At 72.0% G+C, this 55,234-nt stretch carries 61 protein-coding genes and 2 pseudogenes (1 of these 63 cut by a window edge); 25 read left to right on the forward strand and 38 right to left on the reverse strand.

The genetic code is table 11. The features are described 5' to 3' along the window. Positions 1-182: 182 nt before the first annotated feature. Complete coding sequence (locus tag IF06_RS0120030) at positions 183-1,496, forward strand: reverse transcriptase family protein (protein ID WP_036311204.1); 1,314 nt, start codon at positions 183-185, stop codon at positions 1,494-1,496. Positions 1,497-1,982: 486 nt separating this feature from the next. Further along, complete coding sequence (locus IF06_RS0120035; protein WP_232236728.1) at positions 1,983-2,312, forward strand: hypothetical protein; 330 nt, start codon at positions 1,983-1,985, stop codon at positions 2,310-2,312. 252 nt (positions 2,313-2,564) lie between these two features. On the opposite strand, the gene IF06_RS0120040 is transcribed toward IF06_RS0120035, so the two are convergent. Then, the gene (locus IF06_RS0120040; RefSeq protein WP_013283841.1) at positions 2,565-3,173 is read right to left on the reverse strand and encodes a TetR/AcrR family transcriptional regulator; all 609 of its coding nucleotides are present in this window, start codon (positions 3,171-3,173) and stop codon (positions 2,565-2,567) included. Positions 3,174-3,272: 99 nt separating this feature from the next. Between IF06_RS0120040 and IF06_RS0120045 the strand changes: the two genes are divergently transcribed. The 6 genes from IF06_RS0120045 to IF06_RS0120075 all read left to right on the forward strand — a co-directional run bounded on the left by IF06_RS0120045 (position 3,273) and on the right by IF06_RS0120075 (position 8,255). Then, positions 3,273-3,923, forward strand: coding sequence for a hypothetical protein (locus IF06_RS0120045; RefSeq protein ID WP_013473824.1), 651 nt, complete (start codon positions 3,273-3,275; stop codon positions 3,921-3,923). Positions 3,924-3,943: 20 nt separating this feature from the next. Next, on the forward strand, positions 3,944-4,921 hold the full coding sequence (locus tag IF06_RS0120050; RefSeq protein ID WP_030272811.1) for a CPBP family intramembrane glutamic endopeptidase: 978 nt from the start codon (positions 3,944-3,946) through the stop codon (positions 4,919-4,921). A gap of 19 nt (positions 4,922-4,940) precedes the next feature. Next, the gene (locus IF06_RS0120055; RefSeq protein WP_030272813.1) at positions 4,941-5,312 is read left to right on the forward strand and encodes a hypothetical protein; all 372 of its coding nucleotides are present in this window, start codon (positions 4,941-4,943) and stop codon (positions 5,310-5,312) included. Positions 5,313-5,518: 206 nt separating this feature from the next. Next, positions 5,519-5,875 (forward strand): hypothetical protein, encoded by a 357-nt coding sequence (locus IF06_RS33645; RefSeq protein WP_157551508.1) that lies wholly within the window; start codon positions 5,519-5,521, stop codon positions 5,873-5,875. 428 nt (positions 5,876-6,303) lie between these two features. Then, positions 6,304-7,803, forward strand: coding sequence for a SulP family inorganic anion transporter (locus tag IF06_RS0120070; RefSeq protein ID WP_030272816.1), 1,500 nt, complete (start codon positions 6,304-6,306; stop codon positions 7,801-7,803). Further along, a complete protein-coding gene (locus tag IF06_RS0120075; protein ID WP_030272817.1) occupies positions 7,803-8,255 on the forward strand; it encodes a MerR family transcriptional regulator in 453 nt (150 codons plus the stop codon). The genes IF06_RS0120070 and IF06_RS0120075 overlap by 1 nt, the downstream gene beginning before the upstream one ends. Before the next feature lie 218 nt (positions 8,256-8,473). Here IF06_RS0120075 and cspE read toward each other — a convergent pair whose 3' ends face one another. Then, positions 8,474-8,677 carry a cold-shock protein gene (gene cspE / locus IF06_RS0120080; RefSeq protein WP_013283833.1) on the reverse strand — a complete coding sequence of 68 codons (204 nt, stop codon included), beginning with the start codon at positions 8,675-8,677 and terminating at the stop codon, positions 8,474-8,476. A 435-nt stretch (positions 8,678-9,112) separates the two neighbouring features. Between cspE and IF06_RS0120085 the strand changes: the two genes are divergently transcribed. Continuing rightward, a complete protein-coding gene (locus IF06_RS0120085) occupies positions 9,113-10,306 on the forward strand; it encodes a PP2C family protein-serine/threonine phosphatase (protein WP_030272818.1) in 1,194 nt (397 codons plus the stop codon). 71 nt (positions 10,307-10,377) lie between these two features. Here the strand turns inward: IF06_RS0120085 and IF06_RS0120090 are convergent, their stop codons facing one another. From IF06_RS0120090 to IF06_RS0120100, 3 genes are all read right to left on the reverse strand, one after another. Then, a complete protein-coding gene (locus IF06_RS0120090) occupies positions 10,378-10,725 on the reverse strand; it encodes an STAS domain-containing protein (RefSeq protein ID WP_232236729.1) in 348 nt (115 codons plus the stop codon). Then, a complete protein-coding gene (locus IF06_RS0120095; protein ID WP_013283830.1) occupies positions 10,722-11,186 on the reverse strand; it encodes an ATP-binding protein in 465 nt (154 codons plus the stop codon). Before IF06_RS0120095 ends, IF06_RS0120090 begins: the two co-directional genes overlap by 4 nt. Before the next feature lie 248 nt (positions 11,187-11,434). Then, entirely contained in the window at positions 11,435-11,731 is a 297-nt protein-coding gene (locus IF06_RS0120100; RefSeq protein ID WP_013283829.1) for a helix-turn-helix domain-containing protein, read from the reverse strand. A 620-nt stretch (positions 11,732-12,351) separates the two neighbouring features. Between IF06_RS0120100 and IF06_RS34985 the strand changes: the two are divergent. Next, positions 12,352-12,759, forward strand: a pseudogene (locus IF06_RS34985) (hypothetical protein); the annotation flags it as partial. 250 nt (positions 12,760-13,009) lie between these two features. Here IF06_RS34985 and IF06_RS32235 read toward each other — a convergent pair. After that, positions 13,010-14,025: pseudogene (locus tag IF06_RS32235) on the reverse strand (sporulation protein). 161 nt (positions 14,026-14,186) lie between these two features. Then, positions 14,187-14,810, reverse strand: a complete 624-nt coding sequence (locus IF06_RS0120115; protein ID WP_030272822.1) for a TetR/AcrR family transcriptional regulator — start codon at positions 14,808-14,810, stop codon at positions 14,187-14,189. A gap of 101 nt (positions 14,811-14,911) precedes the next feature. On the opposite strand from IF06_RS0120115, the gene IF06_RS0120120 reads away from it, so the two are divergent. Beyond that, a complete protein-coding gene (locus tag IF06_RS0120120) occupies positions 14,912-15,100 on the forward strand; it encodes a hypothetical protein (RefSeq protein WP_198039674.1) in 189 nt (62 codons plus the stop codon). A 53-nt stretch (positions 15,101-15,153) separates the two neighbouring features. Here IF06_RS0120120 and IF06_RS0120125 read toward each other — a convergent pair whose 3' ends face one another. Beyond that, positions 15,154-16,539, reverse strand: coding sequence for a glycoside hydrolase family 6 protein (locus IF06_RS0120125; RefSeq protein WP_013283826.1), 1,386 nt, complete (start codon positions 16,537-16,539; stop codon positions 15,154-15,156). 156 nt (positions 16,540-16,695) lie between these two features. Between IF06_RS0120125 and IF06_RS0120130 the strand changes: the two genes are divergently transcribed. Next, positions 16,696-17,988: a GAF domain-containing protein gene (locus IF06_RS0120130; RefSeq protein ID WP_030272825.1), complete on the forward strand. Its 1,293-nt coding sequence runs from the start codon at positions 16,696-16,698 to the stop codon at positions 17,986-17,988. 74 nt (positions 17,989-18,062) lie between these two features. On the opposite strand, the gene IF06_RS0120135 is transcribed toward IF06_RS0120130, so the two are convergent. The 3 genes from IF06_RS0120135 to IF06_RS0120145 all read right to left on the reverse strand — a co-directional run bounded on the left by IF06_RS0120135 (position 18,063) and on the right by IF06_RS0120145 (position 20,458). After that, positions 18,063-18,236 (reverse strand): hypothetical protein, encoded by a 174-nt coding sequence (locus tag IF06_RS0120135; RefSeq protein WP_232236730.1) that lies wholly within the window; start codon positions 18,234-18,236, stop codon positions 18,063-18,065. A 162-nt stretch (positions 18,237-18,398) separates the two neighbouring features. Next, positions 18,399-19,466, reverse strand: coding sequence for a DUF2855 family protein (locus IF06_RS0120140; protein ID WP_030272830.1), 1,068 nt, complete (start codon positions 19,464-19,466; stop codon positions 18,399-18,401). An 86-nt stretch (positions 19,467-19,552) separates the two neighbouring features. Continuing rightward, complete coding sequence (locus IF06_RS0120145; protein WP_030272832.1) at positions 19,553-20,458, reverse strand: oxidoreductase; 906 nt, start codon at positions 20,456-20,458, stop codon at positions 19,553-19,555. A 133-nt stretch (positions 20,459-20,591) separates the two neighbouring features. On the opposite strand from IF06_RS0120145, the gene IF06_RS0120150 reads away from it, so the two are divergent. Then, complete coding sequence (locus IF06_RS0120150) at positions 20,592-21,470, forward strand: helix-turn-helix transcriptional regulator (protein WP_030272834.1); 879 nt, start codon at positions 20,592-20,594, stop codon at positions 21,468-21,470. Between the two features lie 15 nt (positions 21,471-21,485). Here IF06_RS0120150 and IF06_RS0120155 read toward each other — a convergent pair whose 3' ends face one another. Continuing rightward, a complete protein-coding gene (locus IF06_RS0120155; protein ID WP_013283820.1) occupies positions 21,486-21,962 on the reverse strand; it encodes a TspO/MBR family protein in 477 nt (158 codons plus the stop codon). Between the two features lie 134 nt (positions 21,963-22,096). Between IF06_RS0120155 and IF06_RS0120160 the strand changes: the two genes are divergently transcribed. From IF06_RS0120160 to IF06_RS0120170, 3 genes are all read left to right on the forward strand, one after another. Beyond that, positions 22,097-23,254: a peptidoglycan DD-metalloendopeptidase family protein gene (locus tag IF06_RS0120160; RefSeq protein ID WP_030272836.1), complete on the forward strand. Its 1,158-nt coding sequence runs from the start codon at positions 22,097-22,099 to the stop codon at positions 23,252-23,254. 173 nt (positions 23,255-23,427) lie between these two features. Further along, positions 23,428-24,225 (forward strand): S1 family peptidase, encoded by a 798-nt coding sequence (locus tag IF06_RS0120165; RefSeq protein WP_030272838.1) that lies wholly within the window; start codon positions 23,428-23,430, stop codon positions 24,223-24,225. 122 nt (positions 24,226-24,347) lie between these two features. Then, complete coding sequence (locus IF06_RS0120170) at positions 24,348-24,788, forward strand: hypothetical protein (RefSeq protein WP_030272840.1); 441 nt, start codon at positions 24,348-24,350, stop codon at positions 24,786-24,788. Positions 24,789-24,795: 7 nt separating this feature from the next. Here the strand turns inward: IF06_RS0120170 and IF06_RS0120175 are convergent, their stop codons facing one another. The 5 genes from IF06_RS0120175 to IF06_RS0120195 are packed head-to-tail and all read right to left on the reverse strand — an operon-like array spanning position 24,796 to position 29,926. Continuing rightward, the gene (locus IF06_RS0120175) at positions 24,796-25,506 is read right to left on the reverse strand and encodes an ABC transporter ATP-binding protein (protein WP_030272842.1); all 711 of its coding nucleotides are present in this window, start codon (positions 25,504-25,506) and stop codon (positions 24,796-24,798) included. Continuing rightward, positions 25,503-26,471, reverse strand: coding sequence for an ABC transporter ATP-binding protein (locus IF06_RS0120180; RefSeq protein ID WP_030272844.1), 969 nt, complete (start codon positions 26,469-26,471; stop codon positions 25,503-25,505). The genes IF06_RS0120175 and IF06_RS0120180 overlap by 4 nt, the downstream gene beginning before the upstream one ends. Then, positions 26,468-27,334, reverse strand: a complete 867-nt coding sequence (locus IF06_RS0120185) for an ABC transporter permease (RefSeq protein WP_030272846.1) — start codon at positions 27,332-27,334, stop codon at positions 26,468-26,470. The genes IF06_RS0120180 and IF06_RS0120185 overlap by 4 nt, the downstream gene beginning before the upstream one ends. Beyond that, the gene (locus IF06_RS0120190) at positions 27,327-28,331 is read right to left on the reverse strand and encodes an ABC transporter permease (RefSeq protein ID WP_030272847.1); all 1,005 of its coding nucleotides are present in this window, start codon (positions 28,329-28,331) and stop codon (positions 27,327-27,329) included. Before IF06_RS0120190 ends, IF06_RS0120185 begins: the two co-directional genes overlap by 8 nt. Then, entirely contained in the window at positions 28,328-29,926 is a 1,599-nt protein-coding gene (locus tag IF06_RS0120195) for an ABC transporter substrate-binding protein (protein ID WP_030272848.1), read from the reverse strand. Before IF06_RS0120195 ends, IF06_RS0120190 begins: the two co-directional genes overlap by 4 nt. Before the next feature lie 202 nt (positions 29,927-30,128). Between IF06_RS0120195 and IF06_RS0120200 the strand changes: the two genes are divergently transcribed. Beyond that, the gene (locus tag IF06_RS0120200; protein WP_030272849.1) at positions 30,129-31,397 is read left to right on the forward strand and encodes a PP2C family protein-serine/threonine phosphatase; all 1,269 of its coding nucleotides are present in this window, start codon (positions 30,129-30,131) and stop codon (positions 31,395-31,397) included. On the opposite strand, the gene IF06_RS0120205 is transcribed toward IF06_RS0120200, so the two are convergent. Continuing rightward, complete coding sequence (locus IF06_RS0120205; RefSeq protein WP_230651205.1) at positions 31,377-31,718, reverse strand: STAS domain-containing protein; 342 nt, start codon at positions 31,716-31,718, stop codon at positions 31,377-31,379. The two genes, IF06_RS0120200 and IF06_RS0120205, sit on opposite strands and share 21 nt — an antisense overlap. A gap of 201 nt (positions 31,719-31,919) precedes the next feature. Here IF06_RS0120205 and IF06_RS0120210 point away from each other — a divergent pair, with 201 nt between their 5' ends. Beyond that, positions 31,920-33,503, forward strand: coding sequence for a mucoidy inhibitor MuiA family protein (locus tag IF06_RS0120210; protein WP_030272855.1), 1,584 nt, complete (start codon positions 31,920-31,922; stop codon positions 33,501-33,503). A 69-nt stretch (positions 33,504-33,572) separates the two neighbouring features. Here IF06_RS0120210 and IF06_RS0120215 read toward each other — a convergent pair whose 3' ends face one another. From IF06_RS0120215 to IF06_RS0120270, 11 genes are all read right to left on the reverse strand, one after another. Then, a complete protein-coding gene (locus IF06_RS0120215; protein WP_013283808.1) occupies positions 33,573-33,842 on the reverse strand; it encodes a GlsB/YeaQ/YmgE family stress response membrane protein in 270 nt (89 codons plus the stop codon). Between the two features lie 111 nt (positions 33,843-33,953). Next, the gene (locus IF06_RS0120220) at positions 33,954-34,931 is read right to left on the reverse strand and encodes an ion transporter (protein WP_114919364.1); all 978 of its coding nucleotides are present in this window, start codon (positions 34,929-34,931) and stop codon (positions 33,954-33,956) included. Positions 34,932-35,012: 81 nt separating this feature from the next. Continuing rightward, positions 35,013-36,119 (reverse strand): magnesium and cobalt transport protein CorA, encoded by a 1,107-nt coding sequence (locus IF06_RS0120225; protein WP_013283806.1) that lies wholly within the window; start codon positions 36,117-36,119, stop codon positions 35,013-35,015. A gap of 58 nt (positions 36,120-36,177) precedes the next feature. Continuing rightward, positions 36,178-36,858, reverse strand: a complete 681-nt coding sequence (locus IF06_RS0120230; protein ID WP_013473798.1) for a response regulator — start codon at positions 36,856-36,858, stop codon at positions 36,178-36,180. Then, positions 36,855-39,401 (reverse strand): sensor histidine kinase, encoded by a 2,547-nt coding sequence (locus tag IF06_RS0120235; protein WP_030272856.1) that lies wholly within the window; start codon positions 39,399-39,401, stop codon positions 36,855-36,857. Before IF06_RS0120235 ends, IF06_RS0120230 begins: the two co-directional genes overlap by 4 nt. An 80-nt stretch (positions 39,402-39,481) precedes the next feature. Continuing rightward, the gene (locus IF06_RS0120240; RefSeq protein WP_030272857.1) at positions 39,482-40,363 is read right to left on the reverse strand and encodes a potassium-transporting ATPase subunit C; all 882 of its coding nucleotides are present in this window, start codon (positions 40,361-40,363) and stop codon (positions 39,482-39,484) included. Further along, entirely contained in the window at positions 40,363-42,537 is a 2,175-nt protein-coding gene (gene kdpB / locus IF06_RS0120245; RefSeq protein WP_030272858.1) for a potassium-transporting ATPase subunit KdpB, read from the reverse strand. Before kdpB ends, IF06_RS0120240 begins: the two co-directional genes overlap by 1 nt. A gap of 20 nt (positions 42,538-42,557) precedes the next feature. Continuing rightward, a complete protein-coding gene (gene kdpA / locus IF06_RS0120250; RefSeq protein WP_030272860.1) occupies positions 42,558-44,213 on the reverse strand; it encodes a potassium-transporting ATPase subunit KdpA in 1,656 nt (551 codons plus the stop codon). Next, positions 44,213-44,302 (reverse strand): K(+)-transporting ATPase subunit F, encoded by a 90-nt coding sequence (kdpF, locus tag IF06_RS32240; RefSeq protein WP_036311210.1) that lies wholly within the window; start codon positions 44,300-44,302, stop codon positions 44,213-44,215. The genes kdpA and kdpF overlap by 1 nt, the downstream gene beginning before the upstream one ends. 184 nt (positions 44,303-44,486) lie before the next feature. After that, positions 44,487-44,744 carry a hypothetical protein gene (locus IF06_RS0120265; protein ID WP_030272865.1) on the reverse strand — a complete coding sequence of 86 codons (258 nt, stop codon included), beginning with the start codon at positions 44,742-44,744 and terminating at the stop codon, positions 44,487-44,489. 22 nt (positions 44,745-44,766) lie between these two features. Then, positions 44,767-45,471 (reverse strand): GAF and ANTAR domain-containing protein, encoded by a 705-nt coding sequence (locus IF06_RS0120270; RefSeq protein ID WP_030272867.1) that lies wholly within the window; start codon positions 45,469-45,471, stop codon positions 44,767-44,769. A 197-nt stretch (positions 45,472-45,668) separates the two neighbouring features. On the opposite strand from IF06_RS0120270, the gene IF06_RS0120275 reads away from it, so the two are divergent. Beyond that, positions 45,669-46,118, forward strand: a complete 450-nt coding sequence (locus IF06_RS0120275) for an STAS domain-containing protein (protein WP_030272869.1) — start codon at positions 45,669-45,671, stop codon at positions 46,116-46,118. A 179-nt stretch (positions 46,119-46,297) separates the two neighbouring features. After that, complete coding sequence (locus IF06_RS0120280; RefSeq protein ID WP_013283797.1) at positions 46,298-47,008, forward strand: GAF and ANTAR domain-containing protein; 711 nt, start codon at positions 46,298-46,300, stop codon at positions 47,006-47,008. 8 nt (positions 47,009-47,016) lie between these two features. On the opposite strand, the gene IF06_RS0120285 is transcribed toward IF06_RS0120280, so the two are convergent. Continuing rightward, entirely contained in the window at positions 47,017-47,235 is a 219-nt protein-coding gene (locus IF06_RS0120285; RefSeq protein ID WP_013283796.1) for a hypothetical protein, read from the reverse strand. 84 nt (positions 47,236-47,319) lie between these two features. Between IF06_RS0120285 and IF06_RS0120290 the strand changes: the two genes are divergently transcribed. Further along, positions 47,320-48,075, forward strand: a complete 756-nt coding sequence (locus IF06_RS0120290; protein ID WP_030272871.1) for an SAM-dependent methyltransferase — start codon at positions 47,320-47,322, stop codon at positions 48,073-48,075. Positions 48,076-48,113: 38 nt separating this feature from the next. Then, positions 48,114-48,539 carry an ATP-binding protein gene (locus IF06_RS0120295; protein WP_030272873.1) on the forward strand — a complete coding sequence of 142 codons (426 nt, stop codon included), beginning with the start codon at positions 48,114-48,116 and terminating at the stop codon, positions 48,537-48,539. Between the two features lie 20 nt (positions 48,540-48,559). Here IF06_RS0120295 and IF06_RS0120300 read toward each other — a convergent pair whose 3' ends face one another. Beyond that, positions 48,560-49,393: a DUF3152 domain-containing protein gene (locus IF06_RS0120300; RefSeq protein WP_030272875.1), complete on the reverse strand. Its 834-nt coding sequence runs from the start codon at positions 49,391-49,393 to the stop codon at positions 48,560-48,562. Positions 49,394-49,532: 139 nt separating this feature from the next. Here IF06_RS0120300 and IF06_RS0120305 point away from each other — a divergent pair, with 139 nt between their 5' ends. The 3 genes from IF06_RS0120305 to IF06_RS0120315 all read left to right on the forward strand — a co-directional run bounded on the left by IF06_RS0120305 (position 49,533) and on the right by IF06_RS0120315 (position 52,443). Continuing rightward, positions 49,533-50,723, forward strand: a complete 1,191-nt coding sequence (locus tag IF06_RS0120305) for a DUF2786 domain-containing protein (protein ID WP_030272876.1) — start codon at positions 49,533-49,535, stop codon at positions 50,721-50,723. Positions 50,724-50,824: 101 nt separating this feature from the next. Then, positions 50,825-51,187: a YciI family protein gene (locus IF06_RS0120310; protein WP_232236732.1), complete on the forward strand. Its 363-nt coding sequence runs from the start codon at positions 50,825-50,827 to the stop codon at positions 51,185-51,187. Then, positions 51,184-52,443 carry an RNA polymerase sigma factor gene (locus tag IF06_RS0120315; RefSeq protein ID WP_013283790.1) on the forward strand — a complete coding sequence of 420 codons (1,260 nt, stop codon included), beginning with the start codon at positions 51,184-51,186 and terminating at the stop codon, positions 52,441-52,443. Before IF06_RS0120310 ends, IF06_RS0120315 begins: the two co-directional genes overlap by 4 nt. Before the next feature lie 10 nt (positions 52,444-52,453). Here the strand turns inward: IF06_RS0120315 and IF06_RS0120320 are convergent, their stop codons facing one another. From IF06_RS0120320 to IF06_RS0120350, 7 genes are all read right to left on the reverse strand, one after another. Beyond that, complete coding sequence (locus IF06_RS0120320; protein ID WP_013283789.1) at positions 52,454-52,897, reverse strand: hypothetical protein; 444 nt, start codon at positions 52,895-52,897, stop codon at positions 52,454-52,456. Positions 52,898-52,912: 15 nt separating this feature from the next. After that, positions 52,913-53,392 carry an EndoU domain-containing protein gene (locus tag IF06_RS0120325; RefSeq protein ID WP_013283788.1) on the reverse strand — a complete coding sequence of 160 codons (480 nt, stop codon included), beginning with the start codon at positions 53,390-53,392 and terminating at the stop codon, positions 52,913-52,915. 36 nt (positions 53,393-53,428) lie between these two features. Then, complete coding sequence (locus tag IF06_RS0120330; protein ID WP_013283787.1) at positions 53,429-53,923, reverse strand: hypothetical protein; 495 nt, start codon at positions 53,921-53,923, stop codon at positions 53,429-53,431. Positions 53,924-53,925: 2 nt separating this feature from the next. Next, on the reverse strand, positions 53,926-54,249 hold the full coding sequence (locus IF06_RS0120335; protein WP_013473788.1) for a hypothetical protein: 324 nt from the start codon (positions 54,247-54,249) through the stop codon (positions 53,926-53,928). Further along, entirely contained in the window at positions 54,249-54,665 is a 417-nt protein-coding gene (locus IF06_RS0120340; protein ID WP_013283785.1) for a YbaB/EbfC family nucleoid-associated protein, read from the reverse strand. The genes IF06_RS0120335 and IF06_RS0120340 overlap by 1 nt, the downstream gene beginning before the upstream one ends. Before the next feature lie 175 nt (positions 54,666-54,840). After that, positions 54,841-55,014, reverse strand: a complete 174-nt coding sequence (locus IF06_RS32245; RefSeq protein WP_013283784.1) for a CsbD family protein — start codon at positions 55,012-55,014, stop codon at positions 54,841-54,843. Positions 55,015-55,081: 67 nt separating this feature from the next. Further along, positions 55,082-55,234, reverse strand: partial view of a heavy metal translocating P-type ATPase gene (locus IF06_RS0120350; RefSeq protein WP_013283783.1) — the 3' portion only. It continues 2,103 nt past the right edge of the window; 153 of the gene's 2,256 nt are visible here — the last part of the coding sequence; its start codon lies off the right edge, out of view; it ends in the stop codon at positions 55,082-55,084.

Here is a 55,234-nt window from a genome sequence, read left to right on the forward strand (position 1 = left end):
GCGTGTCCCGAGCTGACCAGGCCGGCCCCCCACGTGGGGTCCGGTCACGGTCTCTCCGGGGCAACCCCGGGGACGAACCACTCACCTCGGCACCACACCACAGGTGCGTCGGCACGCTCCGCGAGCCTGTGCACCCGCACGACCGGGCATCGTCGGGACACGCTGCCACCACCGGCCCAGTCGTGACCACGATCCACGCCCTGGCCACCGCGCTCGCCGACGCGTTCCTCGCCGGCGACGGCTGGCGCCGCGCCGACCTCGTCCACCAAGGTGGGCTCGTCCTCGGGGTCCGGCGGCGCTGGCTGTGGCCGGTCGCCGACGCGGTGCTGGTCGCCTACCCGCGCCCACCCACCGACCGGCCACGCGAGCTCGCTACGTTCCTGAGCACCCTCGAACCGCTGCGCGCGGCAGTCGCCACCGCCCGCCAGCACCAACGACCCATCGTCATCCACACGCGGCCCGTCACGCCGACCCGCACCGTCCGCCAGCCCTGGCGCACCCCGGTCATCGACACCGTCGGCGACCTGGCCGCGATGCTCGACCTGAGCATCGAGCACCTCGACTGGTACGCCGACCGACGCGCCATGAACCGACGCGCCACCGCCCACCGGCTACACCACTACCACTACCGATGGACCGACCGAGCCCGGCTGATCGAGGCACCCAAAGCCCGGCTCCGCGCTCTGCAACGCCGACTCCTCACCGAGGTCCTCGGCCCCATCCCGGTCCACCCCGCCGCCCACGGCTTCGTACCCGGCCGCTCCGCACACACCTTCGTCGCCACCCACACCGCACAGCCGGTCGTCGCCCGCATCGACCTGCTCGCCTTCTTCACCCACATCCCCGCCACCCGCGTCCACGGCCTGTTCCGCACCGCCGGCTACCCCGAACCCGTCGCCCACACCCTCACCGGCCTCTGCACCACCCGCACCCCGCCCGCCGTCCTTCGCCGAGCGCCCGCCGACCTGGCGCACCGGGCCACCCGGCTGGCAGCGCTGCGAACGGGCCACCTGCCCCAGGGCGCGCCCACCTCCCCGGCACTGGCCAACCTGTGCGCCTACCGACTCGACCGACGCCTCACCGGCCTCGCCCACGCGTTCGACATCACCTACAGCCGGTACGCCGACGACCTCGCCTTCTCCGGCGACCTCAACACCCGGCGCATCGACGACCTGATCGCCGCCGTCACCGACATCGCCCGCGACGAGGGCTTCCGAGTCCACGAAGCCAAGACACGTGTCCGTAGCCGAGCCGACCGGCAACTCCTCGCCGGACTCGTCGTCAACCATCGCCCCGCCACACCACGCGACGAGTACGACCAGCTTCGCGCCATCCTCCACAACGCCGCCCGCACCGGCCTCGCCGCGCAGAACCGGACCGGCCACCCCGACTTCGCTCAATGCCTCATCGGACGAGTTCTCTGGGTCGGCCATCACCACCCGGCACGCGCAGCCAAACTCGCCACGCTGCTGGCCCACGCTCTCGCGGCACCGTAAACTGACGCGGCACGGCACCTTCACCGGATCTCGGTGAGGACGCGCCGAAGCGGCCGAAGGATAGCTTGAGCAGGACTTACGCCCGTTCGGCTGATCTTCGGCAAGCGAGCACAGCAACGCGCACGTGCGACCTACTAACCTAAAAACAGAATAGGAACCCGCAGGTAGTTGGCCTCTGTATACAGATAGAGCGTCGTCTTAGGAAACCGATGCTCTATCCCCTGAGCTACGAGGGCGCGAGGGCACAGTCTAGCGACCTGGGGGTTCACCTGGGGTGGCAGGGAGTGGCAGGCGTTCACCCACGTCACCCGGACCCCTGTTCGCCCAGCCCAGGACCACAGCCCGAGTCTCCATGTGACTCCGGTTGATCTTGGCGGGCAGGGCGGGGCGGCCGGCAGGACCGGGGTCGCGTCGGCGAGGAGCGTGCTGGTTCAGGCCGCGGCGCGGATTGCCGGTGCCGGTCGGGTGAAGGTCTTGCGGTCGCGGATGAGTGCCCAGAGGACGTCGACGCGTCGTCGGGACGCCCCGAGGGTGTCGCTCTACTGGAACTGGCCCTATTTGCTGGTCCAGGCTGGCCCCGAACAGGCCCTCGCCTGGCGCACCGGTGGTCACATTCGCCACCCGCACGGCGCGCTACCCGACCTGTTCTTCCCCGCCGACCGGTCATGGCTGGTCTCCGCGCTCTGGGACGACACCTGGACCTGCGTCGGCGGGCCCGCACCACTGATCCACACCCTGGAGCGCGACCCCGTGGCCAACGCCCACCAGGTCCAACTCGGCGAGGATGCGCTGCCACCGGGGCTGGTCCGCGAGTGACGACCCACGTCCCGGGTCGGCGGTCAGCCTCCGATCGTGGCTATCGCCCCCACTTCTCTCGGCAGGACGGCAGTCGCTGGTCGGTTTGCCGTAGATCCGCTTCCCGTCGGGCCCGTGTAGCAGTGCTCGAGTTGGTCTTCGGCCTGGAACAGCGGGCGCCTGTCGATCTCTGTCCCGTGGCCGTCGTAGCTGACCAGTTCGGGGGCGTCGCCGGGGGCGCTGTCGGGATGCGGAGGATCGGCACGGGATGCCTCATGTGTTCGGGGCGTTGAGGACGCAGTCCACGGCCGTGTAGAGGGTTTCGGTTTCGGACTTCAGGATCGAGTCCTCGGCGGGCAGGGCTCGTTCGATGGAGAGCCCTTGGAGCACGGTGAGCAGGAATCTCACTCGGCGTGCGTGGTCTTCCCTGGGGAGCGCGCCTTCGTCAGCGAGAACCGTCAGCCAGTACTCGACACGGCGCCACCCTTCCCGCTCCAGGGCGAGATAGGCCGCGCGCACCTCCTCGGTCGGTTCGGGTGCGATGAACATCTGGTACGCCCTGCTCCACGCCTCACGTGCCTGCTCCCCGACGCCGGTGGGGGAGAGCACCTGCCGGAGACAGTTGACCAGTCGGTCCCGGGCGGACAGTGATCGGTCGTGGATCGGGTCATCAGGGAAGACGTGGTCGTAGATCCTGGCGAGCACCGCGTCCTGCAGCGCCCGCTGGGTCGGAAAGTGGAACCTGAGCGAGCCTGTGCTCACTCCGGCCCGTGCCGCGACCGCACGCACGCTCAACCGCGCAGCCAGGTCCTCGGCGAGCATCGCCGCCGCAGCCGCGAGGATCCGTTCCCGTGAGCTGGTGCTCCCGTCGTCCCGTGTCACCTGCCACCTCCTGGCACATCGTACTAGCACGCCGTGCTAGCGTTGCCACTAGTACGGCGTGTTAGTGGGACCCGGGCGATCGACGGTGAGTGAGGAAACGTGATCGAGGACTGGCGGCAACAGCGGGCGGCCAAGCGCATCAAGAGCGGAGACGGCCGGGCGTTGAAACGCCTCCGCTGGTGGCAGCTACCCTTCCGCACACTGTTCTACCTCGCGCTGCCCAACGGGAACGGCCGGCAGACGGTGTACGCCGTCGACATCCCACGCCGGACCGACCCGGAGGGCGGCAAGGCGAGAGCGCACCTGTATCTCGACGGCAGACACCACGCCGAGTCCAAGCTCCCGGCGGCCTTCCCCGTGGAGGGCGGCACCATCGAGGTGGCGAACAGCGCATTCGGGCTCAAACGCTGCCACTACGTCATCACTGCGGGCGCCGAGTACCCCCTCTTTCCCGATCCGAGGTCCGCCGAAGGACGCCGTGCCCGCGTCGAACGCGAGCACCCGACGCTGAGCCGCTCGATCAGCCTCCTCTCGGTGCTGATGCTCGTCATCGGCGTGGGCCTGAACCTGCTGCAACTCGCCGGACCGGTTTCGCAGATCCCCCCGATCGCGGAGAACGTCGGAACGTTCGAATCGCCCGTCCGCCTACCGATCTGGCTCAACTTCGCCCTCGCCGTCGGGGCCGCACTGGGGAGCGCCGAGCGGGCACTCCGCCTGCGTTACAGCGTGCTCGACCACGCAGGGAAGTAACCCATCCACAGGAGGACAGCATGACCGCGGCAACCAAGCCGAACTCACTACTCACTCCGGGCGAGCCCCGCAACGGGCCGTCAGCTCCCGTCGGGGTCGAATACCACCGGGTACTCGCTGGCGACGAACGCCGGATCGGCCGCGGCATTCTTGCGATCATCCTCCTGCTGGCCGGGTTCGTCATCTTCCCGACGGTCCTCGGCAGGGCGGCTGCGGCCATCGACGTGCAGCAGGGCAACACCCCGCCGATCCTGGGCGGCACCGACTACACGCCGCTTTACCACGCCAGCACGATGCTCTCCCTCGGCCTGCTCATTCCGTGGAGCATGCTCATCCAGCGGTGGCTCTACGGCGTACCCGGTGCGTCCCTGCACTCCGTGACGTCACGGTTCCGCTTCGACCTGCTCGGCAGATCGCTGCTCGTCTTCGGTCCCGCCTGGCTGGTGGTCGTCGCCCTCGGATCTCTCGCGCCCGTCGACGAGGCCCCCTGGTCGCAGACCGACCTCGTCGCCATCTTCATCGCCACGATGCTCCTCACCCCGCTCCAGTCGGCGGGCGAGGAATACGGCGTACGTGGGTTGATCTTCCGCGTGATCGGAAGCTGGACCCGCAGCCGACGGGCGGGACTGGTCGCCGGGGTGCTGGTTTCGAGCGTGCTGTTCACGGCCGCACACGGAGCGACGGATCCGTACATCATCGTCTGGTACTTCGTGCTCTGGACCGGACTGGCCATCATCACCTGGCGCACCGGCGGGCTGGAGATCGCGGTTATGCTGCACGCCGTCCTCAACACGTTCTCCTTCATCCTGGCCACGTCCCTGCGGGTGGACCTCGGTAGTGCACTGCAGGACCGCTCAGCCGGAGTCGGCACGCCGTACCAGCTCGTCCCCGCCTTTGCGGTCGTCGTCATCACCGCAATCATCTGGTGGCGCACCCGAAAGACAGACCCAGCACTTACCACGGGCCGTCATCAAACATCACGTCACACCCGATCGTGACCTCGGCGAGGCAACGGCCGTGCTGCGCTCCCCGACGCCGCTGCGGCTCGGCGGGCAGCTCGAACCCTCGGTGGCCGGTGCCAAGTCCACTGTGGCCAAGGGCCGCGGCCGAGCCGACCGGCAACTCCTCGCCCGACTCGTCGTCAACCACCACCCCGCCGCACCCCGCGACGAGTACGACCTGCTCCGCGTCATCCTCCACAACGCCACCCGCACCGGCCTCGCCGCGCAGAACCGGACCGACCACCCCGACTTCGCTCAATACCTCGTCGGCGGAGTTCCCTGGGTCGGTCATCACCACCCGGCACGCGCAGCCAAACTCGCCACGCTGCTGGCTCACGCTGTCGCAGCACCGGAGACTGATGCGGCGCGGCAACTTCGCCGGATCTGATAAGGGCGCGTCGAACCGACCGAAGCACGGCCTGAGCAGGACTTACGCCCGTTCTGCTGATCTTCGGCAAGCGAGCACAGTAACGCGCGCGTGCGACCCACTAACACGAAAACAAAATAGGAACCCGCAGGTAGTCAGCCTCCGGGTACAGATAGAGCGTCATCTTAGGAGTCTCCATACGACTCCGGTTGATCTTGGCGGGTAGGGTGGAGTCTCTCGATGATCGGCGCCAGCGGGTGCTGGTCGAGTTGCTCGGCGATGAGGTCGTCGACAGCGGCGATGCGCTGTTCCAGGGCGGGGATCTCGGTAGCCATCTGCCCGACGACCACGGCGGCGGCGCGTTGCCCGGGCAGGTTTACGGTCTGCTGCCGCGCGGCTGCCACCATCGCCTCGGCGACGTGGACGGCGTTCTTGACGTGGCCGCGTCGGAGCAAGGCGGTGATCCGGTCGACGCCGGCGTGCCGGATCGCCACCGGCGCCTGTCAGCACGCCAGGACCATCATCGGTCCCTTCCGGTTGAGTTCCACAGCCCGATCAAACGCCGGACTGATGCCGGTGAGTAGTTCCTGCAGCCGGAACAGGGTCGCGACGCGCTGCCCGGCGAGGTCCGCCTCGAAGCTCCGCCCCGATCCCCCGGCGAACACACGTCAGCCATCCCCGCTCCCGGCCCCGCGGGCACGGCAAGCCCGAGCCTGCCGCCGTCGCCGGCCGGCACCCCGGACAGGATGTGCGAGAGATTGGATCAAGGGCCTGGCGGCTGCGACGTCGTGATGATCAACACGTCCGGCCGACTCTTCTCTTACGTAAGGGTAGGTTCGGTACCGGTGAACCCGGGTGTGGCCGGGTGACTCCTGTGGCGGTCCTGACGAGTCCGGGCGATGAGGCCCGCAGACCGTCCAGACCGACTGTTGCTGATCTGTGAGTAGCTGCGTCCCGTGGTTCGGGGCGGGAGCTGTGCGCGTCCGTCAGGCGCCCGAGTGGAAATGGCTTTATGTCTTCTGTGCTGTCCGCGGGCTTCCGACCGCGTCTGTCCCGTCCGTCCTGGCTGTCGCCGAAGGTGTTCCGCACCGAGGTCCTCGCCGGTCTGGTCGTCGCCCTGGCGTTGATCCCAGAGGCGATCTCCTTCTCGATCCTGGCGGGGGTCGACCCGCGGGTGGGGCTGTTCGCCTCGTTCACGATGGCCGTCACGATCGCGATCTGCGGTGGGCGGCCAGCGATGATCTCCGCCGCGACCGGCGCGATCGCGCTGGTGGTGGCGCCGCTGGCCAAGGAGCACGGACTGGACTATCTGATCGCGGCGGTGATTCTCGGCGGGGCGATCCAGGTCCTGCTGGCGGTGCTCGGGGTGGCGAAGTTGATGCGTTTCATCCCGCGCAGCGTGATGGTCGGTTTCGTCAACGCCCTCGCGATCCTGATCTTCGCCGCGCAGGTTCCGCACCTGCTCGGGGTGCCGTGGCTGGTCTACCCGCTGGTCGCCGTCGCCCTCGCGATCATGGTTGGACTGCCCCGCCTCACCCGCGCGGTTCCGGCGCCACTGGTCGCGATCGTGGTGCTGACCCTGGTCACCGTCGTCGCCAGCGTGGCGGTGCCGACCGTCGGTGACGAAGGCGCCCTCCCGGACAGCCTGCCCACCCTCGGCCTGCCGCAGATCCCCTGGACCATGGACACCCTCACCCTGATCGCCCCCTACGCCCTGGGGATCGCGTTGGTCGGGCTGATGGAGTCGCTGATGACCGCCAAGCTCGTCGATGACATCACCGACACCCCGTCCAGCAAGACTCGCGAGTCCTGGGGCCAGGGGGTCGCCAACATCGTCACCGGGTTCTTCGGCGGCATGGGCGGCTGCGCCATGATCGGCCAGACGATGATCAACGTGAAGGCGTCCGGCGCCCGCACCCGGCTGTCGACGTTCCTGGCCGGCGTCTTCCTGCTGATCCTGGTCGTCGCGCTCGGCGACGTGGTCGCGGTCATTCCGATGGCCGCCCTGGTCGCCGTGATGATCATCGTGGCGGTGTCGACGTTCGACTGGCACTCCGTCGCCCCGGCCACCCTCAAGCGGATGCCGTACGGGGAGACGATCGTCATGCTCGCCACCGTGGTCACCACCCTGGCCACCCACAACCTGGCCATCGGTGTGGTGGTCGGCGTGCTCACCGCCATGGTGATCTTCGCCCGCCGGGTCGCCCACCTGGTCGAGGTCACCAGCGTCCTCGACCCCGACGGCGGCACCCGCATCTACTCGGTGCACGGTGAGCTGTTCTTCGCCTCCAGCAACGACCTCGTCGGCCAGTTCGACTACACGAACGACCCCGACACCGTGGTCATCGACATGACCCACGCCCACGTCTGGGACGCCTCCTCCGTCGCCGCCCTCGACGCCGTCACCACCAAGTACGCCGCACGCGGCAAGACCGTCGAGATCATCGAGCTGAACCAGCCCAGCGCCCGCATCCACGACACCCTCGCCGGCCGACTCGGTGTCGGCCACTGATGGCCTCCACCAGCCGCGACACCGGGCCGGAGCAGCGCGCCTCCGGCCCGGCCACCGGTCGCCTCATGCAGATCGGCGAAGCCGCCGAACGGGTCGGGCTCAGCATCCGCACCATCCGCCACTACGAGGAAGCCGGCCTGATCGTCCCCTCCGCCCGCAGTGACGGCGGCTTCCGCCTCTACACAGAACCCGACCTCGACCGCCTCGCCGTCGTCAAACGCATGAAACCGCTCGGGTTCACACTCGACGAGATGCGCGACCTCCTCGCCGTCCTCGACGCCCTCGACACCGCCACCGGCGTCGACCGCGCCGCTCTGCTCGACCGGCTCGACATGTTCCACACCGCCGCTACGACGCGGGTCATCGCACTGCGCGACCAACTCGCCATGGCCGAAGGCTTCGCTCGCGCGCTCCGCGACGAACTCGACCACCGCGGCGGCCCAACCGCCTGAGGCGCCGCCGCTGCCGATTGCCCATCGACCGGGACGGTGTGTCTCGGGCTGACAGTCAAGCGTCGTCCTTGCTGCAGAAGAACGGGGGCAATGCTGGCTCCGGACCGAGATGGCCGGCCTTCTGCCGATCAGATGATTTTCGCGATGGCGTGATGAACGCATGAAACGCCGAACGGCGGCCCGCTGAACCAGTCGGGCCGCCGTTCAGAGAATGTGGATCAGAGCGGGCGGATGTTCTCCGCCTGCGGGCCCTTCTGGCCCTGGGTGATGTCGAACTCCACCTTCTGATTCTCGTCGAGGCTGCGGAAGCCGCTCGCCGAGATCGCGGAGAAGTGGGCGAAGACGTCGGCGCCGCCGTCGTCCGGGCTGATGAAGCCGAAGCCCTTGTCGGCGTTGAACCACTTCACGGTACCTGTAGTCATGTCTGCTCCTTCGCAGGCTGTTAGAGACCGCACTGTGCGGACCCTTACGCCGCCGCGTTGATCACCCGCGTCGAAACGACACGAAAAACGAAAAGCGCCTGGATGGGTTTCAGATGCCCCATCAGGCGCCGGAAAACGTCTACGGAAATCAAAACTGCAACTCGGCTACCGTAGCACATGATCCGTCGTCGATCCGATGGCGGTGAGTGGACCTGGCCACCGGCCTTGCTCCCCTGCGGAGGCGCGCCCGGATCCAGTCCACCGCAACCGGCACCGACCGCGCCGACCTGCTGACAGGCTTGCCACGTTCCACACCCGCCGCCACTGCCCGATCGGGCGAGGCCACCGTCGCGCACCAGCGCGTGATGGGTGGAGCGCCCGCGTACTCTGATCGCTCGGGCAGCCCCGTGTGGGCGGGGGCGAAGGTCGGTGGGCATGAGCGAGCGGGACGCACTGCGAGGTCTGCTGCGGCAGTCGCACCACGCCCGGCCCGAGGACCTGCCGGGGATGGCACGGCGGGCCGCCCGGCAGCTCGGCGCCGACGACATGATCCTCTATGTGGTCGACCACGAGCAGCGTCAGCTGCTCGCGCTGCCCGGTCCGGACGCACCGCGTCGAGTCTCGCTGGCCATCGAGGGAACCCTGGCCGGCCGGGCGTTCAGCATGTTGCGCCCGTTCGGCGGCCCGGTGGACGACGGTGCGCGGTTGTGGTTGCCGCTGCTCAACGGTCTGGAGCGCGTGGGCGTCGCGGAGGTGGTCGCCGCGGCTGCCGTGCCTGACTCCGCGGTGGCCGCGTTCGAGGCGGTGGCCTCCCTGCTCGCCGAGCTGGTGATCACCCGATCGCACCACAGCGACACGATCGAGTCGGTCCGCCGCCGCGAGCCGATGCGCCTGCCCGCCGAGATGCTGCGCGCCCAACTTCCTCCGCTCACCTTCTCCACCGGCGGCGTGATCATCAGTGGGATCCTGGAGCCCTGCTACGACGTGGGTGGCGACGCCTTCGACTATGCGGTCAACGGCGACATCGCCCACCTCGCCCTGTTCGACGCCGTCGGGCACGGCTCCGGTGGCGGGATGCGCGCCGTGATGCTCGCCAGCCTGGCCCTGGCCGCGTACCGCAATGCCCGTCGGGGCGGGTTCGACCTGGTCGAGACCTACCATCACATCGACACCGCGGCGCGTGACCACGACCGGCGCGGACTGATCACCGGCGTGCTGGCCGAACTCGACCAGCGCACCGGCCGGCTGCGGGTCATCTCCGCCGGACACCCGGGCGGGCTGGTGCTCCGTCGCGGCAGGGTCGCCGCCGTCCTGCCCTCGCCCACCGCCCTGCCGGTGGCCCTGGGCGACCGGCGTCCTCCGATGGTGGTCGAGGAAGCCCTCGAACCCGGCGACGACGTGCTCTTCTACACCGACGGCATCATCGAGGCCCGCTCGGCCGACGGGGAACGGTTCGGCACCGAGCGGCTGGTCGACTTCACCGTCCGGGCACTGGCCGACGGGCTGCCGCTACCAGAGACCGCGCGGCGTCTCGTTCACGCGATCCTCGCCTACCAGGATGACCGGCTGCAGGACGACGCCACCGTACTCATGGTCCGCTTCCGTGAGCCCACGGCAGGCAGGGCCTGACCGCCCCGCAGTCCCAGCGTCGCAACGGCTGTTCCGCCGCCCGCCGCGACGAGATTCCCCGCCTCGCGCACTCAGACCGCGGTGGGTGGCGGATCTGCCACCCGGCCGAACAGCTGCATGATGCCGGTCAGGTCGAGGATCCGGCGGACCTGCCCGGTGGCGTTGAGCAGGGTGAGATCCACTCCCCAGTCGACCGCGTGGTGGTGCGCTCCGACCAGGATGCTGAGTACGGTCGAATCGATGAAGGTCAACCCTGCCAGGTCGATCTCCACCGTCCCGGCCTGGGCGACGGTCTCGTGCAGCAGGTCATCGAGCCGATCGGCGCCCGACATGTCGATCTCACCGGACAGCGCCAGGACACGACGATCAGCACCGACGTCGACATGCCAGTGCCAGGTCTGCTCCGTGGCCACTGTCACCCTTCCTCGTACACGGTCGATCGGGGGCGCAGCTGCGCTGTCACCGAGGCGGTCGTTCCCTGTCCGGAGTTGTCGATCATCAGCCCTTCGGTGAGCTGCTGTGCCAGCCACAGTCCCCGGTGGCCGACCTCCCCGGGCGACGGCAGGGCGACGGCAATCTCACCCAGCCCGGGCCCGTTGTCGCTGACCTGGCAGGTCAGCAGGTCGTGGTGCTGCCACAGACGCACCTCGCCGCTGCCCCCGCCATGGCGCACCACGTTGGTGACCAACTCGTGCACCGCCAATACGAAGTCCTCCAGCCCGTCGCCGACCAGACCCGCCGAACGGGCTGCCGCGGCGACCGCGTGACGCAGCGCCGTAACCCGCGCAGCGGTGATCTCTTCCGACAACAACGCCACGTCGCCGGCGCCGCGAGCGGTGCTCCACCCGGCACCCACGTCGTCCGTTCCGCCGCTGCCCATGATCGGACGCTACACGCAGCCGATCCGCCGCGCCCGGGCACGCCGGCCAGGCGTAAGACGGCGACCCCTCGGACCGCCGGTCACGCACAGCATCCCGGTCGCCGGCCGGGATGTGAAGAGGTGCGACGAGCGGGGCTGACCGTCCGAGGCGGGAACCCGGGCGTTCGCCTGGTGGGCCGGCCGGCTCATCGCCCGCCGACGACCTCGCACGAAGGGTGGGCTGGTCAGTCCTGTCGCCGCGGCCCCCGCTACTGCTTCTCGTTCTGCCGGAGGGCTTCCTCGAGTTGGTCTTCCAGAATGATGATCCGGCAGGCGGCCTCCAGGGCGGTGCCGTCGTCGACCATTTCGCGGGCCCGGGCAGCCAGGCGCAGCTGGTAGCGGGAGTAGCGGCGGTGCCCGCCGCTGGAGCGCTGCGGATTGATCAATTTTGTCTCGTCCAGGCGACGCAGGAAGTCCTGCGTGGTGCCGAGCATCTCCGCGGCCTGCCCGATGGTGTAGGCCGGGTAGTTCTCATCGCCGAACATGTCTTCGGGGTTTTGCCCCATGTCACCTCCACGTCGAGGGCCCCGGCGCACAAGCGCCGGGGCCCAGGGTTACGGGTCAGAACACCATCTACCGACCGGAACGTCGGCTTGTCGTATCCGCACCAGCCGTCATCGACGGCTTCGGGTGCGAGGATCGCATATGCGTGACCGGAGACCACCTCTCGTTCGATGGAAACTGCGGTGTCCGCCCGGCCTGACATGACGGCCGACGGCGGGCGATCCAACGGTGTAAGGCCCTCCCTTTCCTCTGCGTACACGTTTCCCTTGCTGTCGTACGGTCCGCCGGCGCCGGAGCCCACGCGACTTCACAGCCCCGACACGTGCAGCGAACATCAGCCGGAGCCCTGAAAGAACCTTGGCCCCACCTGCACCCCGGCGTGTGTCACGCCGGAACTGACGTGCTCTTACTGCCTCTCAAGAGGAACGGTGAAGCATGTTCCTCTCCTATCCGCCCGTCGTGTCCTCACGGCCGGACGGCCCGTCTGCGTCTTGACGGATCTTTCCTCTCGACTTGAAGAAGAGTATGCCGTACCGCAGAAGATGTCTAGCCTTTCCAACCTAGGTTTCCTGGTCGACGGTCATCAGGATGACCGGCCCGCCGAGCAAGCAGGGCGCGCGCCATGGCGACACGACCCGACGCCGATGCCACCTACCGGCCGACGAAGACCGCCGCGCGGTCGACGACGTACCAGGGCCGGCCGCGTTGGTCGCGTTCACCGCCCACGACGCAGCCCTCCGGAGGCCCTTGCCGACGGGTACGCGCTCGTCGCGGACCTGCGCGCGGCAGGCGGCCGGCATCCGGCCGACGAACGGCTCCGCGGCTGGTCGCGGAACTGCAGGCGACCAGTGACCGCTTCGCCGAGCTGTGGGAGTCCGGCGCCGTCGGCCGGCACGAGGCCGCCCGCAAGACAATCGATCATCCGTACGTGGGTCCGCTGACCCTGGACTGCGACGTGCTCACCGTGGCGGGCAGCGACCTGCGCATCATGATCTACACGGCCGAGCCGGGCACCGAGGATGCCGACCGCCTGGCCCTGCTCCTGTCGTCGGCACCCGGGCGCTCGCCGGTGGAGACCAGCTCGGTGTGGATCGCGGTGACACCACACCGGCCGGACCCGACGTCCGGCGGCCCGGAGAGGTCTCCGGGCCGCCCGGAGGGGAGGGTGGGCTACTTGGTGCCGGTCAGGGCGGCCAGGGCGTTGGCGGTCCGGAAGTACGGGTTACGGCCCAGGTCGCCGACGGCGGTGATGGTGGAAGGCATCCGTGAGGAGGAGTGGTTCACGCCTCTTCGTCGCCGCCCTCGTCGTCGCCGAAGGAGTCGAAGACCTCGTCGGCGACCATGCCGCCGGCGAAGCCGAGAGCGGCGCCGCCGACCACGCCCGCGGCGACCGCGCCCATGCCGGGACCACCGTGACGCTCCTGGTGGTGCTCCTCCTTGTAGTGCCCGCCGGGGTGGCCGTACGCGGCGTGCCCGTAGCCCTGGGCGGGCGGGGCGTAGCCGTGGCCGGTGTGCAGGCTCTGGTAGCCGTCGAGGGCCTGGCGGACCCAGGTGTCGACCTGCGCGGCCCAGTCGACGCGGTCGGCGTCGGCGTGCGCGGCGTGGTAGCGGCCGTACGAGTCGTGGCCGCCGGTGAACAGGCCACCGCGCTTGTCGAACTCCAGCACCACGTCGACGCCGTGCTCGTTCGCGACGAAGGTCAGCTCGACCTCGTTGACGCCGTGGGCGTACTGCGGGCGGCGTAGTACTCGATCTCCTGGTAGAACGGCAGGCTCTGGTGCAGCCCGGAGATGTGCCCGCGTTCCAGGTCGGCGCCCTTGAACCCGAAGCCGAGCCGGCCGAACGCCTCGAGGATGCGCTCCTGCACCGGCAGCGGGTGCACGTACACCGGGTCCAGGTCGCCCTTGTCGATCGCGCCGCGGATCGCCACCTCGGTGCGCAGGCCCATCGTCATACCGTGCAGATTCTGCCCGTACAGGTCGGTCACCGGGGTCTCCCACGGCATCGCCACCTGGAACGGCAGCGACAACTGCTGACCCTCGCGCAGGTGCAGACCACCCGCGACCTGTACGCGGTGGAACTCGACGAGGGCGTCGTACTCCTCCTCCGCGCCGTCGATCTCCACCCGGGTGACCAGCCCGACGGTGATGTGGTCGATCTCCACGTCGTGACTGCCGCCGGTCAGGTTCACCTGCCCGCCCAGCATCAGTCCCGGGCGGGTGCTCGGATTGGACAGGACCGTATCGACGCTGGGGCCGCCCACCCCGAACGCGCCCAGCATCTTCTTGAACACCACGAACCTCTCCCTCGACGACCGCCGTACGCGCGACACGAGGACCGTGAAACTTTCACGTGAAACCCTTGTGCCACAACGAGATCAACGGCGTCCATAATGGAAGCCGTCGAGCGGGGAAGCTACCAACGCCACCTGAGAAGTAGCTGAGTGAATCCAGGCGGTTACCCTCCGACACCGGGGTGGAGTGCCGCGACGGCTCGCATGGCGACGTCGACGGAGGCCTGAAGGTCCTCGCGGCTCGCGCCCGCCGCGGCGTGGACGGCGTGACCCTCGCTGAGCGCCATCACGAAACGGGCGAGCGCCCGGCTGTCCAGGCCGTCCGGAAGATCCCCCTCCTTCGCCGCGCGGGACAGCCGTTCTTCAAGCGCGGCCTCGGTGGCCGCCCGGCCGGCGGCGAGGATCTCCGAGATGCGGGCGTTCTCCGGGGAGCAGGCCAGGCCGCCCTGGATGGAGAGGCAGCCGGCGGGGTGGCCGCCGGCGGTCAGGTTGTCGGCGCCGGCGCGCAGGAAGGCTTCGATCGCCGCGTACGCGGTCGGCTGGGCGAGGGCGGCGCGCCCGTTCGCGAGGTTGGTCTCGTGGTAGCGGTCGAAGGCCCGCTTGAACAGCTCCTCCTTGCTGCCGAACGCGGCGTAGAGGCTGGGCCGGTTGATGCCCATCGCCTTGGTGAGTGAGCTGAGCGACGCGCCCTCGTAGCCCTGCTGCCAGAAGACCTCGGCGGCCCGGTCGAGGACCGTCTGCTCGTCGAAGGCGCGCGGCCGTCCCGGGGTCGGAGTCTCAGTGCCCATGGCTTGACCATACCGCTCGGTACAGAACGTGACCCAGCACCGGTGCGCCGGACCGGTTGGCGCTGTCCGTCTCCAGCGACCACCCGGAAGCGGTCGGACTGGTGACGCGGCTGTACGACCGGTTCGGCTTCGACACGGTGGACAACAGCCCGCTGAGCGAGTCCAGGCGTACCGGCCCGGGTCAGCCGGCGTGGATCCGCCACGCGTACCAGAACCGCGACGAGCTGGCCCGCAACCTGAGGCGGGCACGGCGGTTCGTGAATCCGTTGCGGACAGCAGCGGCGAAGTGAGAGGCCCGGCGCGGAGAACGATCCTCCGCGCCGGGCCCCGGGGTCGGTTCCAATCAGGCGGCGCAGGTGGCGGTGGCGCCCTGGCCGGTGCCGGTGCCCTGGAAGCCGAAGTTGGTCGTCTGGCCGGCGCCGACCTGCCCGTTGTAGCCCACGTTCGTGAACCGGACGGTGCCGCTGGTGCCGCTGGCCTGGGCGTTCCAGGTGCCGGTGATCGCGGCGCCGCCGGGCAGCGCGACGGTCACGGTCCAGCCGTTGATGGCCGCGGAGCCCGCGGTGACGTTCACGCTCGCGGTGAAGCCGCCGTTCCACTGGTTGATCGCGACCGCCGCGGAGCAGCCGTTACCGGCCGGCGGCGGCGTGGTCGGCGGCGCCGTGGTGGGCGGCGCGGTCGTCGGCGGAGCCGTGGTCGGCGGCGCGGTCGTCGGCGGGTTGGTCGTCGGCGGCGCGGTCGTGGGCGGGTTGGGCGCGCCGTTGGCCAGGCTGAAGGCCAGGTCCGGCTGGAACGAACCGGCCGTGTAGCGGCAGCCGTCCGCCTCACCCGGCGGCTTCACCCAGAGGTACGCGTCGATGTTGGCGTCGCCGGTGTTCGTCGTCGGGTACTGCCCGATGCGCCGGTCAGTGTTGTCGTCGGCGCACCAGTCCCCGGCGGCTCCCCCGTTGCGGCTGGTGTCGATGACCTGCCGCTTGCCGGAGATGCCCATGCCGTTGAGCGCGGAGATGACGGCCCGGCCGAAGTTCGCCTCACTGGAGGTGGGGTTGAAGTTCGACACGTTGGTGAAGAAGCCGTCGGCGTACTGCACGCCGGCCGCGCGGAGCCGGTTGGCAGTGTCGTTGGCGCTGTTCCAGGTCGAGTGGCCGCCGTCGAGGTACACCTTGGCGTTGGGGTTGGCCGACTTGATGGTCTGGGTCGCCGTGGTGAGCGCCTGGTTGCGGGCGTTCAGCTCGCCGGTGCTCAGGCAGGTCTGGAGCGCGAGCGAGTCGGTCTCCAGGATGATCAGGACGGTCTGGTTGCCGAGTCCGCGGGCGAAGTTGGACACCCAGGTCTGGTACTGGTTGAGGTCCGGCGCCCCGCCGGCGCTGGCGCCGCCGCAGTCCCGGTTGGTGATCTCGTACACCGACAGCACCGGGATCTGCTGTGCCGCGTTGGCGGCGCCGATGAAGCTGGAAACCTCGGACTGGATGGTCGACGGGTTGAAGTTGGCGTACCAGCGCGCCTGCGGCTGGCTGGCGATCTTGTCGCGGATGACGGCGGCGCGCGAGTCGCCGGGGTTGGCGGCGACCCAGCGGACGACCGCCGAGGACGGGTCGCGGTAGAGCGATCCGGACACCGTGCCGGCGGATGCGCCACCGACGGCGAAACCGACGCCGGCCGCGGCGAGGCCCGCGACGGCGGCCACGCTGATGGCCGCTGATCTGCGGCGGGACGAGAGGATAGCCACGTCGTGTTTCCTCCTGATCACATAGACGTATCTAAGTTCATGGGAGCGTTCCCACGACGGTAACGGAGGCGGGCGTCGATGCCAAGATGTGAACGTCGGCCACTGCCCCGTAATCTGGCGACGGTCGACGAAGCGGGCGTGGGAGGAAGACCAGGCATGACGGCGCTACCAGGCCAGCATCTGCCCACGGCGGATCCGTCGGTCACCGGGCGGCCCGCGGACGAGGATCTGCGGACGCTGTTCGGCAAGTCCATCGCCGTCTTCGCGGCGCTCGCCGGGCCGACGCACGTGGTGGAGGCGGCGAACCCGGCGTTCTTCACCGCCATCGGCGAGGAACGCGCACGCACCGGGGTCGCGCTCGCCGAGCTGATGCCGGAACTGGACGGCCAGGGCTTCATCGCCCTGCTGGACGAGGTCTACCGCACGGGCGAGTCCTACACCGGCCACGACGCCCGGATCATGCTCGGCACCGGGTCGCAGGCGCGGGAGGCGTTCTTCGACTTCACCTACGAGGCGCGCCGCGACGCCGACGGCACGGTGACCGGGATCCGCGTGATCGGGGTGGAGACCACGCAGGTCAAGCACGCGCAACGGCTGATGGCCGAACACCGCGCGATGCTGGAGCAGATCGCCCGGCAGGCGCCGCTGGCCGAGGTGCTCGACGGGATGGCCCGCTGCATCGAGAACCTCGCGCCGCAGGAGGTGCTCGTCTCCGTCCTGCTCGCCGACGCCGACGGCCTGCACCTGCGCCACGGCGCCGCGCCCAGCCTGCCCGACTTCTACAACCAGGCCATCGACGGGATCGCCACCGGCGAGGGTGTCGGCTCGTGCGGCACCGCCGCGCACCGGCGCGAGCCGGTCATCGTCACCGACATCGCCACCGACCCGTTCTGGGCCGACTTCCGCGACCTGGCCGAGCGGGCCGGGCTCGCCGCCTGCTGGTCCACGCCGATCCTTGCCCGCGACGGCAGCCTGCTCGGCACCTTCGCCATGTACCACCGCACCCCGCGCGTCCCGCGCGACGCCGACCTGGCGCTCGCCCGTGTCTTCACCGGCACCGCCGCCCTGGCCATCGAACGCCACCACATCGAACAGGCGAAGGCCGAAGCGGACGCCCGCGCCCGGGCCGCGCACGACGAGCTGGCACGGGTGGTGCGGGCGGAACGGGAACTACGGGCCGAGGCGGAACAGCGTGCCGCCGCGGCGGCGGAACTCACCGCCCGGCTGCGCGCCGCCGCAGCCGCGCAGGCCGCCACTCCGCGCCCCGAGCGGTGTCAGCTCGGCGGCAGCGACGGCTGCGACACACCCGCCGAGATCAAGGTCGCCGACTCGTGGGGTGACTCGGCGTGGGGCTGCCCGGTCCACGTCGAGGAGGCAATCATCAACGTGCGTTCGGTCTTCATCGCCAACGAGGAACTCGGCGGCCTGGCCGCCTACCTCAACCGCTGACCACTCGACCGCGCCCGGCGGCACCATCAAGGGGACCGGTGCGCGCGGCCGGGCCGTCACGCCCGGCTGACGGCCTAGCGCCCGTCGGGCGCGCCGGCCGGCTCGCGAGCGGGTTGCGCCGCGGCGAACGGGCTCCGCAGGCGGGTCATGGATTCGGCGCTGACGTCCGCGATCGGACTGCGCTCGTCGTCGGTGGCTCCGACCCCCTCCAGACGGAAGGGGTTCAGGGCGAACGTGTTGTCGGGCACGAAGTGCTCCAAGGGAATCTGCACGGCAGCGCTCGACTCAGTCGTCGCGGCTGGGAAACCGTGGGAGAAGCAGGGGGTGGCGATCAGTCATCGGTACCCCGCGTCGTCAGCCTAGCGCGCATCGGCCGGGCGGGCGCGCCACGGCCGGAATCGGCGACCGACTCAGAGCTGGACGACGTGCCCCACCCGGGGCGGCGTACGGCCCGCAAGGACGTCGAGCCACGCGTCCCGCAGCGCCTCCGGGCCGGCGCCGACCCGCACGTCGAGCCATCCGCTCACCACCCGGGAGAACCGCTGCCAGGCGTCGGCGAACCGCTCGTCGAGCCCGTCGCGACCCCAGTCCTGGCTCCGCTTGCGGATGCGCACCGGCGCGAAGAAGACCTCCCCGGCGGCACCCGCGTTGGGCGTCTGCTGGGTGAGTCCGACTGCGATGTCCCGGACCAGCAGGTCGCCGAGGTGCGCGCGCAGGGCGGCGCGGGTGGCGGGTGAACCGGACAGGTCGAGATAGACGGTCGGTACGGCGTCGAGCGCGCCGATCTCGTCGTAGGAGAGGACATCGTCGTAGCAGCCCAGCGACCTGGTGAAGGCGAGGTTGCCCCGCGAGGTGAGCCCGATCAGGCGCGGGCCTCGGCCGTGCAGTTCGAACGCGGTGGCGTACGCCGTCTTGCTCGACGCGGACGACAGCACCAGCGACCGCGCGCCGTAGGCGTCCTCGTCGATCACCTGGTCGGCGAGCATGAACGAGGTGAAGAACAGCGGCCGGAACAGGATCAGCAGGTCCTCCTGCTCCGCCCGGTAGGCGGGGTCGCCGGTGGTCGACCGGTAGGAGTTGTACGGCGACGGCAGGCCGGCCCGGTGCGCGCTCGCGTCGCGGAACCCGGACCCGTCCACCCGGTCCGGGCGTACCACCAGGTGGCCCGCGGGCGGCAGGTAGCCGTAGACCCGGTGTCCCGGCTCGACGCCGGACACTGTGGACGCGACCACCTCGGCGAAGCCCCACAGCGGCGGGAGGCCCCACCGGTCGTTGAGGCCTCGGGGCTGCGGCGGGAAGAACTCCCAGTAGCGCATCGCCTCACCGAGCACCGCATACGTCACGTTGTTGGCGGTCAGGCCGACGCGGTCCACGCGCAGCAGCGCCTCCCCGTCGGCGAGGTCGGGCACAGCGCCGTCGACGAGTGTGGTGCGAGCGAGGTCGTCACGGGCCACAGCGAACGTCCACGAGTCAGCCATGGCCTGACGCTAGGCAGCCGCGAAACCGGAGACAAGTGCACTGGGAGTGCAAAATCCCACTCGACGCATCGTTGCGCACCGCCGGTTCAGAGGTAACGAACACCCGTCAGCTCCGCCGCCGCAGCCCAGAGGCGCTGACCGACAGCCGGGTCGGCGGCCTGCCGGTTCAGCCGCGCCTCGGCCACCGGGCCCCAGGTCTCGAAGAGCCGGGACGGGCCGAAGAACTGGCCGCCGCGTACCTCCGGGTCGGTCGCCGCCCGCAACTGCGGCAGGGCGCCCTGCTCGACCGGCTGAGTGGCGAGCAGGCCCAGCCGCCCGATCATTCGTCCCAGCCGGCCCCGGTGTTCCCAGGCCCGCGGCGTGAGGTTGCTGCGGGTGAGACCGGGATGCGCCAGCGCGCTGACGATCGGCAATCCGGCCGCGCGCACGCGACGGTCCAGCTCGACGCCGAAGACGGTGGTGGCGAGCTTCGAGCGGCCGTACGCGGCGGAGGCCCGGTAGTCGCGCTCGGACATCAGGTCGCCGAAGTCGAGCCGCGCGTTGCGGTGGGTGAGCGAGCTGAGGCTCACCACCCGCGCCGCCCGTGCCCCGGCGAGGGCGTCCAGCAGCAGGCCGGTCAGCGCATACGGGCCCAGCATGTTGGTGGCGAACTGGAGCTCGAAGCCGTCGGCGGAGGTACGGCGCGGGCCGAGCAGCACCACACCGGCGTTGTTGACGAGCAGGTCGATCGTCGGGTGGTCGGCGGTCAGTTTCGCGGCGAACGCGCGTACCGATTCGAGGCCGGCCAGGTCCAGCTCGCGTACCTCGGTGTCGCCGCCGATGCGGCCGGCGGCCTGCCGGCCGGCGGCGGTGTTCCGCACGGCCAGCACGACGTGGGCGCCACGGCGGGCCAGTTCGGTGGCGGTGACCAGGCCGAGGCCCGAGTTCGCTCCGGTCACGACGGCGACCCGGCCGCGCTGGTCGGGGATGCGGTCGGCGGTCCATCCGGTCATCTGCTGCTCCTCGGGTACGGCGGTTCGTGTCGAGCGATGACGCTAGGAGCGATCGGGCCCGGCTCGGTCGTTCGCGGTTGCCTAGGTCCGCGGGACCTACCCTGGGCGGGCGGCGTCGCGGCAGACTGGCGGCATGAGCAGCCCGCATCCGTACGCACGCGAGCTGGGCGCCTTCCTGCGCGCCCGGCGCGGCCGACTGCGCCCGCGCGACGTCGGCCTGGAGCCGGGTGGCCGGCGCAAGGTGACCGGCCTGCGGCGGGAGGAACTGGCCCTGCTGGCCGGGCTGAGCACCGACTACTACCAGCGGATGGAGCAGGGCCGGGAGGTACGCCCCTCGGACGACGTCCTGGACGCGCTCGCCGGCGCCCTCGGCTTGGACGACACCGAACGCCGGCACCTGTTCACGCTGGCCCGGGCCGCCCGGCGGCCGGTGCCCGCCAGCGTCGACCGGGAGCCGGAGCGGGTGCCGGACGGCACCCGGCGGCTGCTGCGGGTGATGGACACGCCGGCTGTCGTCCTCGGCCGACATCTGGACCTGCTCGACTGGAACCCGATGGCGCAGGCGCTGCTCGGCGACCCGGCGGACCACCCGCCCGGCCGGCTCAACATGCTCCTGCTGCTGTTCGACGACGCGCTGACCGGGGGACGGAGCTGCCCGGACTGGGAGCGGCAGGCGCTCGACTACATCGGCATGCTCCGCGCCGCCGTCGCCGACGACCCGACCCATCCCCGCGCCACCGCGATCGTCGGCGAGCTGAGCATCCGCAGCGCGGAGTTCCGGCGGCTGTGGGCACGGCACGACGTCCGCGCCTCGGTGAGCGGCACGAAGACGTTCCGGGTACCAGGACTGGGCGACATCGTCCTGGACTGGGACACCTATCCGCTGCCGGGCAGTCCCGGCCCGGTCGTGCTCGTCTTCACCGCCGAGCCGGGCAGCCCGGACGCGGATCGGCTGCGGCTCCTGGCGTCGTGGCGCGCGACCCGCCCGGCGGCCGCCGACGGCCGACCTTGATCAGCGGAACGCCGGTCACCGTCCCCGGTTGAGGCCGACGATCGCGCCGTTGAGCGCGGTGGCGAAGAGGGTCCACGCGACGTACGGGGCGAGCGCCGCCCCGGCGGGACGGTCGGTGCGCGCCGCGCGGCGCAGCAGCACCAGGTTGGACGCGTTGAGCGCGGCGATCTCGGCCAGCGCGGCGCCGGGCCTGCGGGCGCCGAAGAACAGGGCGGTCCAGCCGGCGTTGAGCGCCAGGTTGAGCGCGTAGCCGCGGGCGAACGCGGCGCGCTCGGGCCCCTCGGAGCGGTCCAGCGCCCGCGCACCGGCGACCGCGATCAGCCCGTACAGCGGGGTCCAGACGAGGGGGAACGCGGCCGACGGCGGCTGCCAGGCGGGCTTTCGCAGACGGCGGTACCAGCGCGACGAGGTGCCGGTGGAGGTGGCGGCGGCGCCCGCGGCGGCGGTCGCGGTGACTGCTGCCGCGGTCTTGACCAGGGTCGGTACTCGCATACCGCTCAGCTACCCGGCCAGCCGCGAATCAACCCGACGCACAGATCCTTCACCGGAGCATGCGGAACTCGTAGACAATTTTCATGCCCTTCGATAGCCTCGCCATTCAGTGATGCTTGTCGATAGGAGGCCCCATGCGACGGCTCGTGCTCTCCTTCACGCTGGCGGCGATCGGCGCCTGGGCCGTGGTGCCGGCCCCGGCCTCGGCCGCGCCCCGCCCGGCACCCGCGCCCGTCACCGACGCGGTGACCGCGAAACTCCTCGGCCAGGCCGACGCCGCGACCCGGACCGCCGGGCCGCAGCGGACCCGGGTCACCGTCACCCGGGCGAGCGGCGGATGGGCCTTCGGCACCGCGGTGCTGCTGGCGGACCGGTCCCGGGACGCGCACCCCACCGGGTCGGTCTTCCTCGCGCGGGCCGACGGCAAGGGCTGGACCGTCGCGTTCGACGGCGAGGCGTCGTTCGGTGACCTGGCCGCCGCGTCACCGCTGGTGAACACGGACGAGAAGGCGGTGTTCACCACGCCCGTCGCACCGATGTACGCGGGGAGCGACTTCCGGACCGGCATGGCGCTGCCGTTCGCGGTCGGGCAGACGTGGACGCTCACCGGCGGGCCGCACGGCTGGGGCGGCGGCGCGCCGTGGAGTTCCGTCGACCTCGCCGGTGGCGACCAGGTGGTCCGGGCCGCGCGGGCCGGAACCGCGTACACGATGTGCACCGGGTGGATCCGGGTCATCCACGACCGGGGCTACTCGACCGACTACTACCACCTGTGGAGCAGCATCTCGGTGAACGGCGCCGCCGTCGGGCAGGGCGCGTACCTCGGCTACACCGGCACCGACGTCACCTGCGGCGGCTCCGCCACCGGCCGGCACGTGCACTTCGGGCTGCGGCAGAACTCGGTCTACGTCCCGATCGCCGGGCACGGCATCGGCAAGTGGGACTTCGTCAACGGCGCCGGCGAGTACCAGGGTGGCGCCCGGCACGGATCCGCCTTCGCGGGCGTGGGCGGCGCCGTCTACAACTACGGCGCGCTCGGCTTCAACCAGGGACTCGTCGACGCGAACGGCGGTGGCACGCTGACCCGGCGCTCCGGCCCCGGAACGGGGTACGGCGTCCTCGGATCGCTCGCGGACGGCGCCACGGTCACCGTCTCCTGCTCCGCCAACGGCACCTCGCACACCGGCCGGTACGGCACCACCGCGTTGTGGGACCGGCTCAGCGACGGCAGCTGGGTGTCCGACGCCTACCTGTCCACCGGCGTCAACGGGCCGATCAACGGCTGGTGCTGACCCCACTCCCGTCGTCCGGCGCGCGCCGGTGCCGAGCACGGCGCCGGCGCGCGCGGCGTATGACACAGACGGGATGCCCACATCCATTGCAGTTCATAGATGAACGTCCATAAGCTCCTGCCACCTCGAGTGCGGCCTGGCCGGGCGGCACACAGTCGATGTCGGGAGGGACCATGGTCCGTTGGCGCAGATTCCTCGGCCGGATGGCGGCCGTGTTGGCAGTGGTCACCGCGGGAGCGGTCACGATGGTGGCGCCGGCCGGAGCGGCCCCGGCCGGGGACATGACGCCGTACGTCGTCGGCGGCACCCGGGCCGCGCAGGGCGAGTTCCCGTTCATGGTTCGGCTCTCGATGGGCTGCGGCGGAGCGCTCTACAGCCCGCGACTGGTCCTCACCGCCGCGCACTGCGTCGGCCGCACCGGCGCCAACACCAGCATCACCGCCACCCTGGGCGTGGTGGACCTCCAGTCCTCCAGCCGGATCCAGGTCCGCTCCAACTACGTCTACCGCGCCCCCGGTTACAACGGCAACGGCGACGACTGGGCGCTGATCCGGCTCGCCTCCCCGGTCACCTCGCTCGCCACGCTCAAGATCGCGACCAGCACGGCGTACGACAACGGCACCTTCACGGTGGCCGGCTGGGGCGCCGCGCGGGAGGGCGGCGCACAGCAGCGCTACCTGCTCAAGGCCAGCGTGCCGTTCGTCGACGACACCACCTGCAACCGCTACTACGGCGGTGACGTCATTCCCGGCGAGGAGATCTGCGCCGGGTACGCCAGCGGCGGTGTCGACACCTGCCAGGGTGACTCGGGTGGCCCGATGTTCCGCCGGGACGCCGCCAACGCCTGGATTCAGGTGGGCATCGTGAGCTGGGGCAACGGCTGCGCCCGCCCCAACTACCCCGGCGTCTACACCCAGGTCAGCACGTTCGCCTCGGCGATCCAGTCCGCCGCCGCGAGTCTGGGCGGCTGACAGCGCGGGGCGCGGTGGCCCGGTCGCGGCGCAGCGGCCGGGTCACCGCCACGTCCGTACGGCCGGGCCGCGGCACCGTCGCCTGTGCACGTGGATGAGGGTGACTGCTACCTTCCGGACGCATGGACGACTCCCCTCGCTGGTACCGCCCCGCCCCCGACGCGCTGCTCCTGGTCGGCAGCGCCACCGCGCTGCTCGGCTACCTGATCCCCTGGTTCCGCGCCAGCCGCCTCCATCAGTGGTCGTACTCGGGCTGGACCTACCTGGAGGCCGAGGGCGGTTGGACCTGGCTGGTCGTGGTGTCCCTGGTGATCGCCGTCCTCGCCGGTCTCTGGGCCGGGCGGAGCGTGGCGTGCGCCAAGCTCGCGGTCGGCGCGGCGGTGGCCGGGATGTTCCTCGCCGGTGCGGTGGTCGCGGTGAGCCTGGGCGCGCTGCCGGAGCGCGACAGCATCAACTGGGTCGGTGAGCTGCCCTTCGGGATGGGGATGCCGCTCATGGCCGTCGGATTCGGGGCCGTCGTCGCCGGGGCGCTGGGCGTCGTACGCTGCCCGGTGCAGGAGTGACGCGACGTCACGCCGCCGGCAGGTCCACCACCCGGTTGGCCCAGCGGGCCATCAGCGCCGGGTCGTGGGTGATGACCAGGACCCCGGCTCCCTGCCGGCGCTGGTAGTCGGTGACGACGGCGGCGACGTGCGCCTGGGTGGAGGCGTCGAGCATCGCGGTGGCCTCGTCGCAGAGCAGGTAGTCCGGCCGATGCACCAGGGCGCGGGCCAGGCATGCGCGTTGCAGTTGCCCGTCGCTCACCGCGTGCGGCCGGCGGGTCAGCAGGTCGGCGGTGAGGCCGACCAGGTCGGCCAGTTCCGCCGTACGGGCGGCCGCCTGCTCGCGTGATGTGCCGGTGGCGCGTAGCGGCTCGGCGATGATGTCGGCGAGGCTGAGCCGCGGGTCGGTGGCGGCGCGCGGGCTCTGGAACAGGATCGCGACGCGGGTGCGCAGGTGCGCTGGCAGGCGGTGGCGGACGCCGCCGAGCGGTTGACCGTCGATCGTGACGTGACCGCCGTCCGGGGCGTGCAGCAGGGCGAGGACGCGGGCCAGAGTGGACTTGCCGCTGCCCGAGGGGCCGCGCAGTCCGACCGTCTCGCCCGGGGCGACGTGCAGGTCGACCCGGTCGAGGACGCGCTGCCCGCCGTACGCGACGCAGACCTGGTGCGCGGCGAGCCCGGCGGCCGGCGCGGCGCCCGGGGCGGCGGCGTCGGTCGCGCCGGGAACCGTGAGCGTCATGCCGGTACCTCCTCGCGCAGCGGGTGGTGGCAGGCGACCCGGCCCTCGCCGTCGGCGGCGAGGCGGGGCAGGGCGTCGCAGGTGTCGGTGGCGCGGGCGCAGCGCGGGGCGAAGGCGCAGCCGCCGGGCAGGTCGGTGAGCGCAGGCGGGTGGCCGGGTACCGGAACGAAGGCGCGATCGGGCAGCGCGTCGAGCAGACCGGCGGTGTACGGGTGGGCCGGGCCGTCGAACAGCGCCCCGGCCGGGCGATGTTCGACGATGCGGCTGGCGTACATCACGGCGACGGTGTCCGCGACGCGGCGCGCGGCGGTCAGGTCGTGCGTGATGAGCAGGACGGCGGCGCCGGTGTCGCAGCGGCGGCGCAGCAGATCCAGCGTGTGGTCGACGAGCGGCCGGTCCAGGCCGGTGGTGGGTTCGTCGGCGAGCAGCACCGGCGGGTCGGGCGCGAGGGCGAGCGCGGTGGCGAGCCGCTGGGCCATGCCGCCGGACAGCTCGTGCGGGTACCGGTTCAGGTCGGCCGGGTCGAGACCCACGTCGGCGGCGATCCGGGCGGCGGCGGCCGGCGCGTCGCGGCGGCTGTGTCCGTGGGCGCGCAGCGTCTCCTCCAGCAGCTTCCGCCCGGTACGCACCGGGGTGAGCGCGGTGGCGGGGCTCTGCGGGACGAGGCCCACGCCCCGGCCGCGTACGTGCCGGGCGAGGTGCCGCTCCCCCGCGCCGATCAGGTCGGCCTCCTCGCGTCCCGGCGCGTGCAGGCGGGCCTGCCCGGTGACGGTGGCGTTGCGCGGCAGCAGGCCGAGCAGGGCGTGCGCGAGGACGGACTTGCCGCACCCGGACTCACCGACCACTGCGAGCAGCTCGCCGGGCCGCAGCGTGAGACTCAGGTCGGTGACGGCGTGCACGACCGCGTCGCGCAGCCGGAAACGGACGGTCAGCCCGTCGACGGTCAGCAGCGCCGGGGCGGTCACAGGTGCAGCTCCGCTCGTACGCGCGGGTCGAGGCGGTCACGCCAGCGGCCGGTGAGCACGGCGAGCGCCAGCGTGGCCGCCACGAGCAGGAGGCCGGGGACGATGCTGGCCCACCAGGCGCCGGTGAGCAGTGACCGCTGCCCGTCGTTGATCATGTTGCCGATCGAGGCCAGGTGCGGCGGCAGGCCGAGGCCGAGGAACGACAGCGCGGTCTCGTGCCAGACGGCGTGCGGCACCATGAGCGTGGTCGCCAGCGCCAGGCGCGGCAGCACGTGCGGCAGCAGGTGCCGGGTGAGCACCCGGACGCGCCCGGCACCGCCGGAGATCGCGGCGTCCACGAACGGCCGGTTGCGCAGGCTGAGCAGCTCGGAGCGGACGATCCGGGCGGTGGACAGCCAGTGCGTCAGCGCGATGGACGCGATCACCGCGCCGAGGCTGGGGCGCAGCATCGCCACGATGAAGATGCCCAGCAGCAGGTGCGGCAGCGCGGCGACGGTGTCCACGACGCGCATGAGCGCCCGGTCGACCCAGCCGCCGACGCTGCCGGCGACGGCGCCGACCAGGCCGCCGATGACCGCCGCGACGAGCGCGGCGACCGCGCCGACGAGCAGCGAGACGCGCAGGCCGTAGAGGCTGCGCAGAGCCACGTCGCGGCCGAGGTCGTCGGTGCCGGCCAGGTTGTCGGCCGACGGCGCGAGGCGGGTACGGGAGAGGTCGACGGCGCTCTGGTCGAGCGGCCACAGGACCGGGGCGAGAAGCGCGGCGGCGACGACACCGGCGAGCACGACGACGGCGACGGTCGTGCCGACGCCGCCGGGGAGGCGCAGGCGCCGGACGCGCGCAGGGAGGGCGAGGTCAGTCATCGAGGCGTACCCGGGGGTCGGCGGCGGCGTAGGCGAGGTCGGTGACCAGGTTCGCGGTCAGCACCACGACGGTGGTGGCCAGCGTCGTGGCCGCGAGCAGCGGGAAGTCGGCGCCCAGCGCGGCCTCGACGGTGACCGCGCCGAGGCCGGGCAGGGAGAACACGGTCTCCACCAGGACCGCGCCGCCGACGAGTTCGGGCAGGTGCGTGCCGACCAGGGTGAGGAACGGCAGCAGCGCGGTCCGCAGCGCGTGTCCGAACAGGACGACCCGGCCGGGGAGCCCTCGGGCGCGGGCGGCCAGGACGTGGTCGTCGCGCAGGCTCTCGGCGACCGCGTCGCGGACGAACAGCACGAACCACGGCGCCTGGGAGATCGCCAGCACCGTCACGGGGAGCACCAGGTGCCGGGCCACGTCGGCCGGGTCGGTGCCCGTGGCGGTGATGTCGGTGAGCCCGCCGGCGGGCAGCCACCCGAGGCTGAGGGCGAACACGGCGATCGCCGCGAGGCCGATCCAGAAAACCGGCATGGACTGCACGGCGTACGCGACGGCGCGCAGCGCCCTGTCGAACCAGCCGCCGCGCCGGTACGCGGCCAGCGTGCCCAGCAGCACGCTCGCCACCAGCACCAGGGCCAGAGCGGTGCCGACCAGCAGCAGCGTCCAGCCGGCCCGGGCGGCGAGCACCGAGGTGACCGGCTCGTGCCGGCTCGTCGACCACCCGAGGTCGCCGCGCAGCAGGTTGCCGATCCAGCGGGCGTACTGCACCGGCAGCGGATCGTCGACGCCCCAGTTGGCGCGGATCTGCGCGAGGTTCTCCTCGCTGGTGGTGAACGCCGCCGCGCCCGCGTACTGCTGGGCCGGGTCGATCGGGGAGGCGGCGCCGAGGGCGAACATGCCCATGCTGGTGGCGGCCAGCACCGGTACCGCCACCAGCAGCCGCCGGCGGACCACAGTGCCGGCCCCGGCCGGCCGCCGCCGGCCGGTCACGGCTGCCGTCACGGCTTCTTCGTCCAGGTGTGCACGTTCCACCAGATGCTGTTGGCGACGTCGTGCTCGTGCGGCTCGACCCGCGGCGTCACCCCGGTCACGGCGTCCTTCAGCACGTAGGTGTGCCGGAGGTAGGTGAGGAACACCCACGGCACGTCGGCGGCGAGCTGCTTCTGGAACGTGGCGTACGCGGCCTTGCGGGCGGCCGGGTCGGCGTTGTCCCGGCCCTCCTGCAACGCGGCGTCGGTGACAGCCGAGCGGTACGAACCGGGGTTGAAGAAGCCCTGCCCGGCGAAGGCCGAGCTGAACAGCTTGTACGAGACGAAGTCCGGGTCGTACGGCGTGCCGTAGCCCATCATCAGCGCGTCGTCACCCATCCGCGGGGTGATCGCGTCCCAGGTCAGGCCCTCCGGCGTGACTTTGATCCCGGCCTTCTTCGCATCGGCGGTGACGGCCAGGGCCAGTTCCTTGCGCAGGCTGTCGGTGGCCGGGTACATGAGCGCGAACGCGGCCGGCCGCCCGTCCTTCACCCGGATGCCGTCCGGGCCGGGCTTCCACCCGGCGGCGTCCAGCGCGGCGGTCGCCGCGGCGGTGTCGGCGGCGGGCCTGCCGGCGATCGACGGCTCGGCGTATTCCGACGTGGGCGGCACCGGGCCGAACGCGGGTTCGCCCGCACCGCCGAGCACGCCTGTCACCATGGCCTGCCGGTCCACCGCGACGTTCAGCGCCTTCCGGATCGCGAGGTCGCCGGTGACCGGGTTGCCCATCGGCAGCATGACGCCCCGGTAGTCGGCGGTCGGCACCTTCTGCACCCGGTAGCCGTCCCGGCCCTCGAACCCGGACGCGAGCTTCGGTGCCAGCTCCGCCGCGTCGAACTCGCCGGCCCGCATCCGCTGGGCCCGGACGTTGTCGTCGGCGACGAACGCCACCACCACGCCGGAGTTCGCCGGCTTGCCACCCCAGTACGTCTCGTTGGCCGCGAGCACGAGCCGGTCACCGGGTGTCCAGGAGGTGAACCGGTACGGGCCGGTGCCGACCGGCTTGCGGTTGAACGCGGCCTTGTTGACGTCCTGCCCGGCGAACGCCTTCGCCGGGACGATCCCCAGCGCCAGCCGTTGCAGGAACGGCGCGTACGCGTACTTGAGGGTGAACACGACCGTCGCCGGGTCGGGCGCGGTGACGGAGGCGAGCATGTCCAGATCGGACCGCAGCGTGGAGTCGACTCCTGGGTCGAGCACCGCCTGGTAGGTGAACACCACGTCCTGGGCGGTCAGCGGGCTGCCGTCGTGGAACAGCACGCCCTCGCGCAGCTTCGCGGTGACTGTCTTCCCGTCCGCCGAGACGGCAGGCAGTTCACGGGCTAGTGCGGGCACCAGCTCGTTGCGGGCGTCCCGGGCGACCAGCCCGTCGAAGATCAGCGATGCGCCGTCGACGCCGTAGTTGAGCACCGGGTTGAGCGTGTCCGGCTCGCCGGCGGTGGCGACCACGAGCGTGGCCGCGCCCTTCGGGCCGCCTGTCGACGCCGTGGGCGACGAGCAACCGGCGGCGGCGAGCAGGGCGGCGGCGAGCACCGCGGCCACGCGCACGGGCTTGGGTCTGATCGCCACGGCAACCCCTCGAACACTCGTCTGCGGGTGGCAGCGGGCGGGCGCTCCGGCGAGGATCGATCATCGCGTGCCGGAGCGCCCGCTACCGCCACTATTCGGTAGTTGCCAACTATATGCAATAACCTCTGGTCGATGACGGCGACCCGCCGCCCCCGGTGTCGCTCGCCAGGCGGACGTCCGGCGCGCTGAATATGCTCGGGGGGTGAAGGACAGCGAGCAGGCGGTGCTGGCCGGGATGTTGCAGTCGGCCGAGGACGCCGCCCCGGTACAGGCGGTCGAGGCCGTCACCGGCGTCATCGCCACGGCGCTGAACGCGCGCGGCGTCTCGCTGCTGATCGCCGACCTCAGCGGCCGTGCGCTGGTCCGGCTGACGCACCAGCCGGCCGGCGGCGGTACCGGCCGGCGTCACGGCGAGGAGGACGCCGAGGTGCTCCCGTTCGACGGCGGGCCCTACGAACGCGCACTCCGCCAGCAGGCGCCCGAGGTCATCCGCCGCGACGGCACGTGGACCGTGCTGGCGCCGGTCACCGACCGCGGTGAGGCGATCGGCCTGCTGGAGATCGAGCTGCCCGACGAGCCGGACGGCGACGTGGTGAACTGGGTCGCCCGTACCGCGCACGCGCTGGCGTTCGTGGTCATCGCCAACCGCAGGCACACCGACCTGTTCGAGTGGGGACAGCGCACCACCCCGTTCAGCCTCTCCGCCGAGATCCAGCGTCGCCTGCTGCCCGCCTCGTTCACCTGCGAGGCCGGTGCCTTCGCCCTCTCCGGCTGGCTGGAACCCGCCGCGAGCGTCGGCGGCGACACCTTCGACTACAGCCTGGCCCGGGACCTGCTGCACCTCAGCGTCACCGACGCGATGGGCCACGGCGTGGCGAGCGCGCTCACCGCCACCCTCGGCGTGGGCAGCCTGCGCAACAGCCGCCGCCGTGGCGCCGGCCTGGTCGCCCAGGCCGAGGCGGCCAACCGGGCCGTCGCGGAGAACGCGAACGTACGCGGCGCGTACGTCACCGCCGTGCTGGGCCGCATCGACCTGACCACGGGACGCTGCGAACTGGTGAACGCCGGGCACGTCCCACCGATGCTGGTCCGGGACGGCCGGGTCGTACCGGTGGACCTGCCGGGCAACTTCCCGTTCGGGATGTTCCCCGGCGAGAGCTACCGCAGCGGGGAGCTGCCACTGCTACCCGGCGACCGGCTGGTGGTGGTCACCGACGGCATGCGCGACCGCAACGCCGCCGACCTCGACCTGCCCGCCGCCCTGCTCCGCCTCTCCCACCTGCATCCCCGCGAGGCGGTCCGGGCGCTGTCCGACGCGGTGCTGGAGATCGCCGGGCCGGCGCTGACCGACGACGCCACGCTGCTCGTCGTCGACTGGTACGGCGACCACGGGCCGCGGCGCAGCACCGCCGGTGCCGACACCGCCCGCGTCAGCCCGGACGAGGAGCGCTCAGCGCACCGCCGCCGGTGAGCCGTCCTCGGCGTCACGCACCGTGCCGAAGAGCGGGATGACGCGGTCCACCGAGGTGATCGAGAAGACGTTGCGGATCGACTGGCGGACGACGGCCAGACCGAGCCAGCCGTCGCGCTCCCGCAGGTTCTTGTAGACGAGCACGAGCGCGCCCAGGCCGCTGGAGTCCACGAATCCGACCTGGGTCAGGTCGACGACCACCGTCCGGGCGCCGGTCTCCACCACCTCGAGCAACCGGTCACGCAACGTCGGTGCGCTGGCCATGTCCAGGTCGCCGGCGACCTCGATCACCGGGCCGACACGCCCCTGCCTGGTCGTCACCGAGAACTCCACCACTCCCCCTCCACCGCACACCCGTCGCTACCCGACACCGTGCCAGAAATCCGCCCTGATCGCCTCCCGTAGGTGCGCGGCGGTTCAGCGGCCTACCCGCGAAGTGGTGGAGGACACCTCAGTGCGCGTTACCGCGTATCCGCTCTGCGGCAGCCCCGCCGCGGGCGCGCCTGAACTACCCTCGCCGCCGTGGACACTGTGGAGATCGATGCGCCCGTCGTCGGCGTGACCGTCTACCCGGACCGCGCCCGGGTCACCCGCCGCGGCGGCGTCCGGCTGGCCGCGGGCGACCACCGGGTACGCGTCGCCCCGCTCCCGCTGGGCCTGCGCCGGGACTCGATCCGGGTGGGTGGCCGGGGAGCGGTGACCGTACTCGGGGTGGACGTGACCGCGTGGCGGCAACCTCGCAGCACCGACGCCCAGGTGGTCGAGCTGGAACGGCGGCGGCGGGAACTGGCGGACGAGCTGGCCGAGGTCGGTGACACCGACGTGGTCGAGGAACAGCGCGGCGAGTTCCTCACCCGGCTCGCCGAGCGGGCCGGTGGCACGTACGCCCGGGCGCTGGCCACGGGCGACGCGGCCCCGGCCGACGTCGCGGCCTTCACCGACTCGGTGTCCGGTCAGCTCACCGAGTCGCGGGCCCGGCGGCGCGGGCTGGCCCGGCGGCGCACCGAGCTGGCCGAGGAGCTGGCCGCCGTCGACCGAGAGCTGGACGCGGCGCGCGGCAAGCGGGAGCCGGACCGGCTGGCCGCCGAGGTGTCCGTCTCGGTGGACGCCGACGACACCGAGGTGGAGCTGGAGCTGACATATCTGGTGGACGGCGCCCGCTGGACGCCCTCCTACGACCTGCGGCTGGTCGAGGACACCATGACTGTCACCTGGTTCGGGCTGGTCAGCCAGGGCACCGGGGAGGACTGGCCGGAGTGCGAACTCCAGCTCTCCACGGCCCGTCCGGCGGCGGCGAGCGGCGTACCCGAATTGTCGCCCTGGTATCTCGACCGGCTCCGGCCGGAGCCGCCGATGGCCGTGTCGGCCGCGTCGTTCGGCGGCGTGGTGCCGCCCCCGGCGCCCGGCGCGGCACCGGCGGGCCGTCCCCGCGCGGCACGGTCCGCGGCGCCGGCGGTGCGGGAGAGCGTCGCCGAGGTGGAGCAGGGCGTGACGGCGGCTACCTACCGTCCCGCGCGGCCGGTGGCGGTGCCCGCGGACGGCAGCGCGCACCGGGTGACGATCGCGGTGCTGGAGCTGCCGGCCCGGCTGGACCACGTGAGCGTGCCGGTGCGTGCCGCCGAGGCGCACCTGCGGGCCACGGTCCGCAACACGTCGGACCACACGCTGCTGCCCGGCCCGGCGTCGGTCTTCCACGGCGCCGATTTCGTGGCGGCGACGCGGCTGAAGACGTGGGCGCCGGGCGAGGAGACCGAGCTGGCGCTCGGGGTGGACGACCGGCTGCGGGTGGAGCGGAAGCTGTCCCGGCGCACCGAGAGCAAGGCCACGCTCGGGTCGACGCGGCGGCGGGAGGTGGAGTACCGGATCACTGTGGCGAACCACACGCCTCGGCCGGCCACTGTGGAGGTACAGGATCAGCTGCCGGTGTCCCGGGACGAGGCGGTGGTGGTACGCGAGACCGCGCTGACGCCGTCGCCGGCCGAGCGTACGGAGCTGGGTGAGCTGACCTGGCGGCTGTCACTGGCACCTGGTGAGAGCGGCGAGATCGCCCTCGGCTTCCGGGTGGAGCTGGCCAAGGGCGTCGAGCTGACCGGCTGGCGGGAGTAGCCGGCGCACACGTTAAGAAGGGCCCCTTCTTATGCGCGATGCGTTAAGAAGGGGCCCTTCCTTCGGTCCTCAGATGCGGCGGCGGCCGTAGAGGCCGGCGAAGACGGCGACGCCGATGGCGGCGAAGCCGACCTGGAGCAACAGCTCGATCCAGTCGATGCCGGGGGTGTCGTCGACGCCGAACGCGCCGGCCACCAGCGTGCCGACGAACGCGGCGACCACACCGATGAGCAGGGTCAGCCAGATCGGGATGTTCTGCTTGCCCGGCACCACAAGGCGCCCGAGCGCACCGATGACGAGACCGATGATGAGCGCGGTGAAGAAGCCCGTGATCTCCACGAGAGGCGTCCCTTCCCTCAGATGTGTTGGCGTCTGGCTGGTTGCCCCGATCAACCGCTCGGCCAAACCCGGGAGCCGCGTTCGTCACGGAACTGTCATGACCGTCCCTGATCAGTGGTCCGAGGGCTGGCGGCGGCGCGGCGCGCCGGGCGGCTCCTCCCGGTCGATGCGCAGTTCCCGCTCCAACTCGGCGATCACCATGCGCAGGTCGTCCAGTCGCTGGCTGATCGCGATCCGGTCCACCTCGTCCGGTATCCCGTCCCCGTCGGAGTCGTAGTCGGAGGCCAGCCCCTCGGTCATCTCCAGCCGGCGCGCCTCCTCCATCGAGTTGACGATGACGGCGATGAGGATGTTCAGCAGGAGGTTGACCGCGATCATCACGAAGCTGACGTAGTAGAGCAGCGTCCACGGCGACACCTCCAGACCCTGTTCCAGCAGGTCCGGCAGCGTCTCCAGGGACAGCAGCACGAACAGCGTGACGAGCGAGCGGCCGATGTCGCCGTACTGCTCGGGGTAGCGGTCGCCGAAGATCAGCCAGCCCGCCATGCCGTACACGTAGAGCGTGACGGCGGCGAGCGCGAGGAAACCCGCGACGCCTGGGAGGCTGCGCCACAGCGCCGCGACGATGGTCCGCAGGCCGGGTGAGAAGCGCACGAGGCGCAGCACCCGGGCGACCCGGATGAACCGCAGCACAGCCGAGTCGCCGTGCAGGCCCGGGACGAATATGGCTGCTGTCACCAGCAGGTCGAAGACGTTCCAGCCGTGCCGGAAGAAGTCCTGCGGGCGGCGGCCGTACGCGAGCACCCGGATGGTGATCTCCACGACGAAGACCGCCCGGAACATCCACTCCGTCCACCGCAGCACCGGCCCGGCGGCCCCGAGGTTCGGGTACGTCTCGATGCCCAGCACCACGCCGTTGGCCATGATGAGCACCACGATGGCCACCTCGAACGGCCGGGACGCGACGATCCGGGCACAGTGGCCGGCCAGCCCGCGCTTTCCGTCACTGGTCCGGCGCCCGCCGCGCGGTGCCGGAACCGTGTCCCCGATCAGCGTTCCCCTCCGGCACACGAGAGCCGGACGACGCACGGACGACAGGGGGTAGCCACCCGGACACTCTAGTGGATCACCACGGGCGGGCGGCCCGGGCCGAGGTGCGCAGGGCCCGGATCACAGCCAGCCGCGGCGCTTGAACAGCAGGTAGAGCGCGCCGCAGACGGCGAGCATCAGGGTGACCGCGAACAGGTAGCCGTACCGCCAGTCCAGCTCCGGCATGTGGGTGAAGTTCATCCCGTAGACGGTGCCGATCAGGGTGGGTGCGAACAGGATCGCCGCCCACGCGGAGACCCGTTTGATCTCCTCGTTCTGCTCGAAGCTGGCAGCGGTCAGGCTGCGCATCTCCTCGTTCTGCGCCTGCGACACCAGTGTGGCGTTGACTGTGAGGATGTTCTGGAGCAGGTGCCGGAACCCGTCCACCCGCTCCACCACCTGGGTCAGGTGGTCGGCCACGTCGCGCAGCCGGCGGCGCAGTTCCTCGTCCGTGCCGTACCTGTCGAAGCCGTGCGTGAGCGCGTCGACCACCTTCAGCAGCGGCCGGGCGGCCCGCTGGAACTGGATCACCTCGCGGCTCAGCTCGTAGATGCGGCGGCTGGCGTTCGGGTCGCCGCCGAACACCTCGGTCTCGATCTCGTCGATGTCGTTCTCCAGCCCGGCCACCACCGGCGCGTAGCCGTCCACCACCCGGTCGAGCACGGCGTAGAGCACCGCCTCCGGGCCGAGCGCGAGCACCTCGGGTTCGGCCTCCAGCCGCCGCCGTACCCCGGCCAGGTCGGGCGTGCCGCCGTGCCGCACGGTGATCACGAAACCGGGGCCGAGGAACAGGTGCAGTTCGGCGAACTCGACCGCCTCCCGGGCGTCCAGGTAGCGGGCGGCGCGCAGCACCACGAACAGGGTGTCGCCGTAGCGTTCCAGCTTGGGGCGCTGGTGGGCGTTGATCGCGTCCTCGACGGCCAGGTCGGGGAGCTGGAACTCGGCCGCGAGCGAGGCCACCTCCTCCCGGCCCGGGCGGCGCAGCCCGATCCAGGCCATCGCGTCGTCGAGGTGTTGCAGGCAGCGGAACGTGTCGGCGAGGGTGACAGGCGACGCCCGGCGTACGCCGCCGACGTAGACGCCGCTGTCGACCAGCCCGTCGGGTCGCTCCGGCTCGGCCGCGCCCGCGTCGATGGCGTGCTCGTCGAGGCGGCGGCCGAACCCCTCCGAGGACCGGTTGTCCGCCATGCCCCTCCCCCGCTGCTCGGCCGGGTCGCCGAGTCCCCCGCCCGCGCTCGCGCAAACGTCAGGGGCGGTAGCGGTAGCCCATGCCCGGTTCGGTGATCAGGTGGCGGGGCCGGGCCGGGTCGTCCTCCAGCTTGCGGCGCAACTGGGCCATGTACTGCCGCAGGTAGTTCGTCTCGTGGTGGTACTCCGGTCCCCACACGTCGTGCAGCAACTGGCGCTGGCTGACCAGCTTGCCCGGGTTGCGCAGCAGCTTCTCCAGCATGGCCCACTGGGTGGGGGTGAGCTTGACCTCGACGCCGTCGTCCCGGGTGACGGTCCGGTCGGCCAGGTCGACGGTGTTGCGGCCGATCCGCAGCGCGGGCACGGCGGGCGTGGCCGGGGCGAGCCGCCGGGTCACCGCGCGGATGCGGGCGAGCAGCTCGTCCACCCCGAACGGCTTGGTCACGTAGTCGTCGGCGCCCGCGTCGAGCGCGGCCACCTTGTCCTCGCTGCCGGCCCGTCCGGACAGCACGATGATCGGCACGGCGGTCCAGCCGCGCAGGCCCCGGATGACGTCGGTGCCGTCCAGGTCGGGCAGGCCGAGGTCGAGCACCACCAGGTCCGGTGGGTGCCCGGCGGCGGCCTTGAGCGCGGCGGCGCCGCTGTCGGCGACCTCGACGTCGTAGCCCCGGGCGCGCAGGTTGATCCGCAGCGCGCGCAGGATCTGCGGCTCGTCGTCGACGACCAGGATCCGGGTCATTCCTGCGGCCCCTCCGGCTGGGTGGCGGCCGGCAGCCGCAGCACCATGGTGAGACCGCCACCGGGCGTGGTCTCCGGGGTGATGCTGCCACCCATCGCCTCGGCCAGTCCCCGGGACAGCGCCAGCCCCAGGCCCACCCCGGTCTGGTTGTCCCGGTCGCCGAGGCGCTGGAACGGCAGGAAGACGTGCTCCCACTGGTCCTCCGGGATGCCCGGGCCGGTGTCGATCACCCGCAGCTCGACCTGTCCGGCGTGCGCGCTGCCGGTGATCGCCGGCGGCCGGCCGGGCGGGCTGTGCCGCAGCGCGTTCGCCACGATGTTGACCAGCACCCGCTCCAGCAGGCCCGGGTCGGCGAGCGCCGCCGGCAGGTCGGCCGGGATGTCGGTGGTCACCTCGGCCGCCGCCGGGCCCAGTTCGTCAAGGGCCAGGGGTACGGCGTCCTCCAGCCCGATCGCTGTGGCGCTCACTCCCAGCGCGCCGGCCTGCAACCGGCTCATGTCGAGCAGGTTCGCCACCAGCCGGCCCAGCCGGTCCAGCGACTCGTCGGCGGTGGCGAGCAGTTCCTCCCGGTCGTCCGCGTCGAACTCGACGTCGTGGCTGCGCAGGCTGCTCACCGCCGCCTTGGCCGACGCCAGCGGCGTACGCAGATCGTGGCTGACCGCCGCGAGCAGCGCGGTCCGCATCCGGTCGGCGGCGGCGAGCGGACGGGCGGTGGCGGCTTCCTCGGCCAGCCGTTCCTGGCGCAGCGCGACGGCGGCCTGCGCGGCGAACGCCTCGACCACCCGCCGGTCGGCCGCCTCCAGCCGCCGGCCGGCGAGCACCACGCTGAGCCGGTCGTCCACCGGCACCACGGTCTCGCCCGCGCCCGGGCTGCCGGGCGGCCGCTCGCCGACGCTCGCCACCACCCGCCAGGCGTCCGCCCCCCGGGCGCGCGCCGGGCGTCCGCCGGCCTCGTCGGTCAGCTCCAGCACGCTCACCGCGCGCAGCCCGAACGTCTCCCGCAGCCGGTCCAGCAGCGCGGGCAGCGGCCGCTCACCGCGCAGCACGCTGCCCGCCACGGTGGCCAGGGTCTGCGCGTCGGCGGAGGCCCGGGCCGCCTCCCGGGTACGCCGGGCCGCCACGTCGACCACCCAGCTCACCGCGATGGCGACGCCGACGAACACGCCCAGGGCGAGCAGGTTGTCCGCCTCGGCGATGGTGAGCGTCCGGTACGGCGGGGTGAAGAACCAGTTGAGCAGCAGCGAACCGCCGAGCGCGGCGACCAGCGCGGGCCACAGCCCGCCGACGAGCGCCACGCCCACCACACCGGCGAGGAACAGCAGGATGTCGTTCGTCAGGGTGAGGTCGGGCAGCGTCCGCAGCACGAGCGTGAGCAGCGGCATGCCGAGCACCGCGAGCGCGTACCCGATCAGGCGCCGGCGTCGGGACAGCGCGGCGGGCACCGACGTGCCCCGGCGCCCGCGCCCCGCCTCCGGGTGGGTGACCAGGTGCACGTCGATCGGGCCGGACAGCGCGGTGGTGGTCACCCCGACGCCCCGGGAGAACACCTGCGCGAACCGGCCCCGGCGGCTCGCGCCGAGCACGAGCTGGGTGGCGTTGACGCCCCGGGCGAAGTCCAGCAGCGACGCCGGGATGTCGGTGCCGAGCACCTGGTGGTACGTGCCGCCGAGGCTCTCCACCAGCACCCGCTGCCGGGCCAGCTGGGCCGGGTCGGCGCCGGCGAGCCCGTCGCTGCGGGCCACGTGCACGGCGAGCAGGTCGGCGCCCTTGCTGCGGGCGGCGATCCGGGCCGCCCGGCGGATCAGCGTCTCGCCCTCCGGGCCGCCGGTCAGCGCGACCACCACCCGTTCCCGCGCCTCCCAGGTGTCGGAGATGCCCTGCTGGGCGCGGTACGCGTCGAGCTGCTCGTCGACCTTGTCGGCCAGCCAGAGGAGCGCCAGTTCGCGCAGCGCGGTGAGGTTGCCGACCCGGAAGTAGTTGCCGAGCGCGGCGTCGATCTTGTCGGGCCGGTAGATGTTGCCGTGCGCCATCCGGCGGCGCAGCGCCTCCGGCGTCATGTCCACCAGCTCGACCTGCTCGGCGGCCCGGACCACCTGGTCCGGCACGGTCTCCCGCTGGGTGGTGCCGGTGATCTGCGCGACCACGTCGTTCAGCGACTCCAGGTGCTGCACGTTGACAGTGGAGAGCACGCTGATCCCGGCGTCGAGCAGCTCCTGCACGTCCTGCCAGCGCTTCTCGTGGCGGGAGCCGGGCACGTTCGTGTGCGCCAGCTCGTCCACCACGACGACCTCGGGCCGCCGGGCCAGCACCGCGTCCAGGTCCATCTCGGTGAACTCGACACCCCGGTACGTCATCGACCGGCGCGGCACCACCTCCAGGTCGCCGATCATCTCGGCGGTGTGCCGGCGGCCGTGCGTCTCGACCAGGCCGATCACCACGTCGGTGCCGCGCTCGGCCCGGCGCTGGGCCTCTTCGAGCACGGCGTACGTCTTCCCGACGCCCGGAGCGGCACCGAGATAGATCCGCAGTTCACCCCTGCCCACGCCCCCATCCTCCCCGAGTGGAAGGAAGGGCCCCCTGTTAACGCCTCGCGAGGTGAAGGGGGCCCTTCTTAACACTTCCGTCAGCGCGCCGGGAACGCCTCGTCCAGCGCCAGGTTGAGTTCCAGCACGTTCACACCGGGCTCGCCCATGAAGCCCAGCGCCCGGCCGGTGGTGTGCTCGGCGACCAGCCGCCGTACCGCCGCCGGGTCCGCGCCGCGCTCCCGCGCCACCCGGGCCACCTGGATCCGGGCGTACGCCGGGGAGATGTGCGGGTCGAGGCCGCTGCCGCTGGCGGTGACCGCGTCGGCCGGCACGGCCGGGCGCGCCGGGGCGTCCCCGCGTACCGGGGTGACGATGCCGCCCTCGGCCACGTAGTCGTGGCCGGGCTGCGCCGCCTCCACCGGTACGCCCTGCCAGGTGGCGACGAACGGCGTCGCGGGCGCGGCCTGGTTGACGCTCACCACGCGGGTGACCCGGCCGGTGAGGCCGTCGGCGCGGAACACGGCGAGCACCGCGCCCACCCCGTCCGGCGTGCAGTACGGGCGCCGCCCGTCCACGCCGTCGAGTTCCCCGACCGCCTTGCTGCGGGCGCAGACCTGGGTGAGCAGGCTCTGCGCGGAGGTCTCCTCATCGCCGGTGAGCGTGTCCACCACGCTCTCCGGGCCGAGGTTGCCCGCCGCGGTGGCGGTCGGGTCGTAGCCGTCCCCGGCGGCCGACGGGCGGGACTGGAAGTAGCGCGGGACCGGGTTGCCGTCCGCGTCGGTGAACGACTGGCCGATCAGCGAGCTGCCGACGGTCCGGCCGCCGGCGGTGAGCAGTGAACCGTCCGCCCTGCCGTCGAGGCCTGGGAGCCGGCCGACGGCGACCAGGGCGAGCGGGTAGACCAGGCCGAGCAGCACGGTGAAGACGAGCACCGCGCGCAGGGCGGCCAGGTGCTGGGAGAGCCAACTGGGAAGGCGCATCACGAGATCCCCGGGACGAACTGGACGAGCAGGTCGATGAGCTTGATGCCGACGAACGGCACCACGATGCCGCCGAGGCCGTAGAGCCACAGGTTGCGGCGCAGCAGCGTCGAGGCGCTGGCCGGGCGATAGCGCACGCCGCGCAGGGCCAGCGGGATCAACGCCACGATGACCATCGCGTTGAAGACGACGGCGGAGAGGATCGCCGACTCGGGGCCGGCCAGGCGCATGATGTTGAGCCGGTCCAGCGACGGGTAGATGCCGGCGAACATGGCCGGGATGATCGCGAAGTACTTCGCGATGTCGTTGGCGATGCTGAACGTCGTCAGCGCACCCCGGGTGATCAGCAACTGCTTGCCGATCTCCACGATCTCGATCAGCTTGGTCGGGTCGGAGTCGAGGTCGACCATGTTGCCGGCCTCCTTCGCGGCCGACGTGCCGGTGTTCATGGCGACGCCGACGTCCGCCTGGGCCAGCGCGGGCGCGTCGTTGGTGCCGTCGCCGGTCATGGCGACGAGCCGGCCGCCCTCCTGCTCCTTCTTGATCAGCGCGAGCTTGTCCTCCGGCGTGGCCTCGGCGAGGAAGTCGTCCACGCCCGCCTCGTCGGCGATCGCCTTCGCGGTATGCGGGTTGTCACCGGTGATCATCACGGTGCGGATGCCCATCCGGCGCATCTCGTCGAAGCGCTCCCGCATCCCGGCCTTCACCACGTCCTTGAGGTGGATGACGCCGAGCGCCCGGGCCGGTTCCCCGGTCACGTGCTCGGCCACCACGAGCGGCGTGCCGCCGGTGCCGCTGATCCCGTCGACCAGTTCACCGACCTGCTCGGTCGGGTGGCCGCCGTTGTCGCGTACCCACTTCATCACCGCGGCGGCCGCGCCCTTGCGGACGTGCCGGACGCCCCCGTCGGCGTCGAGGTCGACGCCGCTCATCCGGGTCTGCGCGGTGAACGGCACGAACGTGGCGTGCGGGATGAGACCGGGCTCGCGCTCGCGCAGCCCGTACTCGTTCTTCGCGAGCACCACCACCGAGCGGCCCTCGGGGGTCTCGTCGGCCAGGCTGGACAGCTGCGCCGCGTCGGCGAGCGTGGCCGCGTCCACGCCGGTCACCGGCAGGAACTCGGCGGCCTGCCGGTTGCCGAGCGTGATCGTGCCGGTCTTGTCCAGCAGCAGCGTGTTGACGTCGCCCGCCGCCTCGACCGCCCGGCCGCTCATCGCCAGCACGTTGCGCTGCACGAGCCGGTCCATGCCGGCGATGCCGATCGCGGACAGCAGCGCGCCGATGGTGGTCGGGATGAGACAGACCAGCAGGGACACGAGGACGACGCCGGTGACGCCGGAGTCGGTGATCGCCGCGGTGTCGGGCGCGGCGGCCTGGTAACCCTTGGCGAAGATCGCCATGGGCTGGAGCGTGACGACGGCGAGCAGGAAGATGATCGTCAGCGCGGCCAGCAGGATGTTCAGCGCGATCTCGTTCGGCGTCTTCTGCCGGTTGGCGCCCTCGACCAGCGCGATCATCCGGTCGATGAAGCTCTCGCCCGGCTTCTGGGTGATCCGGACGACGATCCGGTCGGAGAGGACCCGGGTGCCGCCGGTGACCGCGCTGCGGTCGCCGCCGGACTCCCGGATCACCGGGGCGGACTCGCCGGTGATCGCCGACTCGTCGACGCTGGCGATTCCCTCCACCACGTCGCCGTCACCGGGGATGACCTGCCCGGCCTCGACCAGGACGACGTCACCCTGCCGCAGTTGCGGGGCGGGCACCGCCTCGTCCCGGTACGCGTTCGCGGCGGCACCGGGCGTCCAGCCGACCAGGCGGGTGGCGATGGTGTCCTGCTTGGCCCGGCGCAGCGTGTCGGCCTGGGCCTTGCCGCGTCCCTCGGCGACCGCCTCGGCCAGGTTCGCGAAGATCACGGTCAGCCAGAGCCAGACGGTGATCGCGACCGCGAAGACCGACGGGTCGGCGACCGCGAGCACAGTGGTGAACAGCGCGCCGATCTCCACGATCAGCATCACCGGGTTGTGCCACAGGGTGCGCGGGTCGAGCTTGCGCAGCGCGTCCGGCAACGACCGGAGCAACTGGCGAGGGTCGAGCAGTCCGCCGCCGACCCGGTCCTCCCGGCGGCCCGGCGTGCCGGGAGTCGGCGCGTCGGCAGTCTGAGCAGGCGCGGTCATGTCCTTGTCTCTCATGGTTGTCACAGCCCTTCGGCCAGCGGGCCGAGCGCGAGTGCGGGAAGGAAGGTGAGCGCGACGAGGACGACTGTGACGCCGACGACCATGCCGACGAACAGCGGCCGGTGGGTCGGCAGGGTGCCCTCGGAGGCGGGTGTGGGTTGCTGGCGGGCCAGCGAGCCGGCCAGCGCGAGCACGAAGATGATCGGCAGGAACCGGCCGAGCAGCATGCAGAGCCCGAGCGCGGTGTTCCACCACTGTGTGTTCACGGTGATGCCGGCGAACGCGGAGCCGTTGTTGTTGCTGGCCGAGGTGAATGCGTAGAGCACTTCGGACAGTCCATGCGGCCCGACGTTGAGCGCCGTCGAGTCGTTGCCGGTGGCGAACGCGGCGGCGGTGCCGGTGAGCACCAGCGCCGGGGTGATCAGGAAGTACATCGAGGCGAACTTGATCTCGCGCGAGCCGATCTTCTTGCCCAGGTACTCCGGGGTGCGCCCGACCATCAGCCCGGCCACGAACACCGTGATCACCGCGAGGATCAGCAGCCCGTACAGACCGGCGCCGACCCCACCGGGGGCGACCTCGCCGAGCATCATGTTGCCGAGCGTCATCATCCCGCCCAGCGCCGTGTACGAGTCGTGGAACGAGTTGACGGCGCCGGTCGAGGTGAGCGTGGTGGCCGCCGCGAACGTGGCCGAGTTCGACACGTCGAAGCGCACCTCCTTGCCCTCCAGCGCCGCGCCGACCGCCTGCGGCACCGTGCCGTCGCCGGTCAGCTCGAAGACGTTCGTCAGCGTGATGCTGGCGAGCGCCAGGATCGCCATGACGGCGACGATCGCGTAGCCCTGCCGCTTCTGCCCCACCATCCGGCCGAAGACCCGGGGCAGGCTGAACGGGATCACCAGGATCAGGAAGATCTCCAGCCAGTTCGTCCACGCGGTCGGGTTCTCGAACGGGTGGGCGCTGTTGACGTTGTAGAAGCCGCCGCCGTTGGTGCCCAGCTCCTTGATGACCTCCTGGCTCGCCACCGGCCCGCCGGTGACGGTCTGGGTGCCGCCGGTCAGCGTGGTCACGTCGGTGCCGCCGGACAGGTTCTGCACCACGCCGCCGAGCATCAGGGCGAGCGCGCCGAGCACCGCGATCGGCAGCAGGATCCGCAGCGTGACCCGGGTCAGGTCGACCCAGAAGTTGCCCAGCTCGCCGGTGCGGCTGCGGGCGAAGCCCCGGACCAGCGCCACCGCCACGGCGATGCCGACGGCGGCCGAGACGAAGTTCTGCACCGCCAGGCCGGCCATCTGCACCAGGTGGCCCATCGTCGACTCGCCCGAGTACCACTGCCAGTTCGTGTTGGTCACGAACGACACAGCGGTGTTCCAGGCGCCGTGCGGCACCACCGGGTCGAGTCCGAGCGAGAGCCACAGGTGGTTCTGCAGGCGCTGGAACGCGTACAGGAACAGCAGGGAGACGGCCGAGAAGGCCAGCACCGAGCGGGCGTACACGCCCCAGGTCTGCTCGGCGGCCGGGTTGACCCCGACCAGCCGGTAGATGCCCCGCTCGACCCGGGACGACCGGGTTCCGGCGACCACGCGGTACATGTGGTCGCCGAACGGCCGGTGCACGGCGACCAGCGCCACCACCAGGGACAGGACGAAGAGCACGCCGGCTGTCGTCATGCTCATCAGAAGCGCTCCGGGAACAGCAGTGCGGCGACCAGGAACACGCCCAGGCCGATCGCCAGCACCAGGCCGACGGCGTTGACGGCGTTCACAGCTTCTCCACGCCCCTCACCACGAGGGCGAGAGCCGCGAACAGCCCCACCGTCAGCAACACGAACAGCACGTCAGACACGGCTGATCTCTCCTAGCGGAAGATGTCCTCGCGACCGCCTCCCGGCCGCGCCGGGCAATCACAGCGCCGTATCCGCCGGACGGACAGGGGTCTTGACGCGACCATCACGCGCGGCCGCGGTTTCTTGACGCGCTTTTCACGCCGCCTCCGCGGCCGGTGATCCGGGTCACCGGACGGGCCTCGACGCCGATCGACCGGAGGTGCCGGCAGCCGGCGCCGAGCACCGCGGCGAACCCGATCGGCACGGCCCGGGACCAGGCGTCACCCGGGCCGGTCAGCTCGCCGTGGCGGTGGGCGAGGAACCCGGCGAAGACCGCCGCACCCAGCGCGGCCACCGCCGCGACCGCGCGCAGGTCGGCCACCGCGAGCGGCGAGGCGCGGACCTCAGCGGGCGGCGGCGCGGGAGACGAGCGCCTCGGCCACCTCGCGCAGCTTGCGGTTGGAGTCCTGAGAGAGCTTGGCGAGCAGCGTGAACGCCTCCTCGGCCGAGCAGCGCCGCTGGCCCATGATGATGCCCTTGGCCTGCTCGATCACCGCCCGGCTGCGCATCGCCTCCTGCATCTGCCGGGCCAGCGTCGCGGTGCTCTCGTAGAGGTGGGCGTTGGCGAGCGCCACCGCCGCGTACGCCGCGAACTCCTCCGCCAGCTCGATCGACGACTTGTCGAACGCGCGCGGCACGCCGCCGTGGATGTTCAGTGCCCCGGTGACCGCCTCCTGGATCGGCAACCCGATCGACAGCGAGCTCTGGACTCCCGCCGCGCGGGCCCGTGCGGCCCAGCCCGGCCAGCGCGGCTCGTCGGCCAGGTCGGGCAGGCAGATGCTCACCGCGCTCATCGAGGCGTCCAGGCAGGGGCCGTCGTCGTGCGCGTACTGCCACTCGTCGAGGCTGCGGGCCAGGTCGCTGGTGTAGGCGATGGCCCGGTTCGCGCCCGCCTGCACCAGGGAGACGGACACGTGCGCGCTGCCCGGCACCGCCCGGTTCGCCAGTTCGGCGACACGTGCCAGGACGTCGTCGAGCGCCACCTCGTCGAGCCGGATCCGGCTCAGCTCCGCGAGGGCGTCGGCGGGTTCCATGCTGGCGGATTCCATCCTCGTGTCCTGTCCTGGCGGGGTCATCGGCGCCTGTCGTTCCGCTGACGGTACCCGGCACGGGCGGGTCCGAACGCCTCCCACGCTGCGATGTCCACCCGGTCGACGTATCGTCGGGTACGGGTCAAGACATGTGCCCTCCCTGCTCGCGGCGTGCCTCGCCGCGGGCTTCCTCAATCGGTGAGGTCGGAGGTGACATGTCGGACGAACGGCCGGTCTTCGGCTGTCATGACGTCCCCACAGCGTCCGGGGCGTTCCGCCGGGACGAGCCGATCATGTGGCTGAGCTGCGACGCAGGCGTGGACATGACATGGATCTCGGTGGCCGGCGAGGTGGACCTCAGCAACGCGCACCTGCTCACCGAACTCGTGGAGTCCGCCGTCGCCGCGCCCGCCCCGCTCGTGGTGATCGACCTGTCGGAGGTCAGCTTCTTCGGCGCGTACGGGACGAACGCGCTGGTGCTGGCGCAGCGGGTGCTCACCGGGCACGGCCGTCGGCTGGTCCTGCACCGGCCCTCCCCGGTGGTCCGGCGCGTCCTCGGCGTCACCGGCACGCTCACCGCGTTCGAGGTCGTCGATCGGCCCGCGTTGCCGGCCGCCGACGACGGGTCGGCACGTCCCGTCGTACCCACCCGCTCCGGGTCGTAGAGTTGTCCCGGTAGTCGACGTCCCGTCGGGGGCGTCACGAACGAGCGTCAAGAAGCGGCGCAGGTCCCGATCCATGCCGGAATCGGGATGCTGGTCCGTCACCACGGGCCGATCCCCGTCACCAGCCGTCCCGGCCTACCGGGCCGACGGCGTCGCTTCGCACAAGGACGTCACAGCTCATGCCGCAGGCCCACCCCGACCTCGCCGCTGCCTTGATCAGACTCGGCCGGATCAAGTACGACGAAGTCGACCTCGACGTGGTGTTGTCGACCATCGCCCAGGTCGCCAAGGACACCCTGCCCGGTACCGCCGAGGTCTCGGTCACCCTGGTGCAGGGCACGGAGGCGCACACCGCCGCGTACACCGGCGAGCTGGCGCTGACGCTCGACGAGTGGCAGTACGCGCAGGGCCGCGGCCCGTGCCTGGACGCCGCCACCACCGGCACCGCCATGCTGGTGCCGGACATGGCGGCGGAGAGCCGCTGGCCGGAGTGGGCGGCCCGGGCGCACGCGGCGGGCGCGGCCAGTTCGCTGTCGATCGGCCTGCCCATCCAGGAGGCGATGGTCGGCGCGCTGAACATCTACGGCGCATCGCCCGGCGTCCTGGACCGCCAGGTCGAGCTGGCGCAGACGCTGGCCGGGTACGCCGCCATCGCGCTCGCCAACGTCCACCTCTACGAGAGCACGGCGACGCTGGCGCAGCAGATGCAGGAGGCGATGCAGAGCCGGGCCGTGATCGAGCAGGCGAAGGGCATCATCATGGGGCAGCGGCGCTGCTCGGCCGACGAGGCGTTCGCCATCCTGGCCCGGGTGTCCCAGGACTCCAACCGCAAGCTGCGTGAGGTCGCCGAGTCACTCGTCGATCGCGCGGTGCACGGGCCTCGTGACTGAGCGTGAGGTCAGCGCGGCATCTCGCGCCAGCCGGAACCGCTCGCGCGCCACGCCCCGGCCAGGATCGTCGCCGAGCCGCGGCTCGGGCACTGCTGGATCCGGGACCGGCCGCTCGCCCCGCCGATCTGCGCCTGGACCTGCCACTGGCTTCCGTCGGTACGGATGTAGACGTCGCGCCGTCCGCGAGGGTTGCTGACGCCGTTCCACCAGTGTTCCTCGACCACCATGCGGTGACCGTACCTCAGGAGACCCGGACCGGCCCAGACCGGAATTCCGTTGCTCCGCGTGACCGGGCGGCGCACCCTCCACGAATGACCTCACCGGACCTGCCGCGCCAGTTCACCATTCGCGAAGGCGAGCTGCGCATCCTCAACCCGTTCGACGACGTCAAGCTGGCCACGCTGGGCCGGGCGATCCGGCTGCGGCCCGGCGACGAGCTGCTCGACCTGTGCAGCGGAAAGGGCGAATTGCTCTGCACCTGGGCCCGTGACCACGGGATCACCGGCACCGGGGTCGACATCAGCACCGCCTTCACCGCCGCCGCCCGGCAGCGCGCCGCCGAACTCGGCGTGGCCGGCCGGGTGCGTTTCGTGCACGGCGACGCCGCGGCGTACACCCCGGAGCGGCCGGTCGACGTGGCCGCCTGCGTCGGCGCGACCTGGATCGGCGGCGGGGTGCCCGGGACGTTGGAACTGCTCGACCGGGCGCTGCGGCCGGGCGGCATGGCGATCGTCGGCGAGCCCTACTGGCGGCGTGACCCGCCCGACGACGAGGCCGTCACCGGCTCGCACGCCCGGTCCCGCGACGAGTTCAAGGATCTGCCCAGCCTGGTCGAGTCGTTCGGAGAGTGCGGCTGGGACCTGGTCGAGATGGTCCTCGCCGACCAGGACAGCTGGGACCGGTACGCCGCCTCGCACTGGCTGAACCTGCGCCGCTGGCTGGACGCCAATCCGGACGACGAACTGGCCCCGGAGCTGCGGCGGGAGCTGACCGAGGACCCGGTGCGGTACGTCCGTTTCCAGCGCGAGTATCTGGGGTGGGGCGTGTTCGCACTGCTGCGGCGCTGACCTGCTTAACGAACGGCTACACAGGGTAAAGACAGATCATGGGACAGTTGCGCACCTCGCCGCCGCCGCCGCAGGCCTCAGAGCTGGAGCGGTGGGTGCTGGACAGTCCCGAGGATCTGCGCGGCCTGCGCGCCTCCCTACGCGACGCGCTGAACCGGCACGGCCTGGTGCAGGGTGCGGACCTCGACGAGGTGCCGCACCTGGTCGTGCTGGTCGCCACCGAGCTGGCCAGCAACGCGCTGCGGCACGGTCGCCCGCCCACCATCATCACGCTGCTCGCCACCGACGACCGGTTCCTGCTCGACGTGGCCGACCACGACGTGAGCACCGTGCCGGAGCTGACCGACATCCACCCGATGGACTCGGGCGGGCGAGGGCTGTTCCTGGCCCAGTCGGTCTCGCTCGACGTCGGCTGGTACGGCACCGAGAAGACCAAGAACATCTGGGCCTCGTTCTCCCGGTGACGACCCGGCCGACCGGTCGCTCAGCGGTCCCCGGCCGGGATCGGGTCGTCGTACTGGCCGGACGGCCCGGCCAGCGGTTCGCCGCCCACCAGCGGCCACGGGTTCGGGGTGCAGCCGTGCAGGCCGAGCGTCTGCTGCACCATGACCGGCGCCGGGCCGCCGGTCCGGGGGCAGCGCTCGTGCCCGCGGCCCAGCCGGTGGCCGACCTCGTGGTTGAGCAGGTACTGCCGGTAGCGGGAGAGATCGGTCACGTGCGGCACCCCGTACACCCAGCGGGCCACGTTGATCACCACCTGGTCGCCGTTGCGGCAGGACGTGTAGCGGTCACTCGGGTCGCCGCAGAGCCGCCCCCGGGTGACAGGCGTGGTGAGCAGCACCGTGAAGTCGGCCGGGTCGTCGCGGCCCACCCGTTGCAGCCGCCACCGGCCGTCGCCGGTCCAGCCGCGCCGGTCGGCGAGGGTGGCGGCGACGTCCCGGGCGAACCGCTCCACGTCCACGTTGCGGATGCCGTCCTCCACCGCGACCCGGTAGCGCAGCAGCTCACCGGAGCGGCCGGCGACCGCGCCGACCGTGTCGGCGGTGCGGAACGTGCCGTCGCCCCGGGCCGGGTAGCCGATGCCGGGGGCCACCCGGCCGGCCGCCGGGACCGGCGTCGGCGCGGCGCGGGCGCCCGCTGGGGGCGCGCTCGGTGCCGCCGCCGGCACGGTCCGCCGCACCTCGATGCGGTCCAGCAGGTCCGGGTGCCGGGCGGCGTACCCGCCGGCGGCGAGCGCGGCCGCGACCAGGACCACCGCCAGGAACCGCCCTGATCGCGATCTCCGCCGCCGGTGCAGCCCCCGCTCGTGCCCGCCCACGTCGATCTCCGTCCGTCGCGCCGCCCCGCTCCGGGCAGGAGTACGGACGCCGGGCCCGGACGGTTGAACGGGCGGGCCGGGTACCGTCGGTGCCGGGGTGGGCGACCTGCCGCCTGTCGGAGTCCAGGGAGAGCCACCCGTGTCACCAGCCGAGCGACTGCTCGACGCCGCCGTCGCGACCGCGCGCGGCACCGACGTACGCGCTGCCGAGCGAGCCCTCGACGGGCTCGTCGTGGCCGACGGCGCGGCGGTGGACGCGGCGCTGCTCGCCCGGCTCACGCGCGACGTGGGCCGGCTCTGGCCGCGGGGCTGGCAGCCCGCCGACCTGGACCGGCTCGCCACCCGGCGGCTCACGCCGCGCGGCGCCCGGCTGCTGCGCGACGTCATGGCCGCGCAGCGGCGCACCCTGCCCGCGCCGGTACCGGCCTGGTTCGACGACCAGCTCACCGACACGGGCGCCCGCTGGGACGACGACGCGGGCTGGCTGGACCGGCGCGCCGACGGGGACCGGATCACCGCGCTGCGGGACGCGGTCGACGCGGCCGTCCTGGTGGCGGGGCTTCCGCCGGTCGCGGCGCTCCGGCCGCCGCCCGGCTCGGCGGGCACCGCACTCGCCGCCGTGACACCGAGCGGTTCCCGGATGCTCGACCGGGTACGCGCACTGCTGGCGAAGGCCGAGTCGACCGGCTACCCGGCCGAGGCGGAGGCGTTCACCGCGAAGGCGCAGGAGCTGATGGCCCGGCACAGCATCGACGCGGCGCTGCTCGACGCCGGGGCCGAGCGGTCCGGCGGCCCGGGCGGCGTGCGGATCGGCGTCGACGCCCCGTACGCGGCCGCGAAGGCACTGCTGATCCAGGAGGTGGCGGCGGCGAACCGGTGCGAGTCGGTCTGGTCCGACGACCTGGGCTTCGCCACAGTGCTCGGTTTCCCGGCCGACCTGGCGGCGGTCGAACTGCTGCACACCTCGCTGCTCGTGCAGGCCACCGCCGCGATGCTGCGCGGCCGGGGCGAGCGCGGCAGGGCCGGCGGGCGGCGCACCAAGGGCTACGACGAGTCGTTCCTCAACGCGTTCGCGCTGCGCATCGGCGACCGGCTGCGGGAGGCGAGCGCGGCGGCGGCCGAGGAACTCGACGACGACCGGCTGCTGCCGGTGCTCGCGGCACGCTCGGATGCCGTCCGGGAACGCGTCGACCAGCTCTTTCCGGGCACCACCCGGCACCGCCTCCAGGTGCGTGACGAGCAGGGCTGGGTCTCCGGCACCAGCGCCGCCGACCGGGCCTCGCTCGACCCGGGCCGCCCGGCACGCCGTCCGCTGCGCGGGGGCCGCTGACCTTTCCCGGGGGATGATGTCGGATCGGGCGGACCGGCTCCGACCCGTCTGCGAGGCGCCACCGCCGGTGGCCCGCACCCGAGGAGTGCACCGTGAAGTACATGCTGCTGATCTGGAACCGGCCCGGCTTCGTGGAGGAGCTGTCCGAGGCGGAACGCACAGCCGTCTTCGGTGAGGTCGACGAGATCATGAAGGAGCTGACCGAGTCCGGCGAGCTGGTCGGCGGCGAGGCGCTCGCTCACCCCTCGCAGACCCGTACGGCCCGTCCGGCCGCCAGTGGCGGCGTCGAGGTCACCGACGGGCCGTTCATGGAGAGCAAGGAGCAGTTCGCCGGCTACCTGACTGTCGACTGCGAGACCCCGGAGCGGGCCGCCGAGATCGCCGCGCGCTGGCCTGACGTACGGCACGGTTTCGGCGTACTGGAGGTGCGCGCGGTGATGGAACAGGCCGGGACGGAGATGTGACAGCAACTGTGGTCGAGGACCTGCTGCGTACGCTCGCGCCGCAGGTCCTCGGCGTGCTCGTCCGCCGCCACGGCCAGTTCTACGCCTGCGAGGACGCCGTGCAGGAGGCGCTGCTCGCCGCCGCCGTGCAGTGGCCGGAACAGGGCTTGCCGGACCGTCCCCGCTCCTGGCTGGTCACAGTCGCCACCCGGCGGCTCACCGACGAGTGGCGCAGCGAGCACGCCCGCCGGGAACGCGAGGTGGCGGTGGCGGTCCGGCAGCCCGCGTACGCGACTGTCGCCCCGCCCGCCGACGAGGATCCGCCCAGCGGGGACGACACGCTGCGGCTGCTGCTCCTCTGCTGCCATCCGGCGTTGCCCGTCAGCGGGCAGGTGGCGCTCACGCTGCGTGCCGTGGGCGGGTTGAGCACCGCCGAGATCGCCCGCGCGTACCTGGTGCCGGAGGCGACGATGAGCCAGCGGATCCGCAGGGCGAAGCAGCGGATCGAGGCGTCCGGCGCGCGTTTCACGCTGCCGTCCCCGGCGGACCGGGACGAACGGCTCGCTGCCGTGCTGCGGGTGCTCTACCTGGTCTTCAACGAGGGTTACACCGCGTCCAGCGGGGAGGCGCTGCACCGGGCCGAGCTGACCGGAGAGGCGATCCGGCTGACCCGGGAGCTGCGCCGGCTGCTCCCGGACGACGGCGAGGTGGCCGGGTTGCTGGCGCTGATGCTGCTCACCGACGCGCACCGGGCCGCCCGTACCGGGCCGGACGGTGAGCTGGTGCCGCTGGCGGAGCAGGACCGCAGCCGATGGGACCGGGACGCCGTCGCCGAGGGGGTGGCGTTGGTGACCGAGGCGCTCACCTGGTCGGCGCCGGGGCCGTACCAGGTGCAGGCGGCCATCGCCGCGGTCCACGCGGAGGCGCCCGCCGCCGAGGACACCGACTGGCGGCAGATCGTCGCGCTCTACCGGGTGCTCGCGCGGGTCGCGCCGAACCCGATGGTCACGCTCAACCAGGCCGTCGCCGTGGCCATGGTGGACGGCCCGCGTGCCGGGCTGTCGCTGCTGGCCACGCTCGACGCCGACGACCGGACCGCGGGCCACCACCGGCTCGCCGCCGTCCGCGCGCATCTGCTCGACATGGCCGGTGACCGTACGGAGGCCCGGGCCGCGTACCTGGCCGCCGCGCGGGCCACCACGAGCCTGCCGGAGCGGCGTTATCTGGAGGTACGCGCCGCGCGCCTGGCCGGCGACAGCGGAGACCGGCCGGGCTGACCGGCGCGGATCAGAACAACCGTCCCCGGTACGGATGCGGCCGGCCCCACCGCTCCTCCCACTGGAGCAGTTCCGCCTGCCATCGCGGCAGGTCGGGCCGGTATTCGCGGATCAGTTCACGGTTCTCCGGGCGGCCGGCCAGGAACCGCCAGTAGGACTCGACCGCCTCGCGGGTCTCGTCCAGCGAGTAGCGGCCCCGCTCGTCCGCGACCCACTCGTTGACGAACTCGACGCCGGTGGGGGCGAAACTGACCTCGTACTTGTCGCTGTCCCACCCCTCGTCGAGCGGACGGCCGTTCGCCACGTCGTCGATCATCTGCAGGGCGTCCAGGCATGCCGAGTAGGAGACGGAGACGTCGGTGATCAGCCACGCGCCGAGGGCCCGATAGCGCTGATCGGTCACGTTGAACAGCGGGAGCCGGTACTCATCGACGGAGAAACTGATGAACGCCAACGGAAGTCCTCTGGATCATGGGATGACGACCGGCCATCCGTGGGTGAAGCCGCCCGAGCCATTGTAGAAACCCTCGATCACCAGGCCCTTGTGAGTGCCGCGCCACATGCTGGTGCCGGGTACCGGCTTCGCATTCTGGAAGGCGCCGGTGATGGCGTTGTCGACCTGGGCCGGCGTCCAGTCGTCGGGGAAGAACGAGCTTTCCCCGCCGTTGCCCTTCTTCGGCTTCCAGGCCCCGTGCGGCGGATTCAGCGTCGGATCGAAGAACTCCGGTTTGGCGGTGTAGGCCCCGGTCTTGGGATCCTTGACGACGCTGCCTGGCTGAAGTCGGCGACCGGGGAAGTCCTCACCGCCGGGCCGGTAATGGTAGCCCGACCCCTTGGGCATGCCCGGCTTCACGTGGCCGCCCATCACGTGCTCGGTGAAGTGCGGGTTCATCCGGTCGGGCCGGTTACGCGTCTTCGTCCGCTTGAGAAAGCGCAAGGCGGCGCGCATTAACCGGCCGCCTGCTCTACCCCCGCCCATGTCACCTCACCCGTCGACGAGTTTCCAGAGGGCTTCCTGGACGAGGTTGCCGACGATGGTCCGGGCCAGCGCATGGAAGATCGGGATCTCCAGCAGCGAGGCACCGAAGGTGACAGCCGCGGTGGCGATCGCCTGGGCGATCTGGATGGCCAGGACGACCAGTTGCACGATGACGGCGACCTTGAGGGCGAGCACGATCGCGCCGCAGATGATCAGGCCGGTCCCGGTCAGGACGGCGGCGGTGACACCGTCGCGCAGGCTGTCGGCCGGGCTGTCCTCCTTGTTCCACCAGCTCTGGAACGCGGTGATGTCCTGACCGGTGTGCTGGGTCCAGACCGTCGCGGCGCCGGTGTTCGCCTCGGTGACCACGCCGGAGAGGGTGCCGGAGAACCCGATCCAGGCGTTGCCCATCTCGAAGAGTTTGGTCTCGTCCGCCTCGGGCCAGGTGTAGCCGAGTACGCCGAGCAGCGACCGCAGCTCGCCGGGTAGCTCCATGCCCATGCTCAGCCTCCCAGCTTCCGCCGCAGGCCGTCGAGGTTGCGGGTGATGGCCGCCTCGGTCTCGGCGTAGCGGACGGCCATCCTGCCGAGGTCGGCGCCGGCGGCGGCGATCTCGTCGAGCGCGCTGTCGAAGCACTCGAACGCGAACGCGGAGACCTCGTCGTGGGCGGCGCCGATCAGTGAGCCGATGTCGTCGGCCCCCCAGGGACGGCCGAAGCCGGCCAGCTCGGCCCGGAAGGCGGTCAACGCCGCACCGAACCGGGTGGCGACGCCGTCCAGCGCCGACCCGGAGGCACCCAGCCGCTCCGGATCGACCTCGACCGGCATCAGCGCCCGTCCTGGCGGGCGAGCCGGTCCTGGGCCTGCATCAGAGCGTCGGTGAACATGCTGAACTGGCGCCCCGCGTCGGCCTGGATGCGGCGCAGTTGCTCACCGAGCGAGCCCAGGTCGACCTCGCCGGGGGCGGTGGCGGCCTGCTCCCGCAGGTCGGCGAGCGCGGCGTTGACCGCAGCTTCGATCTCCTCGGCGAGGGCCTCGCTGGCCATCCGCATCACACGGGGGTCGAGCGTCAGCCCGGTGACCTGTCCGGGTGGGCCGGCGGTGACCCGGATCAGGCCGTCTGCGGCCTCACCGACGCCTTCCGGCGGTGCCACCTGCTCGCCCGCATCGGTCTGCCGCTGGAGCGCGGCCATGGTTTCGGACAGCACCCGGCCGAAGCCGGACGGGTCGGCGGGATCGGCCATCGAGGAGCTCCTCCGCATTCGAGGTCGCCTCGCATCCTATGCACCGGAGCCGATCCCGGTGGTCCCGCCGGATCGATGTGGACGGTGGCATCCGCCACTCGGGATCGTCACCGTCCGTACACAGCACTCCGGGCCGGCCCGTGGGCCGACCCGGTGGCGTGTGTGCGTCGCGTACTCAGCTCTTGAAGGCGTCCTTGATCTTCTCGCCGGCCTGCTTGAGCTTGGCGCCCGCCTGGTCGTTGCGGCCCTCGGCCTCGAGGCGCTCGTTGTCGGTCGCCCGGCCGACGCCCTCCTTGACCTTGCCCGCGGTGTCCTGGGAAGCGTTGTCGATCTTGTCGTCCAGACCCATGATGACCTCCACTGATGCGGTTGCCTGACGACAACTGGTTACCCCGTCGGCCGTCGGCTCAATCCCCTCACCCGATCGGGCGGAAGCTCCGCAGCCGCAGGCTGTTGCCCACCACGAACACCGACGAGAACGCCATGGCCGCCCCGGCGAGCATCGGGTTGAGCAGTCCGGCCGCCGCCAGCGGCAGCGCCGCGACGTTGTAGGCGAACGCCCAGAACAG

Source organism: Micromonospora globosa, assembly GCF_000717585.1.
In the GTDB taxonomy this organism is placed as follows: Bacteria; Actinomycetota; Actinomycetes; order Mycobacteriales; family Micromonosporaceae; genus Micromonospora; species Micromonospora aurantiaca.

Bases quoted from the DNA above. Each gene is read 5' to 3' on its own strand.
- IF06_RS0120275 (WP_030272869.1), top strand. From the start codon at position 45,669: ATGTCGGACGAACGGCCGGTCTTCGGCTGTCATGACGTCCCCACAGCG.
- IF06_RS0120140 (WP_030272830.1), bottom strand. From the start codon at position 19,466: ATGGCTGACTCGTGGACGTTCGCTGTGGCCCGTGACGACCTCGCTCGC.
- IF06_RS0120095 (WP_013283830.1), bottom strand. From the start codon at position 11,186: ATGGGCAGCGGCGGAACGGACGACGTGGGTGCCGGGTGGAGCACCGCT.
- IF06_RS0120145 (WP_030272832.1), bottom strand. From the start codon at position 20,458: ATGACCGGATGGACCGCCGACCGCATCCCCGACCAGCGCGGCCGGGTC.
- IF06_RS0120325 (WP_013283788.1), bottom strand. From the start codon at position 53,392: ATGCGCGCCGCCTTGCGCTTTCTCAAGCGGACGAAGACGCGTAACCGG.
- IF06_RS0120280 (WP_013283797.1), top strand. From the start codon at position 46,298: ATGCCGCAGGCCCACCCCGACCTCGCCGCTGCCTTGATCAGACTCGGC.
- IF06_RS0120085 (WP_030272818.1), top strand. From the start codon at position 9,113: ATGAGCGAGCGGGACGCACTGCGAGGTCTGCTGCGGCAGTCGCACCAC.
- IF06_RS0120070 (WP_030272816.1), top strand. From the start codon at position 6,304: ATGTCTTCTGTGCTGTCCGCGGGCTTCCGACCGCGTCTGTCCCGTCCG.
- kdpB (WP_030272858.1), bottom strand. From the start codon at position 42,537: ATGACCGCGCCTGCTCAGACTGCCGACGCGCCGACTCCCGGCACGCCG.
- IF06_RS0120270 (WP_030272867.1), bottom strand. From the start codon at position 45,471: ATGGAATCCGCCAGCATGGAACCCGCCGACGCCCTCGCGGAGCTGAGC.
- IF06_RS0120225 (WP_013283806.1), bottom strand. From the start codon at position 36,119: ATGGCGGACAACCGGTCCTCGGAGGGGTTCGGCCGCCGCCTCGACGAG.
- IF06_RS0120240 (WP_030272857.1), bottom strand. From the start codon at position 40,363: ATGCGCCTTCCCAGTTGGCTCTCCCAGCACCTGGCCGCCCTGCGCGCG.
- IF06_RS0120115 (WP_030272822.1), bottom strand. From the start codon at position 14,810: ATGGGCACTGAGACTCCGACCCCGGGACGGCCGCGCGCCTTCGACGAG.
- IF06_RS0120150 (WP_030272834.1), top strand. From the start codon at position 20,592: ATGAGCAGCCCGCATCCGTACGCACGCGAGCTGGGCGCCTTCCTGCGC.
- IF06_RS0120075 (WP_030272817.1), top strand. From the start codon at position 7,803: ATGGCCTCCACCAGCCGCGACACCGGGCCGGAGCAGCGCGCCTCCGGC.
- IF06_RS0120295 (WP_030272873.1), top strand. From the start codon at position 48,114: ATGGGACAGTTGCGCACCTCGCCGCCGCCGCCGCAGGCCTCAGAGCTG.
- IF06_RS0120340 (WP_013283785.1), bottom strand. From the start codon at position 54,665: ATGGCCGATCCCGCCGACCCGTCCGGCTTCGGCCGGGTGCTGTCCGAA.
- IF06_RS0120160 (WP_030272836.1), top strand. From the start codon at position 22,097: ATGCGACGGCTCGTGCTCTCCTTCACGCTGGCGGCGATCGGCGCCTGG.
- IF06_RS0120230 (WP_013473798.1), bottom strand. From the start codon at position 36,858: ATGACCCGGATCCTGGTCGTCGACGACGAGCCGCAGATCCTGCGCGCG.
- IF06_RS0120165 (WP_030272838.1), top strand. From the start codon at position 23,428: ATGGTCCGTTGGCGCAGATTCCTCGGCCGGATGGCGGCCGTGTTGGCA.
- IF06_RS0120290 (WP_030272871.1), top strand. From the start codon at position 47,320: ATGACCTCACCGGACCTGCCGCGCCAGTTCACCATTCGCGAAGGCGAG.
- IF06_RS0120310 (WP_232236732.1), top strand. From the start codon at position 50,825: ATGCTGCTGATCTGGAACCGGCCCGGCTTCGTGGAGGAGCTGTCCGAG.
- IF06_RS32245 (WP_013283784.1), bottom strand. From the start codon at position 55,014: ATGGGTCTGGACGACAAGATCGACAACGCTTCCCAGGACACCGCGGGC.
- IF06_RS0120185 (WP_030272846.1), bottom strand. From the start codon at position 27,334: ATGACTGACCTCGCCCTCCCTGCGCGCGTCCGGCGCCTGCGCCTCCCC.
- IF06_RS0120100 (WP_013283829.1), bottom strand. From the start codon at position 11,731: ATGGGGCAAAACCCCGAAGACATGTTCGGCGATGAGAACTACCCGGCC.
- cspE (WP_013283833.1), bottom strand. From the start codon at position 8,677: ATGACTACAGGTACCGTGAAGTGGTTCAACGCCGACAAGGGCTTCGGC.
- IF06_RS0120175 (WP_030272842.1), bottom strand. From the start codon at position 25,506: ATGACGCTCACGGTTCCCGGCGCGACCGACGCCGCCGCCCCGGGCGCC.
- IF06_RS0120285 (WP_013283796.1), bottom strand. From the start codon at position 47,235: ATGGTGGTCGAGGAACACTGGTGGAACGGCGTCAGCAACCCTCGCGGA.
- IF06_RS0120155 (WP_013283820.1), bottom strand. From the start codon at position 21,962: ATGCGAGTACCGACCCTGGTCAAGACCGCGGCAGCAGTCACCGCGACC.
- IF06_RS0120050 (WP_030272811.1), top strand. From the start codon at position 3,944: ATGACCGCGGCAACCAAGCCGAACTCACTACTCACTCCGGGCGAGCCC.
- IF06_RS0120335 (WP_013473788.1), bottom strand. From the start codon at position 54,249: ATGCCGGTCGAGGTCGATCCGGAGCGGCTGGGTGCCTCCGGGTCGGCG.
- kdpA (WP_030272860.1), bottom strand. From the start codon at position 44,213: ATGAGCATGACGACAGCCGGCGTGCTCTTCGTCCTGTCCCTGGTGGTG.
- IF06_RS0120035 (WP_232236728.1), top strand. From the start codon at position 1,983: ATGAGTGCCCAGAGGACGTCGACGCGTCGTCGGGACGCCCCGAGGGTG.
- IF06_RS0120330 (WP_013283787.1), bottom strand. From the start codon at position 53,923: ATGGGCATGGAGCTACCCGGCGAGCTGCGGTCGCTGCTCGGCGTACTC.
- IF06_RS0120130 (WP_030272825.1), top strand. From the start codon at position 16,696: ATGACGGCGCTACCAGGCCAGCATCTGCCCACGGCGGATCCGTCGGTC.
- IF06_RS0120170 (WP_030272840.1), top strand. From the start codon at position 24,348: ATGGACGACTCCCCTCGCTGGTACCGCCCCGCCCCCGACGCGCTGCTC.